40 protein-coding genes and 1 tRNA gene are annotated in these 41,871 nt (G+C 61.3%); 22 read left to right on the top strand and 19 right to left on the bottom strand.

All coding sequences use genetic code 11. From position 1 onward, the window contains the following. The first annotated feature begins 181 nt into the window (after positions 1–181). Both AB5Y93_RS13855 and tcdA read left to right on the top strand, forming a co-directional pair. Positions 182–258, top strand: a tRNA-Asp gene (locus tag AB5Y93_RS13855). Positions 259–404: 146 nt separating this feature from the next. Continuing rightward, positions 405–1,241, top strand: coding sequence for a tRNA cyclic N6-threonylcarbamoyladenosine(37) synthase TcdA (gene tcdA / locus AB5Y93_RS13850; RefSeq protein WP_029313443.1), 837 nt, complete (start codon positions 405–407; stop codon positions 1,239–1,241). Positions 1,242–1,262: 21 nt separating this feature from the next. Here the strand turns inward: tcdA and AB5Y93_RS13845 are convergent, their stop codons facing one another. Continuing rightward, positions 1,263–1,694 (bottom strand): SufE family protein, encoded by a 432-nt coding sequence (locus AB5Y93_RS13845; protein WP_368229641.1) that lies wholly within the window; start codon positions 1,692–1,694, stop codon positions 1,263–1,265. A gap of 13 nt (positions 1,695–1,707) precedes the next feature. Continuing rightward, positions 1,708–2,928, bottom strand: coding sequence for a cysteine desulfurase (locus AB5Y93_RS13840; RefSeq protein WP_368229640.1), 1,221 nt, complete (start codon positions 2,926–2,928; stop codon positions 1,708–1,710). Between the two features lie 152 nt (positions 2,929–3,080). On the opposite strand from AB5Y93_RS13840, the gene rep reads away from it, so the two are divergent. Beyond that, positions 3,081–5,093, top strand: a complete 2,013-nt coding sequence (gene rep, locus AB5Y93_RS13835) for a DNA helicase Rep (protein ID WP_010672424.1) — start codon at positions 3,081–3,083, stop codon at positions 5,091–5,093. Here the strand turns inward: rep and AB5Y93_RS13830 are convergent. The 5 genes from AB5Y93_RS13830 to AB5Y93_RS13810 form a co-directional block, all read right to left on the bottom strand. Continuing rightward, positions 5,080–7,383, bottom strand: a complete 2,304-nt coding sequence (locus AB5Y93_RS13830) for a bifunctional diguanylate cyclase/phosphodiesterase (protein ID WP_049636418.1) — start codon at positions 7,381–7,383, stop codon at positions 5,080–5,082. The genes rep and AB5Y93_RS13830 overlap by 14 nt on opposite strands. Positions 7,384–7,467: 84 nt before the next feature. Continuing rightward, on the bottom strand, positions 7,468–7,920 hold the full coding sequence (locus tag AB5Y93_RS13825; protein WP_039041132.1) for a cytochrome c5 family protein: 453 nt from the start codon (positions 7,918–7,920) through the stop codon (positions 7,468–7,470). Positions 7,921–8,140: 220 nt separating this feature from the next. Then, entirely contained in the window at positions 8,141–9,166 is a 1,026-nt protein-coding gene (gene tdh, locus AB5Y93_RS13820; RefSeq protein ID WP_010672427.1) for an L-threonine 3-dehydrogenase, read from the bottom strand. Between the two features lie 89 nt (positions 9,167–9,255). Beyond that, complete coding sequence (locus AB5Y93_RS13815; RefSeq protein ID WP_368229638.1) at positions 9,256–10,446, bottom strand: glycine C-acetyltransferase; 1,191 nt, start codon at positions 10,444–10,446, stop codon at positions 9,256–9,258. Between the two features lie 183 nt (positions 10,447–10,629). Beyond that, a complete protein-coding gene (locus tag AB5Y93_RS13810; RefSeq protein WP_010672429.1) occupies positions 10,630–11,274 on the bottom strand; it encodes a TetR/AcrR family transcriptional regulator in 645 nt (214 codons plus the stop codon). A gap of 154 nt (positions 11,275–11,428) precedes the next feature. Between AB5Y93_RS13810 and rfaD the strand changes: the two genes are divergently transcribed. From rfaD to AB5Y93_RS13785, 5 genes are read left to right on the top strand one after another with little or no spacing between them, the layout of a single operon-like run. Further along, positions 11,429–12,388 (top strand): ADP-glyceromanno-heptose 6-epimerase, encoded by a 960-nt coding sequence (rfaD, locus tag AB5Y93_RS13805; protein ID WP_039041134.1) that lies wholly within the window; start codon positions 11,429–11,431, stop codon positions 12,386–12,388. 49 nt (positions 12,389–12,437) lie between these two features. Beyond that, positions 12,438–14,201, top strand: coding sequence for a polysaccharide deacetylase family protein (locus AB5Y93_RS13800; protein WP_368229636.1), 1,764 nt, complete (start codon positions 12,438–12,440; stop codon positions 14,199–14,201). A 22-nt stretch (positions 14,202–14,223) separates the two neighbouring features. After that, entirely contained in the window at positions 14,224–15,546 is a 1,323-nt protein-coding gene (locus tag AB5Y93_RS13795) for an O-antigen ligase family protein (RefSeq protein WP_368229643.1), read from the top strand. After that, positions 15,527–16,258 carry a glycosyltransferase family 25 protein gene (locus AB5Y93_RS13790; RefSeq protein ID WP_042864640.1) on the top strand — a complete coding sequence of 244 codons (732 nt, stop codon included), beginning with the start codon at positions 15,527–15,529 and terminating at the stop codon, positions 16,256–16,258. Before AB5Y93_RS13795 ends, AB5Y93_RS13790 begins: the two co-directional genes overlap by 20 nt. Next, the gene (locus AB5Y93_RS13785) at positions 16,255–16,950 is read left to right on the top strand and encodes a glycosyltransferase family 32 protein (RefSeq protein WP_039041138.1); all 696 of its coding nucleotides are present in this window, start codon (positions 16,255–16,257) and stop codon (positions 16,948–16,950) included. Before AB5Y93_RS13790 ends, AB5Y93_RS13785 begins: the two co-directional genes overlap by 4 nt. A 21-nt stretch (positions 16,951–16,971) precedes the next feature. Here the strand turns inward: AB5Y93_RS13785 and AB5Y93_RS13780 are convergent, their stop codons facing one another. The 4 genes from AB5Y93_RS13780 to AB5Y93_RS13765 form a co-directional block, all read right to left on the bottom strand. Continuing rightward, entirely contained in the window at positions 16,972–18,021 is a 1,050-nt protein-coding gene (locus tag AB5Y93_RS13780; RefSeq protein ID WP_368229635.1) for a glycosyltransferase family 9 protein, read from the bottom strand. A 215-nt stretch (positions 18,022–18,236) separates the two neighbouring features. Next, entirely contained in the window at positions 18,237–19,493 is a 1,257-nt protein-coding gene (locus AB5Y93_RS13775) for a PTS ascorbate transporter subunit IIC (protein WP_368229634.1), read from the bottom strand. 60 nt (positions 19,494–19,553) lie between these two features. After that, on the bottom strand, positions 19,554–19,841 hold the full coding sequence (locus AB5Y93_RS13770) for a PTS sugar transporter subunit IIB (RefSeq protein ID WP_016349013.1): 288 nt from the start codon (positions 19,839–19,841) through the stop codon (positions 19,554–19,556). Between the two features lie 32 nt (positions 19,842–19,873). Further along, positions 19,874–20,317, bottom strand: a complete 444-nt coding sequence (locus AB5Y93_RS13765; RefSeq protein ID WP_368229633.1) for a PTS sugar transporter subunit IIA — start codon at positions 20,315–20,317, stop codon at positions 19,874–19,876. 252 nt (positions 20,318–20,569) lie between these two features. Between AB5Y93_RS13765 and AB5Y93_RS13760 the strand changes: the two genes are divergently transcribed. From AB5Y93_RS13760 to AB5Y93_RS13750, 3 genes are all read left to right on the top strand, one after another. Next, positions 20,570–21,592: a LacI family DNA-binding transcriptional regulator gene (locus tag AB5Y93_RS13760; protein WP_201997592.1), complete on the top strand. Its 1,023-nt coding sequence runs from the start codon at positions 20,570–20,572 to the stop codon at positions 21,590–21,592. A gap of 265 nt (positions 21,593–21,857) precedes the next feature. After that, a complete protein-coding gene (locus AB5Y93_RS13755) occupies positions 21,858–21,980 on the top strand; it encodes a hypothetical protein (protein ID WP_010672437.1) in 123 nt (40 codons plus the stop codon). A gap of 168 nt (positions 21,981–22,148) precedes the next feature. Further along, positions 22,149–22,487 (top strand): DUF2799 domain-containing protein, encoded by a 339-nt coding sequence (locus tag AB5Y93_RS13750; RefSeq protein ID WP_010672438.1) that lies wholly within the window; start codon positions 22,149–22,151, stop codon positions 22,485–22,487. Positions 22,488–22,544: 57 nt separating this feature from the next. Here the strand turns inward: AB5Y93_RS13750 and AB5Y93_RS13745 are convergent, their stop codons facing one another. Continuing rightward, positions 22,545–22,715, bottom strand: a complete 171-nt coding sequence (locus tag AB5Y93_RS13745; RefSeq protein WP_010672439.1) for a hypothetical protein — start codon at positions 22,713–22,715, stop codon at positions 22,545–22,547. A 56-nt stretch (positions 22,716–22,771) separates the two neighbouring features. Next, on the bottom strand, positions 22,772–23,203 hold the full coding sequence (locus AB5Y93_RS13740) for a flagellar basal body-associated FliL family protein (RefSeq protein WP_262000071.1): 432 nt from the start codon (positions 23,201–23,203) through the stop codon (positions 22,772–22,774). A gap of 145 nt (positions 23,204–23,348) precedes the next feature. Between AB5Y93_RS13740 and AB5Y93_RS13735 the strand changes: the two genes are divergently transcribed. After that, the gene (locus tag AB5Y93_RS13735) at positions 23,349–23,900 is read left to right on the top strand and encodes a chorismate lyase (RefSeq protein WP_323582315.1); all 552 of its coding nucleotides are present in this window, start codon (positions 23,349–23,351) and stop codon (positions 23,898–23,900) included. Beyond that, positions 23,897–24,760, top strand: a complete 864-nt coding sequence (gene ubiA / locus AB5Y93_RS13730; RefSeq protein WP_042864636.1) for a 4-hydroxybenzoate octaprenyltransferase — start codon at positions 23,897–23,899, stop codon at positions 24,758–24,760. Before AB5Y93_RS13735 ends, ubiA begins: the two co-directional genes overlap by 4 nt. Positions 24,761–24,824: 64 nt before the next feature. Here the strand turns inward: ubiA and plsB are convergent, their stop codons facing one another. Beyond that, positions 24,825–27,248 (bottom strand): glycerol-3-phosphate 1-O-acyltransferase PlsB, encoded by a 2,424-nt coding sequence (plsB, locus tag AB5Y93_RS13725; RefSeq protein WP_010672443.1) that lies wholly within the window; start codon positions 27,246–27,248, stop codon positions 24,825–24,827. Between the two features lie 204 nt (positions 27,249–27,452). On the opposite strand from plsB, the gene lexA reads away from it, so the two are divergent. The 4 genes from lexA to dinF all read left to right on the top strand — a co-directional run bounded on the left by lexA (position 27,453) and on the right by dinF (position 30,922). Further along, positions 27,453–28,079: a transcriptional repressor LexA gene (lexA, locus tag AB5Y93_RS13720; protein ID WP_010672444.1), complete on the top strand. Its 627-nt coding sequence runs from the start codon at positions 27,453–27,455 to the stop codon at positions 28,077–28,079. A gap of 350 nt (positions 28,080–28,429) precedes the next feature. After that, a complete protein-coding gene (locus AB5Y93_RS13715; RefSeq protein ID WP_010672445.1) occupies positions 28,430–28,720 on the top strand; it encodes a hypothetical protein in 291 nt (96 codons plus the stop codon). 190 nt (positions 28,721–28,910) lie between these two features. Then, positions 28,911–29,537, top strand: coding sequence for an SCO family protein (locus AB5Y93_RS13710; RefSeq protein WP_048209466.1), 627 nt, complete (start codon positions 28,911–28,913; stop codon positions 29,535–29,537). Positions 29,538–29,551: 14 nt separating this feature from the next. Next, the gene (gene dinF, locus AB5Y93_RS13705) at positions 29,552–30,922 is read left to right on the top strand and encodes an MATE family efflux transporter DinF (protein WP_042014715.1); all 1,371 of its coding nucleotides are present in this window, start codon (positions 29,552–29,554) and stop codon (positions 30,920–30,922) included. 31 nt (positions 30,923–30,953) lie between these two features. On the opposite strand, the gene trmL is transcribed toward dinF, so the two are convergent. The 3 genes from trmL to AB5Y93_RS13690 all read right to left on the bottom strand — a co-directional run bounded on the left by trmL (position 30,954) and on the right by AB5Y93_RS13690 (position 33,536). Then, on the bottom strand, positions 30,954–31,418 hold the full coding sequence (gene trmL, locus AB5Y93_RS13700) for a tRNA (uridine(34)/cytosine(34)/5-carboxymethylaminomethyluridine(34)-2'-O)-methyltransferase TrmL (protein ID WP_039041146.1): 465 nt from the start codon (positions 31,416–31,418) through the stop codon (positions 30,954–30,956). Between the two features lie 70 nt (positions 31,419–31,488). Continuing rightward, positions 31,489–32,844 carry an ATP-binding protein gene (locus tag AB5Y93_RS13695; protein WP_039041147.1) on the bottom strand — a complete coding sequence of 452 codons (1,356 nt, stop codon included), beginning with the start codon at positions 32,842–32,844 and terminating at the stop codon, positions 31,489–31,491. Then, positions 32,841–33,536 carry a response regulator gene (locus AB5Y93_RS13690; RefSeq protein ID WP_010672450.1) on the bottom strand — a complete coding sequence of 232 codons (696 nt, stop codon included), beginning with the start codon at positions 33,534–33,536 and terminating at the stop codon, positions 32,841–32,843. The genes AB5Y93_RS13695 and AB5Y93_RS13690 overlap by 4 nt, the downstream gene beginning before the upstream one ends. Before the next feature lie 87 nt (positions 33,537–33,623). Here AB5Y93_RS13690 and AB5Y93_RS13685 point away from each other — a divergent pair, with 87 nt between their 5' ends. From AB5Y93_RS13685 to AB5Y93_RS13670, 4 genes are all read left to right on the top strand, one after another. After that, a complete protein-coding gene (locus AB5Y93_RS13685; RefSeq protein WP_010672451.1) occupies positions 33,624–34,535 on the top strand; it encodes a cation diffusion facilitator family transporter in 912 nt (303 codons plus the stop codon). Positions 34,536–34,543: 8 nt separating this feature from the next. Beyond that, the gene (cysE, locus tag AB5Y93_RS13680; RefSeq protein ID WP_010672452.1) at positions 34,544–35,323 is read left to right on the top strand and encodes a serine O-acetyltransferase; all 780 of its coding nucleotides are present in this window, start codon (positions 34,544–34,546) and stop codon (positions 35,321–35,323) included. A gap of 21 nt (positions 35,324–35,344) precedes the next feature. Then, complete coding sequence (locus AB5Y93_RS13675; protein WP_010672453.1) at positions 35,345–36,625, top strand: hypothetical protein; 1,281 nt, start codon at positions 35,345–35,347, stop codon at positions 36,623–36,625. A gap of 221 nt (positions 36,626–36,846) precedes the next feature. After that, on the top strand, positions 36,847–37,056 hold the full coding sequence (locus AB5Y93_RS13670) for a cell division protein ZapB (protein ID WP_010672454.1): 210 nt from the start codon (positions 36,847–36,849) through the stop codon (positions 37,054–37,056). 72 nt (positions 37,057–37,128) lie between these two features. Here the strand turns inward: AB5Y93_RS13670 and elbB are convergent, their stop codons facing one another. Beyond that, entirely contained in the window at positions 37,129–37,779 is a 651-nt protein-coding gene (gene elbB, locus AB5Y93_RS13665; RefSeq protein ID WP_103244038.1) for an isoprenoid biosynthesis glyoxalase ElbB, read from the bottom strand. A gap of 401 nt (positions 37,780–38,180) precedes the next feature. Here elbB and polA point away from each other — a divergent pair, with 401 nt between their 5' ends. After that, entirely contained in the window at positions 38,181–40,934 is a 2,754-nt protein-coding gene (polA, locus tag AB5Y93_RS13660) for a DNA polymerase I (RefSeq protein WP_368229631.1), read from the top strand. Positions 40,935–41,011: 77 nt separating this feature from the next. Here polA and AB5Y93_RS13655 read toward each other — a convergent pair whose 3' ends face one another. Then, positions 41,012–41,551 carry a gamma carbonic anhydrase family protein gene (locus AB5Y93_RS13655; protein WP_103244715.1) on the bottom strand — a complete coding sequence of 180 codons (540 nt, stop codon included), beginning with the start codon at positions 41,549–41,551 and terminating at the stop codon, positions 41,012–41,014. Between the last annotated feature and the right edge of the window lie 320 nt (positions 41,552–41,871).

The following is a 41,871-nucleotide window of genomic DNA, read 5'->3' as shown; positions in this document are numbered from 1 at the left end:
CTGACCCCATGCCGAACTCAGAAGTGAAACGCTGTAGCGCCGATGGTAGTGTGGCATTCGCCATGCGAGAGTAGGACACTGCCAGGCACCCAATTAAACGGTGATGTGAAAGACATGACCGGCTGCGAGGATGACACCTCAGAATAAGCGGCAAAAAATTTAGCGAAAGCTAACCGAATGCGGAGCGGTAGTTCAGTCGGTTAGAATACCGGCCTGTCACGCCGGGGGTCGCGGGTTCGAGTCCCGTCCGCTCCGCCACTAACAAGAAGCCCAGTCGAAAGACTGGGCTTTTTTTCGTTCCCGACACCACACTCCTTTTCCCTCTCATCAACACCGCCATCATCCGATCATCGCCCCTGAGAGAGGTTGCCGCTATAATGGCCGCCCTCAAGCAAGGTGGTGGTATGAAAGCAGAGTATCTACAGCGATTCGGGGGCATAGCCCGTCTTTATGGCCAGCGTGCCCTTGGCTCCTTCAGCCAGGCGAAAGTCTGTGTGGTCGGGATAGGTGGCGTCGGTTCCTGGGCGGCCGAGGCGCTGGCTCGGGCCGGCATCAACCAGATCACTCTGATCGACATGGATGATATCTGCATCACCAACACCAATCGCCAGATCCATGCCATGCAGGGCACGGTCGGCCGTCTCAAGACGGAGGTGATGGCCGAGCGCATCCGTGCCATCAACCCGGATTGCGAGGTGATCGAGGTGGATGACTTCGTCACCGCCGACAACCTGGGCGAGCATATCAAGCGGGAGTTTGACTATGTGGTGGATGCCATCGACTCGGTCAAGGCCAAGGTGGCGCTGATTGCCTTCTGCAAGCGCAACAAGATCCCGGTGATCGTGGCGGGCGGTGCCGGCGGGCAGATGGACCCGACCCAGATCACCGTGGCCGACCTGGCCAAGACCATTCAGGATCCGCTGGCCGCCAAGGTGCGTTCCGACCTGCGCCGACTGCACAACTTCAGCAAGAATCCGGCGCGCAAATTCGGGGTGGAGTGTGTCTTCTCAACCGAACAGCTGAGTTATCCGGATGGCAATGGTGGCACCTGTCAGGCCAAGGCGGCCAGTGACGGCAACATGAAGATGGATTGCGCCTCCGGCTTCGGTGCCGTGACGCCGGTGACGGCTACCTTTGGCTTGGTTGCCGCGTCCCGGGTCTTGAAGAAGATTGCCGAGCGGGGAGCCCGCGCCGAGAAAGAGGCCGGGAATGAAGACACCGGGTCGATTGGCGAAGCCTGATCGACCACTGTACAAGGTGGGTTAGGCAGCCTGCCGGATTGCCAACACGATAGCTCTGAGCCCGTTGCCCCGCGACGGGCTCAAGTGTTTCTCCAGCCCCAGTTCGCTGAAATAGCCCTCCATGTCGAAGGAGTGGATCGTCGCTGCAGATTGGTGGTTGAGCGCTGCCAGTACGATGACAATCAGACCGCGCACGATGCGGGCATCGGAATCGCAAGCAAAGTGCCAGTTACCATCCTCACCTTTCTCCCCTTTCAACCAGGCCTGGCTCTCACACCCCTTGAGGCGAAATGCCTCCTGCTGCCATTCGCCGGGCAGTGCGGGCAGCAGTTTGCCGAGCTGGATGATGAGTCGGTACTGGTTCTCCCAGCCGTTTGCTGCCGCAAACTGCTGACGGATGCTATTTGCGTCGGGCTCAACGCCTATCCGGGTATAGGTTGCGAGGCTGTTCATTGGATTGTCTGCCTTAGAAGAAGTCACGGAGTTTGTGCAGGGCGGTCAGCAGGGCGTCGACATCGTCCCGATTGTTGTAGCAGGCCAGGGAGGCGCGCATCGTGCCGCCGATACCGAGCGATTCCATCAGCGGCATGGCGCAGTGATGGCCGACCCGCAGGGCTATGCCCTGCATGTCGAGCAGGGTGGCGGCGTCCTGCGGGTGGATATCCTCCAGCAGGAAGGAGACGGCGCCGGCGCGCTGACCAGGTTCGCCGACCAGACGCAGCCCTGGCACCTGTTGCAGTCCGGCAACCAGATAGTCGGTCAGCGCCGCTTCATGGCTGGCCAATGAATCCTTGTCCTGCTCCATCACAAAGCCGATGGCTGCGGCCAGGCCGATGGCGCCGGCAATATGGGGGGTGCCTGCCTCGAATTTGAAGGGCAGGGTGTTGAAGGTGGTGCCGCTGAAGCTGACCCTGTCTATCATCTCGCCGCCGGCCTGCCAGGGGGGCATCCGCTCCAATAGTTCAGTGCGGCCCCACAGCACGCCGATCCCGGTCGGGCCATAGAGCTTGTGGCCGGAGAAGGCGTAGAAGTCGCAGCCGATAGCCTGCACATCCACCACGAGATGGGCCACCGCCTGGGCGCCGTCGATGAGGCTCAGGGCCCCGACCGCCTTGGCCGCTGCCACCATCTCTTTGACTGGATTGACGGTGCCAAGGGCATTGGAGACGTGAGCCACGCTCACCAGTCGGGTACGTGGTCCCAGCAGGGCCAGATAGGCAGCGATGTCGAGATCGCCCCGCTCATCGAGGGGGATGACCCGGATGACGGCACCGGTACGCTGGGCGACCAGCTGCCAGGGGACGATATTGGCGTGATGCTCCAGGGTGCTGAGCACGATCTCATCCCCCGCCCTCAGCTCGCTCATCCCCCAGCTCTGGGCCACCAGATTGATCGCCTCCGTGGTGCCACGGGTCCATATCACTTCGTGGCTGCGAGGGGCATTGATAAAGCGGGCAACCGTCTCGCGGGCATCTTCGAAGGCGCGTGTGGCCCGGCCGCTCAGGGCATGGGCGGCGCGGTGCACGTTGGCATTGTCGGCCCGATAGTAGTGATTGATCGCATCCAGCACGGCTTGCGGTTTCTGGGTGGTGGCGGCGTTGTCCAGATAGACCAGAGGGTGGCCGTTCACCTCCTGCGCCAAGGCCGGAAACTGGCCGCGCAGCCGGGCGTGCTGTTGCTGATTCATGCTCCCCTCATCTCGTCTGGAAAAGTCGGTCATGATCCGGAAAATGGCGGGCAAACACAAGATGAAGTGGCGGGATCCCGTGCCCGGTTTCGGCTGCCCGCGGGATCTCTGCTACAATGCCGCCCCTCATCATAAGCCAAGAGATCCGGCCCATGAAGCTCAACCCCAATCAGAACGAAGCGGTCAAGTATGTCTCCGGCCCTTGCCTGGTGCTGGCGGGTGCCGGATCGGGCAAGACCCGCGTCATCACCAACAAGATTGCCTATCTGGTACAGCAGTGCGGCTACAACGCACGCAACATAGCGGCGGTCACCTTTACCAACAAGGCGGCGCGGGAGATGAAGGAGCGGGTCGGTCAGACCCTGGGTCGCAAGGAGGCGCGGGGGCTGATGGTCTCCACCTTCCATACCCTGGGACTCGAAATCATTCGTCGCGAGCACAAGAGCCTGAACCTCAAGGCCAACTTCTCCCTGTTCGATGACACCGACCAGCTGGCGCTGCTGAAAGAGCTGACCGAGGCGGAGCTCGACAACGACAAGGACAAGCTCTCGGCCCTCATCAGCCAGATCTCCAACTGGAAGAACGATCTCATCCTGCCTGCCCGCGCCATGCGCATCGCCCACGGGCCGGAAGAGGTGCTGATGGCCCAGCTCTACGAGCGCTACCACCGCCAGATGGTGGCCTACAACGCGCTGGATTTCGACGACCTCATCGTAATGCCGACCCTGTTGCTCAAGAGCAATCAGGAGGTGCGCGAGCGCTGGCAGAACAAGATCCGCTATCTGCTGGTCGACGAATACCAGGACACCAACACCAGTCAGTACGAGCTGGTGAAGCAGATCGTCGGCGAGCGGGCCCGCTTCACCGTGGTGGGTGACGATGACCAGTCCATCTACTCCTGGCGCGGTGCGAAGCCGCAGAACCTGGTGCTGCTGAACGAAGATTTCCCCAATCTGCGACTCATCAAGCTGGAGCAGAACTACCGCTCCAAGCGGCGCATTCTCAAGTGCGCCAACATCCTGATCGCCAACAACCCCCACGTCTACGACAAGGCGCTCTTCTCCGAGCTGGACGAGGGGGTGAAGCTCAAGGTGCTGTTTGCCAAGAATGAGGAGCACGAGGCGGAGCGTATCGCCGCCGAGCTGATGGGCCACAAGTTCATGAACCGCACCCGGTTCAAGGATTACGCGATCCTCTATCGGGGCAACCATCAGTCGCGCATCTTCGAGAAGGCGCTGATGACCAACCGCATTCCCTACCGTATCTCCGGCGGTACCTCGTTTTTCTCCCGCACCGAGATCAAGGACATCATGGCCTACCTCAAGCTGCTAGTTAACCCGGATGAGGACACCGCCTTCCTGCGGGTGGTCAACCTGCCGCGCCGCGAGATAGGCCCCACTACCCTCGAAAAACTGGGCCAGTACGCCAACCAGCGTGGCAAGAGCCTGTTTGCCGCCAGTTTCGAGCTGGGGCTGGAGCAACACCTCTCCGGACGCGGTCTATCCGCCCTGCAGGCCTTCACCAACTGGCTGGTGAGGCTTGGCGATCAGGCGCTGCGCGGCAATCCGGTGGAGGCGGTACGGGACATGATCAAGGAGATCCATTACGAGGAGTGGCTCTATGAGACCTCCCCCAGTCCGAAGGCGGCGGAGATGCGGATGCAAAACGTCTCCACCCTTTATCGCTGGATCAGCGAGATGCTGGAAGGGGATGAGCTGGAGGAGTCGATGACGCTGGCTCAGGTGGTTACCCGGCTCACCCTGCGGGACATGATGGAGCGCAACGAAGGGGAGGATGAGGCGGATCAGGTGCAGCTGATGACCCTGCACGCCTCCAAGGGGCTGGAATTTCCCTATGTCTACATGGTGGGCATGGAGGAGGGGCTGCTGCCGCACCAGACCAGCATCGACGAGGACAACGTGGAGGAGGAGCGGCGCCTCGCTTATGTGGGGATCACCCGGGCCCAGACCGAGCTGACCTTTACTCTCTGCAAGGAGCGCCGCCAGTTTGGCGAGTCGGTGCGGCCGGAGCCGAGCCGCTTCCTGCTGGAGCTGCCCCAGGATGACCTGGAGTGGGAAAACCAGAAGAAGGTGACGGCCGAGGAGCGCCAGCAGAAGGGGCAGGTTGGTGTCGCCAACCTGCGGGCCCTGTTCAAGAAGGATTGAGGTCGGAAGGCTTGGTCTCTCGGGAAGCCTGACCCAGCAGGGGGGGAATATCGGCTCCCGGCAGCGGGGGCGAGATGTGGCGCCCTTGCCCGAGGGCGCAGCCAAGCTCGATGAGCTTTTGCAACTGCTGCTGATTTTCGATCCCCTCGACCACCAGGGTGAAGTCGAGGTCCTGGCAGATGTCCCGCATGGCACGGATAAGCGCCAGATCCTTGGGGGAGTTCAACATGCGATGGGTGAAGCTGTCGTCCACCTTGATGTAATCCACCGGGAAGTGAAACAGGGCGTTGAGGGAAGAGAAGCCGGTGCCGAAGTCATCCAGGCTGACCTGGATCCCTTTCGCCCTCAGTTCATGCAGGGCAGTGAGGGAGTCGGCACTCTGCCGGGAGAGCTCGCGTTCGTTGAACTCAAAGATGAAACATGCGGGGATGACACCCTCCTCCTCCATGATGGTGAGCAGTTGCATGATCTGCTCGTGGCTGGCCAGGTGCTTGCCGGAGAGGTTGATGGCTATCCTGAAACGACCGACCCCGGAGGCGGGTTGCCAAAGCTTCAGTTGCTGGCAGGTGCGCTTGAGGATCTGGCGGTCCAGATCCTGAATGAGGCCGCACTGTTCCGCCAGAGGAATGAAGTCGAATGCATCCTTGAGCTCCCCTTCCTCCGTTATCCAGCGCGCCATCACCTCCAGTCCGACCAGGCGGCTGTCACACAGCCTGATCACTGGCTGGAAGTAGGGCACAATCCGCCCTTCCCGCAAGGCTCTGAAGAGCCGCTCTTCCGGTGACCCCGCCTGTTCGGTACAGGCCTCCGAATACATGACGATGCGGCTGCGGCCGTTGCGTTTGGCCTGGTACATGGCGAGGTCTGCCTGGTGCAGCAGTTCACTGACATCGGCCGTTTGCTCCGTCACGCTGGCGACCCCCAGACTGACGGTGATGGTCAGTTCGTTGCCCTGGAGCCGGAACGGATGGCCGATACGGCCAATCAGGCGATTGAGCACGGGGCTGATGTCCTCTTCCCGCTGGCTGTTGTCAAGATAGATGACGAATTCGTCCCCTCCGAGCCTCGCCACCATGTCATTTTGCCGGATGCAGCCTTGCAGCCTGCTGCCCAGCTCCTGCAGCAACTGATCGCCGGCACTGTGGCCCAGGGCGTCATTGACCTGCTTGAAGTGATCCACATCGACGAAAATCAGGGTGAAGCCGGCTGTCTGGTAACGGCGGTAGCGGGTCATGGCATGATGCAGGTGATTCATCAGCAGAGCCCGGTTTGGCAGCTGGGTCAGCGGGTCGTGCAGGGCATTGAACTGGAGCCGCCGCTCCAGCTCCTGATGATGCTTGAGCCGTTTCTGCAACCTCAAGTTGGTTTGGCGCAGCTGTTGGAGTCGCTGGTTGATGGACTCCTCCGAGTTGAGCTCATCGAGTTGCTGTCGCACCCTTTTGAGCTCCAGCAACAGGGTCAGCTGATGGCGCAGGAAATCGAGGAACAGCCTGTCATCGGTTTCCAGAGGCCGGGTCATGTTGAGGATGAGGTGGGCAAAGTATTGCTGCTGCTGGCGCAGGGGCAGGCTGTACCAGTAAAGCCCCTCTTCATGGCGCTCTACGCTGTTGGTGCTGTGGCACATGGCCCGAATGATGTCATCGTCGTATGTCAGGTGTGGTGGATAGAGTCGCTCCAGTCGCTGGTTTTCCAGCCGGATCAGCAACATGTCGCTGACCGAGAGCATCTGGCGCAACACAGCTTCCAACTGGGCAAACAGGGCATGCTGAGGCAGGTTGTGAGCCAGGCGCATGACTCGGCCGATCTTCTCGATTTTCTCCTGCCACTGGGGATCCCGCTGCATGAGAGGGGAGGCCTGCCCCGCCAGCTGGGTACCGGTCTGGGTTTCGTGCAGGCGTTTGGCCAGGCACTCCAGCAGCAGCCTCAGGGTGGGTGCCTGCTCCGGGGTGCTGCGTGCCAACAACCACTGCACGTCGATATGCTCCACAGGCTGCACGCACCAGCCCTGACCTTCATCGAGCCGGGTGAGCTGTTCGGTGAGGCGAGGTTCTTCCCGTCCCAATTGTTGCTTGAACACGTCGGGAAGCTGATAGGTGTAGCGCCAGTTCAGCCCCCCGTCGGCCAGCCCCAGCATGGCGAAATGTTGCAGAGGGCAGAGTGTGTCCAGCAGACCGACCAGTCGGGCGTAATCCTCGGGGGAGGCAATGCCGGGGGCGGGGAAATCCATGATGGAGGAGACGACCGCCAGCAAGGAGTGCGAGTCTGGCGGTGTGGTGGGCTGAACTGACATGCAACACTCCCGAAAAAACTTACCTTCAAGCGTAGTCGGAAGTGATGGGATTGAAAGGGCTGCAAGAGGAGCCCTTTCAATTACTTAGAGCTTGTCGATCATGTAGTGAATGGCGTTCTCGATCTCTTCGTCACTGCAGGTGGCGCAGGTCCCCCGCGGTGGCATCATGCCAGCCTTGCCGGTGAAGCCTTCGATGGCGTGTTTGCGCAAGGTGTCGAAGCCCTGGGCGATGCGTGGCTCCCAGGCGGCCTTGTCACCTCGCTTGGGGGCGCCGGCGGCACCGGTATCGTGGCAGGCGAAGCAGGCACCCTTGAACACGGTCTCGCCGTCACGGGGGCCGGAGGAGGCTGCCGCAGGCGCGGCCGCGGCGGTCGCAATGCCTTCCAGATCCTTGGCGGTATAAACCTGGCCAACCGGGGCAATACGCTCGGCGATAGCCTCTGTCGACATGTCATCGGCGGCAAGGACTGCGCCGGACAGAGTGGCGGCCGCCATCCCGGCAGCCAGCAAATAGCTCAGTTTTTTCAACACGCTCATGTACTCCCAGCAGGCTCTTATTATCCCCAGAAAACGACGGGATTATAACCGAATAGTTACAGTCATTTAAACGCTTGTGTGTGAAGTGTTAAGCAATCTGCAAACAAAGTGGCAGAGCGGGAAGGGGTGATCCCACATAAAAAAACCCGGCATGCGCCGGGTTTCGTGAGGCTGAACAAAATAGGGCACACTGATTGCCCAGGCGCCCCTCCGCGTGTCGTCAATCCCAGTTCAGGATCACCTTGCCGGACTTACCCGAGCCCATGGCTTCGAAGCCCTGCTGGAAGTCATCGATATGGAAATGGTGGGTGATGATGGGGCTGAGATCCAGGCCAGACTGGATGAGGCTTGCCATCTTGTACCAGGTTTCGAACATTTCGCGGCCGTAGATCCCCTTGATGAAGAGTCCCTTGAAGATCACCTTGCCCCAGTCGATGGCCATGGTGGAGGGAGGAATGCCGAGCATGGCGATTTTGCCGCCGTGGTTCATCTTGTCGATCATGTCCTGGAAGGCGCTGGGCACCCCGGACATCTCCAGCCCCACATCGAACCCTTCGGTCATGCCGAGATCTTCCATGACATCGGAGAGCTTCTCCTTGGCCACGTTGACGGCACGGGTGGCGCCCATCTTGCGGGCCAGTTCCAGCCGGTATTCGTTGACGTCGGTGATCACCACGTGACGGGCGCCAACGTGACGGCAGACGGCAGCGGCCATGATGCCGATGGGGCCTGCGCCGGTGATGAGCACGTCTTCACCCACCAGGTCGAAGGAGAGGGCGGTGTGCACGGCGTTGCCGAACGGATCGAAGATGGCGGCCAGCTCATCGGGGATGTTGTCCGGCAGCTTGAAGGCGTTGAAGGCCGGGATCACCAGGTATTCGGCGAAGGAACCCGGGCGGTTCACACCCACACCAATGGTGTTGCGGCACAGGTGGGTGCGACCGGCACGGCAGTTGCGGCAGTGGCCGCAGGTGATGTGGCCTTCGCCGGAGACGCGATCGCCGATGGCGAAGCCGCGCACTTCCTGGCCGACGGCGACCACCTCTCCCACATACTCGTGCCCCACCACCATGGGGACGGGAATGGTCTTCTGGGCCCATTCGTCCCAGTTGTAGATGTGCATGTCGGTGCCGCAGATGGCGGTCTTGCGGATCTTGATGAGCAGATCGTTGTGGCCGAGCTCGGGAGCCGGGACATCGGTCATCCAGATGCCGACTTCGGATTTGAGTTTGGAGAGTGCTTTCATGACAGATTCCTCACGGCGCCATGCCGGGTACAGAGGGTAATAAAATGGGGCCCAACCTTGGCCCCCGTTTTAATCAGCCAGCCATGTGATCAAATCACACCGAGCTCGCGACCGATGCGAATGAAGGCATCGATCGCCTTGTCCAGTTGCTCCCGGGTATGGGCGGCGGACATCTGGGTCCGGATGCGCGCCTGACCCTTGGGTACCACGGGGAAGGAGAAGCCCACCACGTAGATACCGGCGTCCAGCATGCGGCTCGCCATCTCGGCGGCCAGTTTGGCATCCCCCAGCATGACCGGAATGATGGCGTGATCGGCACCGGCCAGGGTAAAGCCGGCGGCGCTCATGCGCTCGCGGAAGTAGGCACTGTTCTCCTTGAGGCGGGCACGCAGGTCGTGACCCTCGGCCAGCATGTCGATCACCTTGATGGTGGCCGAGACGATGGAGGGTGCCAGGGAGTTGGAGAAGAGGTAGGGACGGGAGCGCTGACGCAACCAGTCGATCACCTCTTTCTTGCCGGAGGTGTAGCCACCGGACGCGCCACCCAGCGCCTTGCCCAGGGTACCGGTGATGATGTCGACCCGTTCCATCACCTCGCAGTATTCGTGGGTGCCGCGGCCGTTCTCACCGATGAAGCCGACGGCGTGGGAGTCATCCACCATCACCAGCGCATCGTACTTGTCGGCCAGATCGCAGATGGATTTGAGGTCGGCGATGACGCCATCCATGGAGAAGACACCGTCGGTGGCGATCAGTTTGAAGCGGGCGCCGTCGGCATCGGCCTGCTTGAGCTGGGCTTCCAGTTCGGCCATGTCGTTGTTGGCGTAGCGATAGCGCTTGGCCTTGCACAACCGCACCCCATCGATGATGGAGGCATGGTTGAGGGCGTCGGAGATGATGGCGTCTTCGGCACCGAATAGGGTCTCGAACAGACCGCCGTTGGCGTCGAAGCAGGAGGAGTAGAGGATGCTGTCTTCGGTGCCGAGGAAGGCGGACAGCTTCTGCTCCAGCTCCTTGTGCTGGTCCTGGGTACCGCAGATGAAGCGCACGGAGGCCATGCCGAAGCCGTGGCTCTCGAGCCCCTGATGAGCGGCGGCAATCAGGTCGGGGTGGTTGGCCAACCCCAGGTAGTTGTTGGCACAGAAGTTCAGTACCTGCTCGCCGCCCACCGCAATCTGGGCCTGCTGGGCCGAGGTGATGATGCGCTCCTGCTTGTATAGCCCTTCCGCCTTGACCTGTTCGAGCAGTTCGGTCAGGTGACGATAGAATCCGTTAGACATCCTCGGTCCTCATTGCTGTATCGACTGTGTTATCAGGATCCCAGGCCGTGCAACCCGCACGGTTCGGCGTCGTCACGGTCGCGACGAAACGCCGACAGACCCTAGAATGGGCAACATTTTACTGTAATCCCTGCGTATAAATTCAAATTTTTATGCTGATAATCAACAATTGTGAAACAGATCTCACCCGGCTGGTTGGGCCAGTTGGTGATAATGTTGCTCCAGTTGATGTATCTGGGGGGCCACCTGTGGCTGCACGTAGGGGCGCAGCAAAAACAGCACCCGCAAGACCCCCTGGTAGAGCAGGGGTTTGGTGATGCGGGTGGCCGGGGCCTGGGCGATCTGGAACGGGATCCAGCAGGTGACGACCATCTTGATGGTCTGGCCGAGATCCGGCAGGTCTTCATCGCTGACGGCGATGATGCCGCCTTCGCGCAGGCTTCTGAGCAGCGTCTCCACGGTGGCACGGAGCTGCTCCTGTGCCTTGAGGTATTTCTGCTGCAGCAGCTCGTCGCGACTCAGGATGTCCGGCAGATTCGCGTAGAAGAAGCGGAACTGCCACATCAAATAGAAGATGGCATCCAGGTAGCCCATCAGATCCTCCAGCCGGATCTCGCTGCTGCGGATCGGAGTGAAGCTGTCGCTCAGGTGGCGGGCGTACTGATCGAAGATGGAGTGGATGATGTCTTCTTTGTTTCTGAAGTGGTAGTAAAGGTTGCCCGGGCTGATGCCAAGGTGTGCGGCAATATGGTTGGTGGTGATGTTGCGCTCGCCCTGATCGTTGAACAGCTCGGTGGCGCTGTGGATGATCCTGTCTCTGGTCTTCATCGCTGCTCCCTCTGCCGGGCCCTAAGGGGAAAAGTCATCGAGGTCGAATCCCCTTGCGGCCCGTGATAAACTTTTCGGCAATTTCAAATTGGCCCACTATACACAGCTTTAACAGGCAGTCACACGGGGCCACAACGTACGCGAGGCAAACTCCATGATCGTAGTAACTGGCGGTGCTGGCTTTATCGGCAGCAATCTGGTCAAGCAGCTGAACGCTCAAGGACGGACCGATATCGTGGTCATTGATGACCTGACCGACGGCACCAAGTTCGTCAACCTGGTCGACCTCACCATCGCCGATTACATGGACAAGGACGAGTTCCAGGCGCGGATCGTCTCCGGTGACGAATTCGAGGAGTGGGATGACGGCATCGAGGTGATCTTCCACGAAGGCGCCTGCTCCGCGACCACCGAGTGGAACGGCAAGTTCATCATGGAGGTCAACTACGAGTACTCCAAGGATCTGTTCCACTACTGCATCGAGCGGGAAATTCCGTTCATCTACGCCTCTTCCGCCGCGACCTATGGCGGGCGCAACGACAACTTCATCGAAGATCCCAGGTTCGAGCAGCCCCTCAACGTCTACGGCTACTCCAAGCAGCTGTTCGATCAGTACGTGCGTCGCTGGATGCCGGAGATCAACTCTCAGGTGGTGGGTCTCAAGTACTTCAACGTCTATGGTCCCCGCGAGCAGCACAAGGGCTCCATGGCGTCCGTGGCCTTCCACCTCAATACCCAGGTGAAGCAGGGTGACAATCCCAAGCTGTTCGAGGGCTGTGACGGCTTCCCGGATGGCGGCCAGATGCGCGACTTCATCTACGTGGACGACGTCTGCAAGGTGAACCTCTGGTTCTGGCAGAATCCGCAGCACTCCGGCATCTTCAACTGCGGCACCGGCCGGGCTGAGCCGTTCCAGAACGTGGCGGAAGCCGTGATCAGGCATCACCAGAAAGGCGCCATCGAATACATTCCCTTCCCGGATCACCTCAAGGGTCGCTACCAGAGCTTCACCCAGGCGGATCTCACCAAGTTGCGCGGCGTCGGCTATGACGGCGAGTTCAAGACTGTGGCCGAAGGCGTGGCCGATTACATGGCCTGGTTGAACCGGGCTTGATCCCCCTCTGACGGGTGGCTCTGGCCACCCGTCGATCGGATGCGCTTGCATGAACATATTGATGGCTCTCTCCCAGCTCGAAGTGACGGGCGCGGAGGTCTATGCCACCACGGTCGGCAACGAGCTGACCCGCCGTGGCCACCAGGTTTTCTACGTCTCTGACACCCTGACCAAACCGACTCTGGGGCCGGTCTTTCGGTTGCGCTTCAACAAGCGCAGCATCCTGCGCCGCTTCTGGCACGTCTTCTATCTCATCTATCTGATCCGCAAGCACAGGATCCAGCTTGTACACGCCCATTCGCGCGCCTCGGGCTGGAGCAGCTACGTCGCCTGTAAACTGACCGGCACCCCCATGATCACCACGGTGCACGGGCGCCAGCCGGTACACGCCTCCCGCAAGGCATTCCATGCGCTGGGCTATCGGGCGGTGGCAGTGTGCGAGGATATCGCCAGCCAGATCATCGACAACCTGGGGGTGGACCCGGCCATGGTGCAGGTGCTGCGCAACGGCATCGAGACCGACAAGTTCCAGCCCGTGCCGATACCGGACAACGACAAACCGGTGATCGCCATCATTGGTCGGCTGAGCGGTCCCAAGGGGGAGCTCTGCTACCGGTTGCTGGACGAGGTACTGGATCTGGAAGCCTGCCGGGTGCGCGTCGTCAGCGGTACCCAGGTGCCGGCGCGTTTTGCCCGTTTTCAGGACAAGGTCGACTTCGTCGGTTATGTGGACGATGTGCCCGCCCTGATGGCGGGCTGCGATCTGGTGATCGGTGCCGGTCGGGTGGCTATGGAGGCGCTGCTGTGCGGTCGTCCGGCGTTTGCCATCGGCGAAGCCAGGGCCATCGGTCTGGTGACGGAGCAGAATCTGGACGAGGCGCTTGCCAGCAACTTCGGCGACATCGGCCCCAGGGATCTGGCCATCGATTTTGCCGGTCTGAAGGCGCAGATCCCTTCGGCGCTGGCCTCCAAGGTGGTGCCAGACCCAGTGCGTCAACGGATCCTGCAAGAGTATGATTTGCAAGGCGTCGTGACCGGGCTGGAATCCGTCTATCAGGATGCCGTGGTCGAGACCCTGCGCCGGGAGATGCCGGTCATCATGTATCACCGCTTCATCGAGCACGAGAGCGAAAAGGGAGTGCATGGCACCTGGCTCCCGGTCGCCATGTTCGAGAAGCACCTCAAGCTGATGAAGTGGCTGGGCTACGAGACGCTGACATTTGCCGACCTGGCGGAGAACGGGTTCATCCACCGGCTTCAATACGGCAAGAAGTACCTGATGATCACCGTGGACGACGGCTATCGGGACAACCTCACCCGCATGCTGCCGCTGCTGGAAAAGTATGGCTACAAGGCGGTGGTCTATGTGGTGACCGGCGAGGATCACAATCGCTGGGATGTGGAGCACCCGACCCACCCCGATACCCCGGTGACCCTGATGACCCCTGAGGAGATCAAGGCGCTGGTGGCCTCCGGTCATGTGGAGATCGGGGGCCATACCCTGACTCACCCCCGCCTGAGCACGCTCCCCCCAGAGGAGCAGGCCCACCAGATCCAGGCCAACAAGGCCTGGCTGGAGCAGTTGCTCGGCCATCCCCTGATCTCGTTTGCCTATCCTTACGGGGATCTGAACGACAGTGCAAAAGCCCAGGCCGTTGCCGCCGGTTATCGCTATGCTGTGGCCACCAACAGCGGCCCCAGAGCCATGCACCGGGATCCGTTCCAGATCCGCCGGATCGCCATCTTCCCCCGCACCGACATGTTCGGCCTGTGGCGCAAGATCCGTGGCAACTATGTCTTCCGAAAAACCTGACAGGGAATACACCTTGCTCCGTATGACAGATCATGACTCATCGACGAGTGACGATTTTCTCCGCATCTTTCACGGCCAGGCGTTCGGCAACTTCATCTTCCTGAATATTCTGGGTTACACCCTGTTCAAGGATTCGATTCAGCTGATCGCCGACGTCTGCCAGACCATCATAGTGTTGGCCACCCTGATGGCCTTCTATGTGGAGAGGGCCTTCTTTACAAGGAACAGGATCTTTCAACTGCTCTGTCTGGCCTTGGTGGTACAGAGCCTGAGCTGGGTCGCATCCAGACAGTTCGTGCCCGAGTATGCCCTCAAATACCCTTCTGTGAAGTCGATGGCATACCTCTTCTTCTTCCTTGGTCTCGCCTACTGGCTGAAGGGGGACCCGCGCCGCATTGTCATCACCCTGCTGACCTTCTGCCTCGGTGTCATTTTCACCTTTGCCTATCACTCCTCCTTCTTCTCCATCGTGGAGACAGGTCTTGATGGGGCCAGGGTAGATTTCAATTACCGCAATGCCCAGCACGGCTCCCTGATCGCGGGTGCCTGCTTCCTGTTTTTTGTGCTCTTGTTGCTTACATCGAAATTCAGGAAGCTGTCGCTGGGCAATGCCGGGATTCTGCTTGGTATCCTGTTGTTCGGGGTCTTCTCCGTCATTCTGCAGTCCCGTCAGTCCTGGCTGGCGATCTCGGCTTCGCTGGCCATCCTCCCCTTGCTGGGGGGAGGAGAGCATTGGCCAAGGCGCAAGGTGGTGTTGACCTACGCCATCTTGCTGATGACCATGCTGGCGCTGTATCAGGTTTCGTTCATCCGGGAGCGGTTGCTGGCCGGCTTCGTGCATCAGGGGGATGTGCATGCCATCCTGACGGGTAACTGGAACGAGGTACGGGACTTCAGCATCGGTGTGCGATTGAAGACCTGGTTGGAGGCCATCCAGTGGTTCCTGGCTCACCCCTTCTTCGGGACAGGCTATGGCAGCCAGTCGTTGGTGATCACCCTCTCCAAGACGCTGCCTGACTACATTACCCGGGAGTTTCGTCACCTGCACAACTCCAACATGGAAACACTGGTGTGCTGGGGCATTGCCGGCTTCCTGGTGCTGTATGGCACGCTCTTCTCGGTGCTCCGCCAGGTGCTGTGCTGTCCGGTTTCGTCCCGTTTCATCAAGATGCTGGCCATCTCCTTCATCCTCTATTGGCTTATCATCAACAACTTCGAATCATTCTTCTACATGCGTTCCGGGCAGTGGGTATTCAGCGTCTTCATGGGCGCCATCTACTCGACCGCATTGCATTGGGAACTGAACAGGCTTGGAAAGGAAGGTCATGAAAATTTACGTCATTAGTCTGGACAGGGCCGTCGAGCGGCGCAGTCGTGTCGAGTCTGTGCTCTCTGCCAGAGGCATCCCCTTCGAATTTTTCAGCGCAGTGAACGGTTTTGAGGGGCTGCCCGAGCGGCTGCAGGCCCTGCCGGATGATCAGCACAGGATCCGGTTTCGCAGCAGACCGCTGACGCCCGGGGAAAAGGGGTGCTATGCCAGCCACTATCTGCTGTGGGAGAAGTGTGTCGAGCTCGACGAGCCCATCCTCATCCTGGAAGACGATTTCCTGCCCACCCAGTATTTTGAAGAGGTGGTGGGTACCCTGCCGAAGATCCACGAACAGTACGAGTACGTGAAGGTGGAACCCCAGATCGGTACCGCCACGGCCCTGACTACAGTGGACAACATGCAGCTCATGTTCTGGCACAACAACTCGTGCTGGACCACGGGATACAGCATCTCTCCCCAAGGGGCCCGCCGGTTGCTGGCCCACAGCCAGCGGTGGCTCTGTTCGGTCGACAACTTCATCGGTGAGTCCTATCGCACCGGGCTCATCTGTACCGGCCTGATTCCCTATGCCATCTACAGTCCGCGGGACATGGGCAGCGACATCCAGAATCAGGTCGTGCTGAAGAAAGTTCCGCTGGGATTCAAGTTGACCCGTGAACTCTATCGCTTCTACCGCTTCGTCAGGATGGCCCTGTGGAACATGAAACAGGCGGGGGGCAAGGCATGAGTGCGACCAACAGAACCATTCACGCCATCTGGCTCGGCAGCCGCTTGCCTCCTCTGGCGCACGTGTGCATCGATGACTGGCGCAAGCAGGGTTACGACTACAAGCTCTGGCTGGACACGGATCCGCAGGTAAAACGCTGGATACAGGAGTGCACCTTTGCCCGGGAGTGCTACCGGCGAGGCCTGCTGGCCTTCGTGACCGATTACCTGCGGCTCAAGATCCTCGCTCAGGAAGGGGGTCTGTATCTGGATACCGATGTCACCATCAACCAGGATCCCTTCCCGCTCTTCGAGTCCGTGGCCTTTGGCGTTGGCTACGAATCAGATCGGCTGATCGGCACCGCGGTCATCTACGCCAGACAAGATTCGGCCATGCTGTCCGAACTGGTGCGCTTCTATGAACAGGAGATCATGTCCTCTCCCATGTACATGGGGCCGGAGATAATGACACACCTGGTCTCGGAGAAGCTGGCATCATCAGGGGATACCGCCCTGATCGCCCCCGTGCACTATTTCTACAACTACCAGGGGGAGGCGATTCATTTCGAGCCGGCGGCAGAGCGCTACATGACCCACTGGTTCCAGCACAGCTGGAAACGCTCATCCGGTCTTGTGTTCCTGCGTGCCAAGGCCAAAGGCTGGTCAGGGTATCTCTATGAATGGCAGAAGGAGTTCTTCCGCCTGCGCAAATGACGGCGATATGGCATCACCGTGCTAGACAGTGGGCAGGGGAGCCATGTCTCCATCTGCCTGCTTGCCGGTGACGGGTGTGACTTGACTCCAGAGCTGATCCAGCTGCATCTGTACCTCGCGCACTTCCTGCTGCGGATCCTGACGACCCGTGTCGACGAAGCGATAACGGGGATGAGAGACGGGATTGGCAATGGCGGAGTGTCCGAGGGGAGAGACGATGGTGAGCAGGGGGATATCCAGCGCCTGCGCCATGTGGCGCGGTCCGGTGTCATTGCCGACGAAAAGCTGGCAATGGGCGAAAAGCCCCACCAGCTCCCGTACCGAGCGGGTCTGAACATGGTCAAACACGCTGGCCTGCAGCGCTTCTGGCAGCAGCGGCTTCAGCCCCCGGTTGTACTCCTCTTCCCCCGGTCCGCAATAGACCAGGATCTGGGCATTGTGCTCCTCGATGAGCCACTGGGCGACCTTGGCGAAGCAGTCGATGGGCCAGCGCTTGTAATGGCCGAGGGAGTTCACTCCCATGGCGATGAGTGGCCGGGTCGGGTCGACGCCAGCGGCCAGCAGGGTCTCGCGCCCCCGTTGTCTCTCCTCGTCGCTGAGCCAGAGGTAGTAGTTGCGATCCTCGCTGGCCAGCTTGAGCGGCTTGAGCAGTGAAAACCGGTCATCCACCAGGGTGCTGTTGCCCTGATGCTCGGTGTCATGGCGAAAGCGCACGATGCGGTTGTGGCCCAGGCGCCATGGGAAGGAGTCGAAGCCGATCCGCAGGCGGGCGCCGGAGAAGAGACAGGTGAGCAGGCCTATCATCTGGCCCTGGCTGTTGATCACCACATCGTAGCGTTCGCGGCGAATGCCCAGCAGCAAATCCTTCATATAGCGCCACTCGTTGCGGCGCGCCTTCTCGATGACGATCAATCGATCGATGTTGGGGTTTCCCTCTGCCATGCCCGCGCAGTAATCCATGACCAGATAGTGAACTTCCCCGGCAGGGTCGTGCTGCTTGAGGTTGTTGCACAGTGCGGTGGAGATCAGCACATCTCCTATCTGTTTGGTTTGTACTACCAGGTATTTCATGGAAAGGGCCTCGAGCGAGGTCGGGTTGAACGTCAGCGCATCAGCATATCGCACTCCCCTGTCAGATGCTGCCGCTATGGGGTGAAAATCCGATCCAACGCACTGTGTTTGCACATATTTTCGACGTTGTTCTGGCTGGTGGGGCCCGGCTGGCAGTGCGGGAAGATGAGCGGGGGCATGGCACCGTCGGCCATGCCCCCGATGGGCAAGAGTGATCAGCGTACGATGAGGCCGAGCAGGATCCCCACCACGCCGAAGTCGGCATCGCTGAAGGTGGTGTTGGCAAAGCCGAGATCCCCCAGCACCGGCAGCAGGAACACCGGCAGGAAGGTGATCAGCAGGCCGTTGGCGAAGGCACCGAGTAGAGCGCCGCGACGACCGCCGGTGGCATTGCCGAACACCCCGGCCGCCGCACCGACAAAGAAGTGCGGCACGACGCCTGGAATGATGACGGTGAGCCCCAGCAGGTAGAGCAGCACCATGCCCGCCAGACCGGCGGCGAAGCTCGACAGGAAGCCGATCAGCACCGCATTGGGGGCGTAGGGGAAGACGATGGGGCAGTCCAGCGCCGGCTTGGCGTTGGGCACCAGCTTGTCGGAGATCCCCTTGAAGGCCGGCACGATTTCGGCGATGACCATCCGCACCCCCTGCAGGATCACGTAGACCCCGGCGGCGAAGGTGATGGACTGCATCAGGGAGAACATGAACCAGTGCTTGCCCTTGGCGACGCTGGCGACGAACTCGGGCCCGGCGAAGGCGGAGGTGATGAGGAAGATGATGCCCATGGTGAAGGAGATGGCCACCGGGGTATCGCGCAGGAACAGCAGGCTCTTGGGCACCTGCACCTCTTCGCTGCTGTGGGCTTTGTTGCCGAACTTGGCGCCGATCCAGCCGGCCAGCACGTAGGAGCAGGTGGAGAAGTGGCCGAGCGCCACGTCATCGGAGCCGGTGATCTGCTTCATGTAGGGGTGGGCGAGGGCCGGGAACAGCACCATGGTCACGCCGACCACCAGGCTGCCCACCGCGATGAGCGGGATGCCGCTCATGCCGCCGGCGGAGAGGATGGCCGCCACCATCATCGACATGAAGAGAGTGTGGTGGCCGGTCAGGAAAATGAATTTCCACGGGGTGAGCCGGGCGATCAGGATGTTCACCAGCATGGCGAAGAACATGATCATCGCCATCTCCTTGCCGAACGACTGCTGGGCGATGGAGACGATGGCCTCGTTGTTGGGCACCACCCCCTTGATGCCGAAGGCGTGCTGGAAGATGGTGGCGAAGTCGCCCAGCGAGTTCACCACTAGGGTGGCGCCGGCTCCCAGGATGACGAAGCCCATTATGGTCTTGACCGTGCCCTTGATGCACTCGGTCACCGGTTTCTTCTGGGCGATCAGGCCGATGAGGGCGATGAGGCCAACCAGCACGGCCGGCTCCGACAGCACGTCAAACATCAGAAAATTGAAAAATTCCATGGTCAGCTCCAAGCAGATGGAAGCGGCGGCTCACCGGCCGCCCAGACAGTCGCAAAGGGGTTAGAGTGCGCCCAGCTCGCGCAGGGCGATGGCGAGTTTTTCTTTCATGGCGGCCTTGTCGACCATGTTGTCCAGCGATACCAGCCGGCCGTCGACCCCCATGCTGACCAGCTGTTCGGCGATGTCGCGGGTGGCGACAAAGATCTCGGCGCTCTCGCTGCCGGCAGAGGCGAGATCCCGGTGATCCACCTCGGCCGTCACGGCCAGCTCCTTGAGAATGCTCTTGATGCTCATCTCCATCATCAGGCTGGTGCCCAGGCCGTGTCCGCATACAACCAGAATTTTCATGCTCTCTTCCTCTGTCGGGCGCAGGGCGCCACTCAATAACGCGCCAGGATGCGCAAGATGTCGTCTTTGCTGGTGGCCGCCATGATGGCTGCCACGTCTTCTTCATTCATGAACAGCTCGGCCAGCTGGGCGATGGTCTCCACGTGGGAGTTGCTGTCGCTGGCGGCCAGGGTGACCAGCAGCCGCACCGGGTCGTTGCCCTCGGAGCCGAAGTTGACCCCCTCTTTCAGCACGGTCAGCGCCAGTCCCAACCGGTTGACGCCGTCTTCCGGGCGGGCGTGGGGCATGGCCAGGCCCGGTCCCAGCACGTAGTAGGGGCCGAGCTCCTCGTGGGAGCGATAGAGCGCCGCCACATAGGAGGGCTCTATGGTGCCGTTGGCCAGCAGGGGGGCGGTGGCCAGCTCGATGGCGTGGCGCCAGTCGCGGGCGCCCGCTTCGATGGAAATGACCTGCTCGGTCAGCAATTGGGTCAGCATGGCAGTGTCCGGGCTGGATAGGATGGCGCCAATCTAGCGATCTTGCCCCTTGATAACTGTGAGCTTGATCCCGAAAGTTAGCGCTACCAGATAGCGCTAACATTGATCTGTAATAGCGCTATCATTTCTCTCACAGGAGGGATTCATCCTGCCCCTTGTCGGCTTCAAAGAAGGTAAAATCCGGTTTGAGCAAATAGTCAGTGCCCCGCTTTTGCCTTAAAGTGAATGCCCGTATGCCGAGGAAGGGAAAGGATGTCAGAAGCGAAAAAACGCCGCAGCACGGGTCGGGTGACCCTCAACGACGTGGCCCAGTTGGCTGGGGTGGGAGCCATGACGGTGTCGCGCGCCCTGCGCACCCCCGAGCTGGTGTCCGACAAGATGCGCGAGCGCATCGAGGCGGCGGTGGATGAACTCGGCTATATCCCCAATCGGGCGGCGGGGGCGCTGGCGTCCGCCACTTCCCAGACCATAGTGGTCATCGTCCCCAGCCTGGCGGAGCGCGCCTGCGGTGACATGATTGCCGGGCTGCAGCAGACCCTGCTCGCCGAGGGCTATCAGATCATGCTGGGGGATGCCCAGCACCTGAAGCAGCAGGAGGCCAGCCTGCTCAGCAATTTCCTGCAGCACAATCCGGCCGCCGTGGTGTTGTTTGGGGGGGATCCCGGGGAGGTCATCCGGCAGCGCCTGCAGGCGGCTCGCTTGCCGGTGGTGGAGGTGGGAGCCATGGCGCGCCATCCCATCGACATGAACGTCGGGGTCTCCAACTTCGATGCCGGTTATCAGCTGACCCGCCACCTCATCGAGCGCGGTCATCGCAACATCGGCTTTCTCTGTGCCCGCCAGGAGCAGTGGATGCTGCAGCAGCGCATGCAGGGCTGGCAGAAGGCGCTGCTGGACAACTACCTCTCTCCGGACGCCATCATCAATACCTCTGAGCTGCCGAGTTTCAGCACGGGGGCGGCCATGCTGGGGGAGTTTCTGCTGCGCTGGCCCGAACTGGATGCGCTGATCTGCGTCAACGACGAGCTGGCGGCCGGGGTGCTGTTCGAATGCCAGCGCCGCCATCTGAACGTGCCGGGCAAGCTCGCCATCGCCGGTTTCGACGATCTGGATGTGGCGCGCGCCTGTCATCCTGCGCTGACTTCGGTCAGGATCCCCTATCACCAGATGGGCAGGGAGGCGGCGGAGCTGATCCTGCGCCAGCTGGCGGGCGAGGAGGTGGCCGGCATGAGCCTCGCCCTGGATTTTCAATTGCAAAAGCGTCAGAGCACCTGACGAGCGATGCCACGACAGGGCGAGGCAAGCATGTTCAAGGCGTTGTGACCGAAGACCCGGTCGGTGCACCGCCGCCCTGCGCGGGAACTGCCAGCCGACGTGTTCGCCCGGTCTGTCACCGGGTTGGAGCAGAGCGTGGATGCCACCGGAGCTATGACTCCAGGTGGCTGGCTGCACCCTGGTCAAGCTCTGAGCGGAACCACTGGCGAGCACCATTATTCTGGATAGACTTTGTAGGCCGGTGCACTATCCAAGGAGAATGAGCATGGGTACGCAGACGCCTGATTTCGATCTCGATGATGACTGGGAGCCGGAATCCTGGGAAGACGAGCTGGAGGAGCTGGATGACGAGAGCTGGCAGGACTATGACCCTCTCGACGATCAGTGACTCCCTGTAACGCCTGAGGGCGGGCCTGGTGCCCGCCCGATTTTTTGTGTGGCGAGGGGGGCAGCCCTTGGTGAGAACGGGGCGGGCTGGTTAGAATGAACTGCTCAAATGACGCTGTACGAGGCAGGCAGCGGCTCAACAACGATTCCAACGACGCCAAGGATGAATATGCGCTCACTCGTCATCATGTTTTGTGCCGCCCTGCTCGGGGGCTGTGTTTCCAACTCCGACGACCCTTGCGAGAAGGTGTGGAGCGACGTGGGAGAGGCGGACGGCAAGCTCGGTTTTGCTGGCGATCGGGTGGCATTTCACCAGACCCAGTGCGGGGAAAAAGTGGACGTTGCCCTTTGGGAGCTGGGTCGCCAGAAGGGGTTGGCCTGGTATTGCCGACCCGAGCATCTCTATCTGGCAGGACGGTCGGGAGAGGAGTATCGCGGCGTCTGTCCCAACGACGTGCAGGCCCGTCGCCTGTTTGAACAGGGTCGCCATGGCTGGACTGATCAATAAATCAGCCTTCCTCTCTCTTCTGAAATATTGCGTGAACCTCTTCGTGAGAAGAGGGACCTACCCTTCTTTATGCTTCAGCCGCAGCGGCTGGCACAGGTAATCCTTGTCATTGGCGCTGCGGGCACACTTGCCACACACGAATTTGGGTTTGCGCACAATCTTGCGCAGCGTCTTGAGATCGGCGGGGATCTCGTGACGGCGCCACTCACACAGCGTCTTGTGACCCATGACGTCCTCGACAGTGAATGCAACGGGTGAGAGGGGCAGGACCCCTCCCGGTGTGGTTACTGGTACAGGTATTTGGTGAAGATGAGCTCGCGGACCGCCTTCTTGCCCGTCTCCTTGACCAGCAGTTCGTTGACCTTGGCCTCACACTCCTTGCGCAGCTCTTCCCGGTTCACCAGGGACTTGATCTGTGCGCCCGTCTTGCTGCCAATCAGCCGGATGATGGCGTCGCGGATCAGGGGGTCGTGCTGCTCCAGCAACTTGAGGTCGGCAGCGTCCGTGGCCATCAGCTCTACCGTCACCCGTACATAGCCGAGGGTTTTGCCGTCGCCAAGGTAGTTGGTGATGATGTCCGGATCCAGTGCGTGATAGGCGAATCCCGGCTGGACGGCGGAGGAAGCGGGATCGGTGGCCTCTTCCTCATTGGCGAAGGCCTGTGTATTCAAGAGGGTACACCCCAGGGACAGCAGCAGAATTCTGATGATCTTCATCTGGATGGCTCGGCAGCGACGGATGCCCCATTTTTGATGCTGCCATCGGGGCCGTCAAGCACGGATGTTCTTACAATTCGCCATTGATTTACGGATAATAAACCGGTTTTTAACCTGACAACGGAAATCTCCGGATGGTGAAGCTGTGAAGTCCGAGTTGACTGTTCCCCTCGTCCAGCTCGTCCCGTGGCGGGCGCCTGCAGAGTGCGAACCGCCCGAGGCGCTGCGTCCCTGGTTGCTGGAGGCCGATTCCATGACCCGGCGCCTGCGTCGTTACAATCATCACCTCTCGGTGCAACTGCTCGGCAATCGCGCCGTGTCGCTGACGGTGGACGAGCAGGCGCTGGTGGCGGTGTCGGCCACCGCGGGCATGTGCCGCGAGGTGATCCTGCACGGTGATGGCGGGCCTGCCATCCTGGGTTGGACCCTGTTTGCCGAAGCGGCCTTGCAGGGGGGCGGTTTGCAGGATCTGGGAGAGCAGCCGCTGGGAGAGCGCATTTTCGGTGAGGCACCGGCGCGGCGGGATCACCTGCAACTGGCCTGTTTCGAGATAGCGAGCAATCCCTGGTGTCCGGCCGCCACCGTATGGGGGCGTCGTTCCCGCCTGTTTCTGGGGCAATGGCCACTGCTGGTCCATGAACTTTTCCTGCCCTCGCTATCGTCTCATTCGTTGCCATCGGATAAGGAGCTGGAGTGAAGCTGTTAACCAAGGAGCGGGGACTGGCCTATGCGCAGTTGGCCCGCATCGACAAGCCCATCGGTACCCTGCTGCTGCTGTGGCCGACCCTGTGGGCGCTCTGTCTGGCGGCTGGTGGCCTGCCTGACCCCTGGATCCTGACCGTGTTCGTGGTGGGCGTTTTTCTGATGCGCTCCGCCGGCTGTGTCATCAATGACTATGCGGATCGCAACTTCGACGGTCATGTCAAACGCACTGCCGGGCGACCGCTGCCCATGGGGCGGGTCGCCGAGCGGGAAGTGCTGGTACTGTTCGCCGTGCTGGCGCTTCTCTCGTTCGCCCTGGTGCTGACGTTGAACCCGCTCACCATCAGCCTGTCCTTTGCCGGTCTGCTGCTGGCGGTCTGCTACCCCTTCATGAAGCGCTTCATCCCCATCCCCCAGCTGGTGCTCGGCATGGCCTTCTCCTGGTCCATTCCCATGGCCTATGCGGCCCAGGCCAATGCCCTGCCGCCGGAAGCCTGGCTGTTGTTTCTTGCCAACCTGCTGTGGACCATCGCCTATGACACCGAGTACGCCATGGTGGACAGGGATGACGACCTCAAGCTCGGCCTGAAATCGAGCGCCATCCTGTTCGGCCGTCACGACAAGCGGATCATCGGCGCGCTGCAACTGGCGACCCTGCTGATCCTGCTGGGGATCGGGCAGCTGATGGGGCTGGGATCCGGTTATTACTGGGGACTGCTGGGGGCGGCGGCGCTGTTCGTCTACCAGCAGCGACTGATCCGGGAGCGGCAGCGGGAAGCCTGCTTCCAGGCCTTCCTCAACAACAACTACGTGGGGGCGCTGGTGCTGCTCGGGGTGATGGTTCACTACCTCTAACCCGCCCCCTTCCTTGATGAAAAAAAGGCTGCATGATGCGGCCTTTTTGTTGGGTGTCGACGCCTCAGAGCCGGTTGCCCGCCTGGATGGTGCGGCGGATCTTGTTGCTGAGCAGCGGCACTATGTTGTCGGCCAATGCCTGGAAGCGGCCGAGATCCGGTTTGCAGCCCGGATCCAGATAGCCTTCGCTGCGCAGGGTGTGGATCAGGGTGCTGAACAGCTTCTGGTCGAAGAACTCGGGGGCGTTGATGCCGTGCAGTGTACCGAGGCGCTCCGCCATCATCAGGCCGTCCGCTTCCAGCTGCTCCGCCTCGATGTGGGGCTGGGCCAGCATGCGGGTCAGCACGATGGCGTAGCGCTGCAGGGTCTCCTGGATGCTTTCGGCCAAGAGCAGCAGGCGCATCTGGTTGCCGGGGTTGACCCAGTAGCCGCCGTCGCGTGCCTCGACCAGTTGCTGGCGCAACAGCTCGGCCAGCAGGGCATCGATCAGCTCCGGTAGCTCGTCCTCTTCATAGCGCAGGAAGAGTTCGGTCTTGAGCAGGGGGTAGATGTCGACACAGCGGGCGACGATCTCGCTGCGGGAGATCCCCTCGCACCGCTCGATCAGGGCCGCCACCAGGGAGGGCATGGCGAACAGGTGCAGTATGTTGTTGCGGTAGTAGGTGAGCAGGATCGCCTGATAGCGGTCCAGGCTGATGATCTGGCCCAGCTTGTCCTCGCTCACTTCGAACTTGTTGAGCTCCATCGCCTGCTCCAGCAGGGTTCTGGCGTCCTCGTCCGGCATGGTGCTGTGCGGGCTGTAGGGCACCTGCTTGAGCAGGTCCAGATAGGTGTTGAGCTGGGCCTGGAGTTCGTCTCGGGTCAAGGCGTGGCGCTCGGCGGCCAGCAGGGCCAGGGCACTCAGGGTCAGGCCGTTGACGGCGGCGGCATCGTTGATGCGGGTCATCAGCAGCTCGGCCAGCTGGTTGACGGTGGAGGCCATCCACTCGGGGCGCTCCTCCCGGCCGATGCTCTCCTTCCAGGTGGGCACATGTTCGCCGAGATAGCTGTTGAGGGTCAGTGGTTCGCCGAAATTGACGAAGCCACGGCCATAGTTGCGCAGCTTGCGCAGGATGCCGAGCACCTGCAGGAAGCTCTCCTTCTCCTTGCGGCTCCCCTTGAGTTCGTTGTGGTAGGTATTCACCTCCATCACGTGCTCGTAGCCGAGGTAGACGGGGACCAGGGTGACCGGCCTGTCCAGCCCGCGCATCATGGCCTGCAGGGTCATGGCCAGCATGCCGGTCTTGGGGGGCAGCAGGCGACCGGTACGCGAACGCCCACCCTCGGTGAAGAATTCCACCGAATAGCCCTTGGCGAACAGCAGGTTGAGGTACTCCCGGAATACCGTGCTGTAGAGCGGATTGCCCTTGAAGGTGCGGCGGATGAAGAAGGCGCCGCCGTGGCGGAAGATGGGGCCTGCCGGCCAGAAGTTGAGGTTGATGCCCGCCGCGATGTGGGGTGGCACCATGCCCTGGTGGTAGATGACGTAGGAGAGCAGCAGGTAATCCATGTGGCTGCGATGGCAGGGGACGTAGACGATCTCGTGCCCTTCCTGGGCCAGCTGACGCACCTGCTCTGCTCCGTTGACCGAGAGGCCGCGATAGAGCTTGTTCCACAGCCAGCCGAGGAAGCTTTCCCCGAGGCGGATCAACCGATAGGAAAAATTGGAGGCGATCTCGTCCATGTAGCCGTGGGCACGCTTTTGCGCCTTCTCCAGGCTGATCCCTTCCCGTCTGGCCTCCTCCTCGATGGCCTGCTGGATCACGCTCGAATCCAGCAGTTGCTTGAACAGCAGGTTGCGGTTCGGCAACTTGGGTCCGGTGGCGGCCAGCTGTTGGCGGCTGAAGTGGGTGCGGGCCACCCGCGCCAGCTTGTGGGCGATGGCCTCGTCGGTGCCGTGCTTGTCCGCCATGTAGCGCAGGGAGAGGGGCGGGGAGAAGCGCACCAGGTTCTCGCGCCCTTTCAGGATCACGATCAGCGCCTTCTTCAGGCGGTTTGGCGCCAGGCTGCTGATGATGTTCCAGCCGGAGGCCTCCTCGCCTTCCCGGCCCGGGGCGCGGCCCCAGAACAGGGTGACGGGTACTACCTGGATGTCCAGCGCCGGATCCTGCTTGTGCAGGTCCAGCAGCTGGTGGAACTCCTGCAGGAAGGGGAGCGGCTTGTTGCGCGTGCCGAACAGGGGAGGCGGACGGTCCAGACAGACGTAGCGTGGCAGCAGCTGACCGTTCAGCTCCAGCGGCGTGAAGGGGCCGGGCAGGCCGAGATCCTCGCAGCACTGTTGCAGGGTCATCAGGTCGGTGATCGAGCTGGTCTTCAGGGCATAGACGATGGGTCTGGCCGGATCCAGCTTGAGCTCGGTGATGGGGTTTTCCGGCAGGCTCTTGTGATTGACCAAGCCGCTGACCGGCCATTGCAGGATGGCTCTGGAAATCTTCTGTCCAAGGGACATGTGCGTCTGCTCTCCAAAAAAATGCGGCGTGAGCATAGCAAATCACCGGCTGCTTGTCGCCGAGAGGTACGATGAGTCGGCACTTCAGAGCGGGGGGAGGGACAAATGTGCGTCGGGTCGCGACAAATGCCAGTTGCGCCTTGCCTTGGCCCCAGCACTGTATATACTGCCAGTGTGCTGTATAAAAAGACAGGTGCCCATGCTATGAAACCCCTTACCCCTCGCCAGGCTGAAGTACTCGAGCTCATCAAGGCGAACATGAACGAGACCGGCATGCCGCCGACTCGCGCCGAGATTGCCCAGAAGCTTGGCTTCAAGTCGGCCAACGCGGCCGAAGAACATCTGAAGGCCCTGGCCAAAAAAGGGGTCATCGAGATCATGCCGGGCACGTCCCGTGGCATTCGTCTGCTGCTCGAAGAAGAGGACGTGCAGCCTGAAGAAAACGGCCTGCCACTGATTGGCAAGGTGGCGGCCGGGGAACCCATCCTGGCCCAGGAACATATCGAGAGCCACTACCAGGTAGATCCCGCCCTGTTCCACCCGCGGGCAGACTTCCTGCTGCGGGTGCAGGGCATGAGCATGAAGAACATCGGCATCATGGACGGGGACCTGCTGGCGGTACACAAGACCCAGGAGGTACGCAACGGCCAGGTCGTGGTAGCACGGCTCGACGAGGATGTCACCGTCAAGCGCTTCCAGCGCAAGGGCAGCCAGGTGTGGCTGCTGCCGGAAAACGAAGAGCTCTCCCCCATCGAGGTGGATCTCGCCAGTCAGCACCTTACCATAGAGGGCCTGGCGGTCGGTGTAATCCGCAACGCCGACTGGATGTAAACATCCGATGCGATGAAGAGGCCTCCTGCGGGAGGCCTCTTCATTTTCATCTGCCGATGGCATCTCCCTCCCCACCTTTTCGCTTCTCCTTCCTGTGCGCACAGTCTCGCCGCACGACATGCATTTCGGATATATCCTTTGATAAGGCCCCTGTCATGGTCGGTGATCAGGGAAGGGGGAGTCGCACCGGGCAGTACGCCATGGCAGGGATGCATGATCGCCGGGTCGGTGCGCAGAAGGGAGAGTCGCCTCAGACTGGGGACTCGTACAGTCAGTACGCTGCCGTGGTTGGTTCGTCGTTGGGGACAAAGAGACCCGTCAGCGTGACCTGTTGAGCAAGGAGGACAGGTATGGCTTCAAGCTCGCCGTGGGATCCGGTGCCGGCCGCAGCGCCCGCATCTTCCATCACCCGATTCATCAAGGGCAGTCGGATGACATGGTTCTATGCGCTCTGGGTCTATCACAAGGGAGATGGTTGGACCATCTGGCTTGGGTGCCCCAAAGACAAGATTGTCCGCCTGGTTCGTCTGTTTCGCCGTCATCACGACATCGGATTGCCGGATGAGCCCTGGACTGCCCCCGTCATCCCGCTGCGCGTCCCCCTGAGACGTGCCCAGCCGCAGCACAGGCTGCGGCCCTGATCCCTCTTCCTGTACAAACAAGAGCCCCGCCAGAGCGGGGCTCTTGTTTGGGCGCCGATGCGGCTGAACCATGGCACAGACGCTTTCCCGCCGGGATGCAAGACTAGCCATCGGCGGGGGCAGGCGGGTTACAATGACCCCTACCGGTTTTGCCCCCTGGGCTTCTAACATAAGCAAGGCTTTGTTTTATATGGTTAAACCACGCTTTTACCTGCTGCTGTTGCTGTTCATCGGCGCCATTGCGGCGGCTTATTACTGGAGTCAGCCCGCGGTGCCTGAACAGGCCGATTACTACCCGGCGGGGCGAGACATCAACCCGTTTGCCCTCACGGATGCGGATGCACAGCCCTTTACCCCTGCCAACCTGACGGGACACTGGAGCTTTCTGTTCATCGGCTACACCTACTGCCCGGATGTCTGTCCGACCACGCTGGCGGATCTGCGCAGCGTCTATCCGGCGTTGAAGAAGATAGCCCCCACTAGCCAGGTGGTATTCATCTCGGCGGATCCCCAGCGGGATGACAGCGCCCGCCTGAAGAGCTATACCGCCTTCTTCGAGCCCGAGTTCAAGGCGGCGACAGCACCTCACAGTGCCCTCTTTCCTCTGGTCCGCAATCTGGGGCTGGTCTATTCCATCGTGGAAGGGGATCGCAAGGACTACCTGATCGACCACTCCGCCTCCATCGTGCTGATCAACCCCGAGGGGAAGCTGGTGGCCACCTTCCGACCCAAAGTAGCACCGGGTGAGGTGCCCCACGTGGACATGCAGGCCATGGTGGCCGACTTCGCGCGCATCGTGCGGCTGGCTGGCGAGTGAGCCCGGCGCGCACCATGCTGATTCCCGCCTGGCTGAAGGATCCTCGCCGCCACCGAGCCGTCTTCGCCCTGGCCCTGCCCATGGTGTTCTCCAACGTCACCACGCCCTTGCTGGGGCTGGTGGACACCTGGGTGATCGGTCATCTTGGCCAGGCCTGGTTTCTCGGCGGCGTCTCGGTCGGTGCGACCTTCATCAATCTGCTGTTCTGGTTGCTTGGCTTCCTGCGCATGTCCACCACAGGGCTGACCGCCCAGGCTCAAGGTGCAGCCCATGCCGAAGGGCAGCTCGACACCCTGGCGCGGGCCCTGGGCTTGGCGATCGGACTGGGCATGGCGCTGTTGCTCCTGTTGTTGCCGTTCCTGCCGGCCATCATCGCCCTCGGTGGCGGCTCTTCCGAGGTACAGACCTATGCCGGTCAATATGTGTCGGTGCGGGTCTGGAGCGCTCCGGCGGCCTTGTGCAATCTGGTCATCATGGGGTGGTTGCTGGGCATGCAGGATGCACGCAGTCCCATGCTGCTTCTGATCCTGGGCAATCTCGTCAACATGGTGCTGGATGCCTGGTTCGTGCTGGGATTGGGCTGGCAGGTGAAAGGGGTGGCCGCAGCTTCCCTGCTGGCGGATTACAGCACGCTCGGGGTGGGGTTCTGGCTGGTGAGCCGGCATCTGCGCCGACTTGATCCCGGGGTGTGGCACAACGCCTGGCAGCGCTGGCGCCAGTGGCCGGCCCTGCTGCGGCTGCTCGCCCTGAACCGGGATATTTTCATCCGCTCTCTCTGTCTGCAACTCTGCTTCGTGTTCATGACTCTGCAGGGGGCCAGGCTGGGGGATGTGGCGGTGGCCGCCAATGCGGTGCTGCTCAATTTCCTGATGCTGATTTCCTACGGGCTGGATGGATTTGCCTATGCGGTGGAAGCCATGGTAGGGCGCGCCATCGGGCGGCGTGATAGGCCGCTGCTGCGGGAGGCCATCGTTCTCAATCTGGGCTGGGCGCTGCTGATCGCCCTGGCATTCACCCTCTCGTTTGCCCTGGGGGGCCACTGGCTCATCCGCCACATTACCGACATACCGGCGGTGATCGCCGAGGCGCAACGTCAGCTCCCCTGGCTGGTGGCCATGCCGCTGCTGGCGGTCTGGTGCTTCCTGCTGGACGGGGTCTTTATCGGCGCCACCCGGGCCCGGGAGATGCGCAACAGCATGCTGGTGGCGGTGTTTGCCGGCTTCTTTCCCATCTGGTGGCTCTGCCAGGGATGGGGTGTGGCGGCCCTGTGGGCCGCCATGAGTGCCCTGATGGCCGGTCGTGGCCTGACGCTGGGCTGGCTCTGCTGGCGACTGGAGCGGGATGGACGGCTGCTGGCGGGGCAGGGGACGGCGCAGTCAGTCTGAATCCTGGCCGCCTTGCCAATATCGTCAGCGGTCAGAGCGAGCCTGAATAGTCGAACTGCCGCCAGCTCTCGTAGACGAACACCGCGACGGCGTTGGCCAGATTCATGCTGCGGCTCTGGGGCAGCATGGGAATGCGCAGCCGCTGCTCGAATGGCAGGCTCTCGATGATCTCCATGGGCAGGCCTCGGCTCTCGGGCCCGAACAGCAGGGCGTCACCGGGGGCAAACCGGGCCGCCGAGTGGGCGGTGCGTCCCTTGGTGGTGCAGGCAAAGACCCGTTGGGGGGCGACGGCCGCCAGAAACGCCTCATAGTCAGGCCAGCGCTTGACGTCGGCAAACTCGTGATAGTCGAGCCCGGCCCGCTTGACCCGCTTGTCATCCCACTCGAACCCCAGGGGCTCTATCAGGTGCAACCGGTAGCCGGTATTGGCGCAGAGGCGAATGATGTTGCCGGTGTTGGGGGGGATTTCCGGTTGGTAGAGCACGATATCGAGCATGGAAGGATCCTGGGCTGGTGCGAAACGGGCGCCAGCATACCCAGCACCCGTGCCGATGAAAAGGGGGAGGTCAGGGCATGGGCAGACGGATGGTGATGACCAGTCCGGTCGGCTGATTGCTGCTGGCCCGGATGGTCCCCCCATGACGCTGGATCGCCTCGGCGGCGATGGCAAGGCCGAGACCCGTGCCCCCGGTCTTGGCGTTGCGGGCATCGTCCACCCGAAAGAAGGGCAGGAACAACCGGGGCTGCTGCTCCACCGGCACGCCAGGGCCGTCATCCCGTATGGTCATCACCCATTCCCGTCCCTCCCGGTACCAGTCCACCTTGATGAACTCGCGGGCATACTTGAGGGCGTTGCGCAGGGGATTTTCCAGGGCGCGCGCCAGCAGCTCCGGCCACATGGTGAGGGATTCGGCGGGCAGGGAAGGGAGCCTGAGCTGTTTGCCGTTCTGGTTTGCCTCGAACATGGCATCGTCCAGGATGGGCTCCAGCAGCTCCGCCAGGGGCAGCGTCACCGGCGCTTCCACATGTTGCTGCACCCGCGACAGATCCAGCAGATCCCCTATCAGCTTGTCGAGCCGGGCTATCTCCCCTTCGATGCGCGCCAGCTCGGCGCTGTCCCCCTGCTTGCGGCGGATCAGCGCCTGTGCGAGCTGGATGCGGGTCAGGGGGCTGCGCAGCTCGTGGGAGATGTCGGAGAGCAACTGCTTCTGCTTCTGGATCATGTCCTTGAGGGTGTCGACCATGCGACTGACATGTTCGGCCAGCTGGCCTATCTCGTCGCGCCGACCCAGGTTGGGGATCTGTATTTCCAGGTTGCCCTGGGCGAGTTGGGAGACCGACTGCTGCAACTGCAGTATGGGGCGGGTCAGGCGCCAGGCGAGCAACAGACAGAGCGGGGTGCTGACCAGCATGGCGATGCCCAGGATCTGGATGGGGTGATCCAGGATCTGGATGAAGAGGAACAGGTAGGAGTTTTCGACGTTCAGACCGAAATAGACGTGATAGGTCTGGCCGTGATGGACCATCTGGAAGGGGCCGGCGATGGCGCGCTGGTGTTCGCTGCCCAGCATGGGCTTGGCTGGGTTGTCCGAGTCGAGCATGAAACGGATCACGAACTTGCTCAGCCGGGTGCTGGACTGCATCTGCCCCTTGGCATCGCGTAGATAGATGTTGTCCACCGGCAAGAGGCCCGCGGCATCGATGGCCTTGGCCAGATCGAAATCCTGCTCGGGATCCGCGCCCCGTTGCAGCGCCGCCAGGTTGTTGTTGAGACGGGTGATCTCGTGGGCCGGCAGCGGGATGATGTTGCGGGGGTCCAGGGTGGGGAGGATCACCACCGCGGCCACGACCAGCAGCAGGATGAACCAGAACCAGAGGAAGATCTGGGTGGACAGGCCGTTGAAGGTGCGGGCCGATTTCATGCCTGCTCCAGCCACAGGTAGCCTCGTCCCCGCACCGTCTTGAAGCGGGGCTGGCCGTCGGCCCGCTCCGGCAGCTTCTTGCGCAGGTTGCTCAGGTGCATGTCGATGGCCCGATCGAAGGGTTCGAGCTTCTTGCCCAGCACCTGCTCGGAGAGCAGGCCCTTGCTGACGATCTGGCCCGGATTGCGCAGCAGGCACTCCAGCAGGCCGAACTCGGTGGCGGTGAGTTCCAGCAACTGATCGTCGCAGCGAGCCTGTTGCAGGCCGGGCTGCAGCACCAGATCCATGAAGCGCACCTCTTCCGAGCTGCCGCCGCGCTGGGGAGCCTGGCTCTGGGTTCGACGCAGGATGGCGCGCACCCGGGCCAGCAGCTCCCTGTCGTCGAACGGCTTGGCGAGATAGTCGTCGGCACCGGCCTCCAGCCCGTTGACCCGATCCTGGCTGTCGCCACGGGCGGTCAGCATCAACACCGGGGTGTCGTGGGTCTTGCGCAGCCGGGTCAGCATCGCGAAACCGTTGAGTCTGGGCATCATGACGTCCAGCAGCACCAGGTCGAAAGCCTGTTCTGCCAGTCGCTGCAATCCCTCTTCCCCATCCTCGGCGACGGTGACCTCAAACCCCTCCAGGGTCAGGATTTCGGTGAGCAGCTGTGTCAGTTCGAGATCGTCGTCGACCAGGAGTATTTTGTTCATCTGGGAGTCACTCTGTTGATTTTGCACGCCAAACTGACGTCCGGGTCAGGGTATAATAAGTTTTTACGCGTCGGAGGAAAGCCGGTTTTGAGCCACCAACACTATTCCCGCTGGGTCACCCTGGCCAGCATGGCCGCTGTGACCACCGCCACCCTGCTCATCCTGGGCAAACTGATCGCCTGGCTGATGACGGATTCATCCAGCCTGCTGGCATCCCTGACCGATTCCTTCATGGACATCAGCGCCTCTCTCATCAATCTGCTGGCCATCCGTTATGCGCTGGCCCCTGCCGACGAAGAGCATCGCTTCGGCCACGGCAAGGCGGAGTCCCTGGCGGGTCTGGTGCAGTCGGCCTTCATCTCGGGGTCCGCCCTGCTGCTGGTGATGCACGGCATCTCGTCGATGCTGAATCAGGTGCCCGTGGTGCGCCTGGAGGCGGGGATCTGGGTCAGCGTCGGCTCCATCGTGTTGACCCTGTTGCTGGTGAGCTTCCAGAGCTTTGTCATCCGCAAGACCAACAGTGTGGCCATCAAGGCCGACATGCTGCACTACCGTTCCGACCTGCTGCTCAATGGCGGCGTGCTGGTGGCACTGGTGCTGGCGGGGCAGGGGTGGTACTGGGCCGACGGCCTGTTTGCCATTCTGATCGGTCTGTTCCTGGTGTGGGGGGCTGTCCATATCGGCTACGAATCGGTGCAGGCCCTGCTCGATCGTCAGTTGCCAGAGGAGGAACAAGCGAGAATAATGGCCCTCTGCTGTGCCGTAGAGGGGGTGCATGGCGTACATGACCTGCGTACCCGCCAATCCGGGCCGACCCGTTTCGTGCAGTTGCATCTGGAACTCGATGATCAACTGCCTCTGGTCAGGGCCCATCAGATAGCCGACGAGGCTGAACTGGCCGTCCGCCAGGCCTTCGAGCGGATGGATGTGATCATTCACATGGACCCCATCTCGGTGCTGACAAAAGAACGACAAAGCACTCACCCTGAACAACAGTAGGCTGCAACATGGATGATCTGGTTGCCAGAACCTGGCAAAAAATTCAGCAGGAAGCGCAGAGCATGGCGGCCCAGGAGCCCATGCTGGCCAGCTTCTTTCATTCCACCATTCTCAATCACCGGGATTTGCGCTCGGCGCTGAGCTTCCAGCTCGCCAACAAGCTCGACAGCACCACCATGCCTGCCATCGCCTTGCGGGAAGTGATCGAGCTGGCCCTGCGCAGCGAGCCCGAGCTGCTGGCCGCAGTGGCCGCCGACATCTGCGCGGTGCAGGATCGCGACCCGGCGGTCGACCTCTTCTCCACCCCGCTGCTCTACCTCAAGGGATTCCATGCTCTTCAGGGGTATCGGGTGGCCAACTGGCTGTGGCGTCAGGGACGCCGTGCCCTGGCGCTCTATCTGCAAAACCAGATCTCCGTGGTGTTCGGCGTAGATGTACACCCGGCCGCCCGCATCGGCAAGGGCATCATGTTTGACCATGCCACTGGTATCGTGGTCGGGGAAACCGCCGTCATCGAGAACGACGTCTCCATCCTTCAGAGTGTGACTCTGGGGGGGACCGGCAAGGAGAGTGGCGATCGTCACCCCAAAATCCGGGAAGGGGTGATGATAGGGGCGGGGGCCAAGGTGCTCGGCAACATCGAGGTGGGCGTCGGCGCCAAGATCGGTGCCGGCAGCGTAGTGATCAACCCGGTGCCGCCTCACACCACGGTCGCTGGCGTGCCTGCCAGGATTGTGGGCCGCCCCGAGTGCGACAAACCTTCCCTGGACATGGATCAGTGCCTCTGATCCCCTGACCGAGGCCGTTGTATGGTCAAGCGCTGGTCAGGCTTTCTGATCCTTGGGATGTGGCTGCTCAACCTGCTGCACCTTTATCTGGACTTCTCCCCCTGGCCCGCCGCCATCGCGGCCTGGGCCGCCTCCCTGCTCACCTGGCCCTGGCTGGTGGGTGCCGCACGGCGCCAGGCGCTGGCCCTCTACGGCGCGGCGCTCCTGCTGCTGCTCTTTTCCTGGTGGCGGGGGGCCAGCCTCAGCCCAGGTGACTGGCTCTTGCCGAACATCAACATGCTGACCATGTTTGCCGCAGTGAGCACCCTCAATCTGGCTACCTCCGGCCTCTTGACCGGCACCGCCTCCTGGTCCGGTCGCAAGGGGCTGTGGAGCACCATGGCCAGCCTCAATCTGCTGGGGGCCGTCATCAATCTTTCGGTGCTCTTCATCATCGGCGATCGGCTGGAGCGCAACGGGACGCTGGAGCGGCGTCAGGTCATGGTGCTGAGCCGGATCTTCTGTGCTGCTGCGTTTTGGTCCCCCTTCTTCGTCGCCATGGCGGTGGCCCTCACCTATGCACCGGGTCTGCAACTGGGCAGCATACTGCCTTTTGGCATACTGGCGGCCTTGCTGGCCATGGGGCTGACGGCCTGGCAGGTAGAGCGACTCGGCGTGGAGACCTTTGAAGGTTATCCGCTGCGGCTCCAGACCCTGGGGCTACCGGTGACCCTGGCACTGCTGGTGCTGGTGATCCACCGTTTCTGGCCCGGACTCAGCATTCTGGCGGTGATCGCCCTGGTGGCGCCCTTGCTGGCCCTGCTGTTCATGCCGCAAGCGGGGCGAGGGGCTGCTCTCAAGCGCCAGGTGGTGGAGCGCTTCCCGGCCATCGGTGGCCAGCTGGTGCTGTTTCTGGGGGCCGGCCTGCTGGCGGCTGGCATCAACAGCGCGCTGTCAGTACTGGACTTTGGCAGTGGCCACGGCCTGCCGCTGTTCAACCACTTCGGCTGGCTGGAAGCCTGCCTGACCCTGCTGCTGATCTTCCTGGTGGCCATAGTGGGCGTGCATCCTCTCATCAGCATCTCGGGGGTGGCGCCGCTGCTCTGGCCGCTGGCACCGGATCCCAGCCTGCTTGGCATGTGCTTCCTCATGGGGTGGGGGCTGGCGACCGGGACGAGCCCGCTCTCCGGCTCCAATCTGGCGCTGGCGTCCCGCTACAACCTGAGCGCCGGGCTGCTGCTGCGCTGGAACCTGCTCTACGGCCTGCTGATGTACGCCGTGGCCTGTCTGATGATGGGGGGCTTCATCGCCTTGCATGGCTGATGACGGCATCTGCAGGAGGGCGGGTTATGCCACGGCGGACGCCCGGGATCGAGGTTCCTGCTGCCTGCGAGAAAAACCGACGCATATTTAAGCAATACCAGGCCGCAGGGCGCATTTTGCAACGTGCTGGCTTGTTTGTGCCGAGCGCATCAGGGTATGCTGGCTCCACGCGCTTGAATCGCCCTCTGTGGGGCATCGCAATTGAACATACAGGTATGCATATGTCACTAGAAGTCCTTGAGCAACTCGAATCCAAAGTACAATCCGCCGTCGACAACATCTCCTTGCTGAAGATGGAGCTGGACGAGCTGAAAGAGCAGAACAGCAAGCTGCAAGACGAAAACCACCAACTGCGCAACGAGCACGTTGCCTGGCAAGAGCGTCTGCGTGCCCTGCTGGGCAAGATGGACCAGATGGGCGATGCCATCTGATCCCGTCTAGATTGACCGGAATGAAAGCGGGCCGCTCCTTGAGCGGCCCGCTTGTTTTGGTCTGCCGGGCAATCAGAGTGCCAGCAGCTGTTTGACGGTCTTCTCGATGCCGTCCGCCGCCTCCACAATATTGTTGGCCAGCATGTAGGCAGGGGTGGAGATGACCTTGCGCTCCTGATCCACCACGAATTCGCTCACCGGGCAGTCGAGATGACTGCCACCCATGGCTTCGATGGCGTTGGCGGCGCCCTCGTCGTTGCCAATGGTGGCCAGGGTGCCTGCCCCATAGATGAGCGGGATCATGGCCGGTGCGATGCAGATGTAGGCGGCCGGTTTGCCGGCTCTGGCAAAGCTCTGGCAGGCCTTCAGCACATCCGGCTGGATGCGGCACTCTGCGCCCTTGATGGCGAAGTCACACAGGTTCTTGGCGGCGCCGAAGCCGCCCGGCACCAGCAGGGCGTCGAAGTCGGCTGCATCCAGTTCAGCCGCATCTCTGATCTGGCCGCGGCAGATGCGGGCCGCCTCGACCAGCACGTTGCGGTTCTCTCCCTCGCTGACCTCGCCGGTCAGGTGATTGATGACATGAAGCTGAGGGACATTGGGGGCGAAGCATTGAACGGATGCTCCCTGACGGGCCAGCGCCAGCAGGCTGATGACGGCCTCGTGGATTTCGGCGCCGTCAAACACGCCACAACCACTCAAGATCACGGCCACTTTTTTCATGACAGACTCCTCGTTGTTGAAAATGTGAGCCAGGGTAGATTGTTGTACTTTTGTATGGTTATCGTTCGACCTCCGCTGGTCAAGTCATCTCCCTGTGCTAGGATTGTTTCGTTTTGGATCCTGCCTCAGTACCCCCCTTGAATTTTTTTCCACATTGATCGAGATCATGATGAGTGTGTCATGTTGAGTTTTCATGATCTCAACGTAATGTTTTAAAAGATATTTTTTGTTTTAATCCACAGCTTTATCACGGCCGTGATGCAATGGTGCCATTTTTGAGCACAGAGTTATCCACAGCAATGTGCCTCACCGGTGCGCCGGGGTGATGGTGGGAGTCCCCTTGGTGTGGTGCGGGCCCTGTGGCATCCTAGCGGCTGTTTATTCTTGGCAGGACGATTTTCATGGCCTCTAGCAATCCTCTTATTCTGGTCGACGGCTCTTCATATCTTTACCGCGCCTTCTTTGCCTCGCAGCAGGCCGATCTGCGCACCTCGACCGGCTTGCCTAGCGGCGCCGTCCGTGTCATGGCCAACATGATGCGCAGCCTTCGCAAGCAGTACCCCGACTGCCACGTGGCCGTGGTGTTCGACGCCAAGGGCAAGACCTTCCGTGACGACATCTATCCCGAATACAAGGCAACACGCGCCAGCATGCCGGACGATCTGCGCAGCCAGGTCGCTCCTATCCACCAGATGATCAAGGCAATGGGTTTCCCCTTCCTGATGGTCGAAGGGGTGGAGGCCGACGACGTGATCGGCACCCTGGCCCGTCAGGCGACCGAGAAACAGCTGCCTGTGCTCATCAGCACCGGCGACAAGGACATGGCGCAGCTGGTCTCCGACCATGTCACCCTGATCGACACCATGAAGGATGTGAAGACCGATCGGGAAGGGGTGATCGAGAAGTTCGGCGTACCGCCCGAGCTCATCATCGATTACCTGGCGCTGATGGGGGACAAGGTGGACAACATTCCCGGCATGACCGGTGTCGGCGAGAAGACCGCACTGGCCCTGTTGCAGGGGATAGGCAGCATCGACGAGATTGCCGCCAACCTCGACAAGGTGGCGGCGCTCGGCTTCCGTGGCTCCAAGGCGTTCGCCGACAAGTTCCGCGAGCAGGAAGAGCAGGTGCGCCTTTCCTATGTGCTGGCCACCATCAAGACCGACGTGGCGCTGGAGCAGAGCCTGGAAGAGTTGCAGCTTGGCCCCATCGACAAAGAGGCTCTGCTGGCGGTCTATCGCGAGTATGAGCTGCGCAACCTGATCAAAGAGCTGGAGTCCGGTGGCGCTGAGGAGAGCGAAGCCGAAAGTGATGAGGAAGGCGCCGCCCCGGCAGCCGCCATCGAAACCGACTATCGCTGCATCCTGGATGAGGCCGAATTCGATGAGTGGCTGGCACGGTTGCAGGCGGCGCCGCTGTTTGCCTTCGACACCGAGACCACCAGTCTCGACTATATGGAAGCGCGCGTCGTTGGCGTCTCCTTTGCCATCGAGCCGGGCAAGGCGGCCTACGTGCCCTTCGGCCATGATTATCTGGGAGCGCCTGTCCAGCTGAGCGAAGCGCTGGTGCTGGGCAAGCTCAAGCCGCTGCTGGAAGATCCGGCCCGTCTCAAGGTGGGGCAGAACCTCAAGTACGATCGCAACGTGCTGCTCAACCACGGTATCGAGCTGCAGGGTATCGCCTACGACACCATGCTCGAGTCCTATGTGCTCAACTCCACCGCCAGCCGCCACGACATGGATTCCCTGGCCCGCAGGTATCTGAACGTCGAGACCATCTCGTTCGAGGACATTGCTGGCAAGGGGGTCAAGCAGCTCACCTTCAACCAAATCGAACTGGAGCAGGCGGCTCCTTACGCGGCGGAAGATGCCGACATCACCCTGCGTCTGCATCAGGCGCTGTGGGGCAAGCTCTCTGCCGAGCCGGGCCTTGCCAAGGTATTCAGCGAGATTGAATTGCCGCTGCTGCCGGTGCTGGCACGGATGGAGCGACTTGGTACCACCATCGAGCCCAAGCTGCTGCACCAGCAGAGCCAGGAGATCGAAGTGCGTCTGGCAGAGCTGGAGAAGCAGGCCCATGAGCTGGCCGGGCAGGAGTTCAACCTCTCCTCGCCCAAGCAGCTTGGGGAAATCCTCTTCACCAAGCTGGGGCTGCCGATCATCAAAAAGACCCCCAAGGGAGCGCCATCCACTGCGGAAGAGGTGCTGGCCGAGCTGGCGGAGACCTATGATCTGCCGCGTCTGCTGATGGAGCACCGTGGCCTGGCCAAGCTCAAGTCCACCTACACCGACAAGCTGCCGCTGATGATCAAGCCGCAGACCGGGCGGGTGCACACCTCCTATCATCAGGCGGTGGCGGCGACCGGTCGGCTCTCGTCCACCGATCCCAACCTGCAGAACATCCCGGTACGCAACGAACAGGGGCGCCGCATTCGGCAGGCCTTCATTCCGTGCGCCGGTTACAAGCTGGTGGCGGCGGACTACTCCCAGATCGAGCTGCGCATCATGGCCCACCTCTCCGGTGACAAGGGGTTGCTGACCGCCTTCGCCGAGGGCAAGGACATCCACAAGGCGACCGCCGCCGAGGTGTTCGGGGTCGCGCTCGATGCGGTGACCAGCGACATGCGCCGCAGTGCCAAGGCGATCAACTTCGGTCTCATCTATGGCATGAGCGCCTTCGGTCTGGCCAAGCAGCTGGGGATCGGTCGTGCCGAGGCGCAGAAGTACATGGATCTCTACTTCGAGCGCTACCCGGGGGTGCTGGAGTACATGGAGCGCACCCGCCAGCAGGCGGACGCCCAGGGCTATGTCGAAACCCTGTTTGGCCGTCGCCTCTATCTGCCGGATATCAAGTCTCGCAACGCGGGCCTGCGCAAGGCGGCCGAACGGGCCGCCATCAACGCCCCCATGCAGGGCACCGCTGCCGACATCATCAAGCGGGCCATGATCAATGTGGATGGCTGGATCCGCGGGATTGAAGACGAGTCGATCCGCATGTTGATGCAGGTGCACGATGAACTGGTGTTCGAGATCCGCGAAGAGAAGCTGGAAGAGTACATCGCCCTCATCAAGGAGAAGATGTCGTGTGCGGCCGAACTGGATGTGCCGCTGGTGGTGGAAGTGGGCACTGGTGTCAACTGGGATCAGGCCCACTGATCCTGCCTGATGGTCACATAGCTATATAAGAAGAGAAGCCCGGCATCATGCCGGGCTTCCTGTTTGTGGCTGCAGGGTCAGGCCTCTTGCAGGTATTCATCCTTGAGCAGCACATAATTGTCGGCCGAGGTCTTCAGGAAGGCGATCTCGGCCGGCTTGAGAGGGCGGGCCTGCTTGACGGGATTGCCCATATAAAGAAAGCCGGCCTCGAGCCGCTTGCCTGGTGGCACCAGGCTGCCCGCCCCGATCATCACATCGTCTTCAACGATCACCCCATCCAGCAGGATGGCACCCATGCCGACCAGTACCCGGTCGCCTATGGTGCAACCGTGCAGCATGGCTTTATGACCGACCGTGACATCCTCACCTATCAGCAGCGGATAGCCGCCGGGGTTGCTGGCACTCTTGCGGGTCAGGTGCAGCACTGTACCGTCCTGAATGTTGCTGCGCGCACCGATGCGGATATGGTTGACGTCCCCTCTGGCGGCCACCATGGGCCAGATGCTGGCATCGTCGCCCAGCTGGATATCCCCCACCAGGGTGGCGCAGGGATCCACATATACCCGATTGCCCAGTTGCGGGCATTTTCCCTTGTAAGGTCTTAGTCGCAAGTCCATCTTGGCCTCCTTGTTTTCGGCCATTCTAGCAAGACGACACCGGTTTCTGTGGATAAGTTTGTATAAAAGCTGTGCTTGGATATGAATAACTAAAAAAGTGCCGATTTTTGCAATTTTATTGCAGAGGAGGGGTTGCCAGAATGAATTCGCTCCCTATAATGCGCCTCCATCGACACGGCAAGCGGCAACGCAAACAAGCCGGTCGGTAGCCTCGAAAAGCCTTTGAAAATAAGGCTTGACTCGAGAAGGCGGTTGAGTAGAATGCCACTCCCGCAGCAGCCAAAAGCTGCGTCGCTCTTTAACAATTTGAATCAAGCAAT

Source organism: Aeromonas sp. R10-1 (assembly GCF_040908465.1).
In the GTDB taxonomy this organism is placed as follows: Bacteria; Pseudomonadota; Gammaproteobacteria; order Enterobacterales; family Aeromonadaceae; genus Aeromonas; species Aeromonas caviae.
Note: the sequence above shows the minus strand (reverse complement) of the source record. Positions and strands in the feature narration are given on the sequence as shown.

Excerpts from the sequence above, each read along its gene's own strand:
- AB5Y93_RS13740 (WP_262000071.1), bottom strand. The coding sequence starts at position 23,203 with ATGAAGATCATCAGAATTCTGCTGCTGTCCCTGGGGTGTACCCTCTTG.
- AB5Y93_RS13755 (WP_010672437.1), top strand. The coding sequence starts at position 21,858 with ATGGGTACGCAGACGCCTGATTTCGATCTCGATGATGACTGGGAGCCG.
- tdh (WP_010672427.1), bottom strand. The coding sequence starts at position 9,166 with ATGAAAGCACTCTCCAAACTCAAATCCGAAGTCGGCATCTGGATGACC.
- cysE (WP_010672452.1), top strand. The coding sequence starts at position 34,544 with ATGGATGATCTGGTTGCCAGAACCTGGCAAAAAATTCAGCAGGAAGCG.
- lexA (WP_010672444.1), top strand. The coding sequence starts at position 27,453 with ATGAAACCCCTTACCCCTCGCCAGGCTGAAGTACTCGAGCTCATCAAG.
- AB5Y93_RS13760 (WP_201997592.1), top strand. The coding sequence starts at position 20,570 with ATGTCAGAAGCGAAAAAACGCCGCAGCACGGGTCGGGTGACCCTCAAC.
- plsB (WP_010672443.1), bottom strand. The coding sequence starts at position 27,248 with ATGTCCCTTGGACAGAAGATTTCCAGAGCCATCCTGCAATGGCCGGTC.
- AB5Y93_RS13715 (WP_010672445.1), top strand. The coding sequence starts at position 28,430 with ATGGCTTCAAGCTCGCCGTGGGATCCGGTGCCGGCCGCAGCGCCCGCA.
- AB5Y93_RS13800 (WP_368229636.1), top strand. The coding sequence starts at position 12,438 with ATGAACATATTGATGGCTCTCTCCCAGCTCGAAGTGACGGGCGCGGAG.
- AB5Y93_RS13675 (WP_010672453.1), top strand. The coding sequence starts at position 35,345 with ATGGTCAAGCGCTGGTCAGGCTTTCTGATCCTTGGGATGTGGCTGCTC.
- AB5Y93_RS13765 (WP_368229633.1), bottom strand. The coding sequence starts at position 20,317 with ATGCTGACCCAATTGCTGACCGAGCAGGTCATTTCCATCGAAGCGGGC.
- AB5Y93_RS13840 (WP_368229640.1), bottom strand. The coding sequence starts at position 2,928 with ATGAATCAGCAACAGCACGCCCGGCTGCGCGGCCAGTTTCCGGCCTTG.
- AB5Y93_RS13785 (WP_039041138.1), top strand. The coding sequence starts at position 16,255 with ATGAGTGCGACCAACAGAACCATTCACGCCATCTGGCTCGGCAGCCGC.
- tcdA (WP_029313443.1), top strand. The coding sequence starts at position 405 with ATGAAAGCAGAGTATCTACAGCGATTCGGGGGCATAGCCCGTCTTTAT.
- AB5Y93_RS13790 (WP_042864640.1), top strand. The coding sequence starts at position 15,527 with ATGAAAATTTACGTCATTAGTCTGGACAGGGCCGTCGAGCGGCGCAGT.
- AB5Y93_RS13710 (WP_048209466.1), top strand. The coding sequence starts at position 28,911 with ATGGTTAAACCACGCTTTTACCTGCTGCTGTTGCTGTTCATCGGCGCC.
- elbB (WP_103244038.1), bottom strand. The coding sequence starts at position 37,779 with ATGAAAAAAGTGGCCGTGATCTTGAGTGGTTGTGGCGTGTTTGACGGC.
- AB5Y93_RS13845 (WP_368229641.1), bottom strand. The coding sequence starts at position 1,694 with ATGAACAGCCTCGCAACCTATACCCGGATAGGCGTTGAGCCCGACGCA.
- AB5Y93_RS13655 (WP_103244715.1), bottom strand. The coding sequence starts at position 41,551 with ATGGACTTGCGACTAAGACCTTACAAGGGAAAATGCCCGCAACTGGGC.
- AB5Y93_RS13795 (WP_368229643.1), top strand. The coding sequence starts at position 14,224 with ATGACAGATCATGACTCATCGACGAGTGACGATTTTCTCCGCATCTTT.
- AB5Y93_RS13745 (WP_010672439.1), bottom strand. The coding sequence starts at position 22,715 with ATGGGTCACAAGACGCTGTGTGAGTGGCGCCGTCACGAGATCCCCGCC.
- rfaD (WP_039041134.1), top strand. The coding sequence starts at position 11,429 with ATGATCGTAGTAACTGGCGGTGCTGGCTTTATCGGCAGCAATCTGGTC.
- AB5Y93_RS13830 (WP_049636418.1), bottom strand. The coding sequence starts at position 7,383 with ATGTCAGTTCAGCCCACCACACCGCCAGACTCGCACTCCTTGCTGGCG.
- trmL (WP_039041146.1), bottom strand. The coding sequence starts at position 31,418 with ATGCTCGATATCGTGCTCTACCAACCGGAAATCCCCCCCAACACCGGC.
- dinF (WP_042014715.1), top strand. The coding sequence starts at position 29,552 with ATGCTGATTCCCGCCTGGCTGAAGGATCCTCGCCGCCACCGAGCCGTC.
- AB5Y93_RS13670 (WP_010672454.1), top strand. The coding sequence starts at position 36,847 with ATGTCACTAGAAGTCCTTGAGCAACTCGAATCCAAAGTACAATCCGCC.
- AB5Y93_RS13775 (WP_368229634.1), bottom strand. The coding sequence starts at position 19,493 with ATGGAATTTTTCAATTTTCTGATGTTTGACGTGCTGTCGGAGCCGGCC.
- AB5Y93_RS13825 (WP_039041132.1), bottom strand. The coding sequence starts at position 7,920 with ATGAGCGTGTTGAAAAAACTGAGCTATTTGCTGGCTGCCGGGATGGCG.
- AB5Y93_RS13810 (WP_010672429.1), bottom strand. The coding sequence starts at position 11,274 with ATGAAGACCAGAGACAGGATCATCCACAGCGCCACCGAGCTGTTCAAC.
- AB5Y93_RS13695 (WP_039041147.1), bottom strand. The coding sequence starts at position 32,844 with ATGAAATCGGCCCGCACCTTCAACGGCCTGTCCACCCAGATCTTCCTC.
- AB5Y93_RS13770 (WP_016349013.1), bottom strand. The coding sequence starts at position 19,841 with ATGAAAATTCTGGTTGTATGCGGACACGGCCTGGGCACCAGCCTGATG.
- rep (WP_010672424.1), top strand. The coding sequence starts at position 3,081 with ATGAAGCTCAACCCCAATCAGAACGAAGCGGTCAAGTATGTCTCCGGC.
- polA (WP_368229631.1), top strand. The coding sequence starts at position 38,181 with ATGGCCTCTAGCAATCCTCTTATTCTGGTCGACGGCTCTTCATATCTT.
- AB5Y93_RS13780 (WP_368229635.1), bottom strand. The coding sequence starts at position 18,021 with ATGAAATACCTGGTAGTACAAACCAAACAGATAGGAGATGTGCTGATC.
- AB5Y93_RS13690 (WP_010672450.1), bottom strand. The coding sequence starts at position 33,536 with ATGAACAAAATACTCCTGGTCGACGACGATCTCGAACTGACACAGCTG.
- AB5Y93_RS13750 (WP_010672438.1), top strand. The coding sequence starts at position 22,149 with ATGCGCTCACTCGTCATCATGTTTTGTGCCGCCCTGCTCGGGGGCTGT.
- AB5Y93_RS13815 (WP_368229638.1), bottom strand. The coding sequence starts at position 10,446 with ATGTCTAACGGATTCTATCGTCACCTGACCGAACTGCTCGAACAGGTC.